This is a genomic window from Flaviaesturariibacter aridisoli (assembly GCF_004343705.1).
GTDB classification, from domain to species: Bacteria; Bacteroidota; Bacteroidia; order Chitinophagales; family Chitinophagaceae; genus Flavisolibacter; species Flavisolibacter aridisoli.
In genome coordinates this window covers 1-57671 of record NZ_SKFH01000022.1, presented here as the reverse complement: position 1 = coordinate 57671, position 57671 = coordinate 1, and the positions used below count along the sequence as shown (strand labels likewise).

Sequence of the window (57671 nt, the reverse complement as noted above, 5' to 3'; positions counted from 1 at the left end):
TCTTCTCACCCGGAAACGCCGAGTTGAAATACGCTTTGGAAAACGCGCTCTATGTCCAGGACGACTGGGACCTGACCAACCGCCTGAAAGTGGCTTACGGTCTGCGTTGGAGCGGGTTTACACAGCTCGGACCCTACAAGAAATTCCTCCGCGATGCCGATGGAAACAAGCTCGATAGCACGGTCTACGGTCGCTTTAACCCGGTGCAAGCCTACTCCGGCTTCGAGCCGCGGATCACGGCGCGCTTCCAGTTGGATTCCGCATCATCGATAAAAGCCTCGGTGACGCGCAACCTCCAGTACATTCACCTCGTGAGCAATGCCGGTACCACGCTGCCTACCGACCTCTGGGTGCCCAGCACCTACCGCGTGCGGCCGCAGGTAAGCTGGCAGTATGCCACCGGCTATTTCCGCAACTTCAAAGACAATCAATACGAGACGTCGCTGGAAGTGTATTTCAAGGACATGCAAAACCAGATCGAGTTCGAGGAAGGCTACCAGCCCAACGTCGGAGACCCGGAAGAACACTTCGTTTTCGGGCACGGGTGGGCCTACGGTGCGGAGTTCCTGGTGAACAAAGTGCGGGGCCGGCTGACGGGCTGGGTGGGCTATACCTTGTCGTGGACCTGGCGCCAATTTCCCGACATCAACGGCGGCGAACGCTACCCGGCCAAGTACGACCGCCGCCACGACCTTTCGGTGGTGGGCATGTATGAACTCAATGCGAAATGGAAAGTAGGAGGGGTATTCGTGTACGGCACCGGCAACGCCACGACGCTTCCGGAACGCTTTTATATCATCGACGGCACCCTTACGCAGGAATACAGCAAGGTGAATCAATACCGCCTCAAACCTTACCACCGCCTCGACTTGTCGGCCACCTACACGCCGCAGCCCAAACGGCCGCGCCGCTTCAGCAGCAGCTGGGTTTTCAGCGTTTACAACGTTTACAGCCGCCTCAACCCGTATTTCATCTATTTCGACCAGCAGGGCGATCCGCTCGCAGGCACCCTGCAGGTGCAGGCCAAGCAGGTGTCGCTGTTCCCGATCATCCCGGCGGTAACGTGGAATTTCAAGTTCTGATGCGCCGCAAGCGGCGGGAGAAAGAACGCAGATTCTTATGATTTTTAAGATTAGCGCGGATAAACGCTATTGATTAAAGTGCGTCAGCAAATAACCAACCATAATAGATCTGCGTATCCCGCTTGCGGGATCTGCGTTCGCTCTCTACTTGGGGGGATCGTAAATGAAGCGCACTTTCGCGCTTTTGCTTTCCGTAGACGTCAGGTATAATTTGTACCGCTTGCTGCCGGCCGTTACAATGAGCAGGGCGGTATTCGGCGGAATGCGACCGAGGTTCACGGCCACCATTTCCACTTCCTGGAACGTGTGCTCGAGGTCGATGTGCACGAAAGCGGTCACAGGCGTGATGTCCAGCTTCTTGTTCGTCAGGATGGTGGCGCCGTTGACGCGCACACTGATGGAATCCCCGTCGATCTCGGCGTTGTCGTAAAAATCCAGTCGGATCATCCCGGTATCTACTTCCACCTCGGGTATCTCGGCGAAGGCCGATGTTTTGACGCGGGTCAGCGTCAGCTGGCCCGGCTGGCAGGAAGCGTCGCTGTTCATCACCTTGCCGTTCCATTCGCCGCGCAGTGTTTCCACGTTGCCGTTGCGCGAATACCACAGCTCGTAATTCTTGATGCAGGGAATGCAATCGGCCGGGATCTTGAACGTCTGCACCGCCCCTTCGCTCAGGTATAGTTTGCGTACCGAAGGGTAATAGGCGCCACGGAATTTTTTCTTAACGTAATTGGTGATGTCCGAGTAGTGGTACGAAGCGCCTGCCGCGGTATCGCCGCTGACGTCGATCTGCAGCTCGATGTAATATTTCGGAAAACAGCCGCCCGCGCTTTGGGTGAGCGTTCCCTTCCAGATGCCGTTCAGGTTGGGTTCCTGCGCAACACAAAGCAGCGACAGCAGGCACAAAAAGGGCAGGAACAAATATTTCACGATGGGAATTTAGCGGCTATGCCCGTGCCGGCGCGGCATTTTTCGATGAACGGTTGGAGTTAAGGCGTGCCCGGGCCGGTGCCGGTATAGCGGAAACGCACCAGGGCATTTTTGTTCTCTGTCGATGTGATCTGCGCTTCATAGCGCTTGTCGCCGTCCCAAACGATCATCAGCGAGGTGTTGGGCGGAATGCGGCCCATGTTTTCCGCCACCATTACCAGCGTGTGCTCTGGGTTGTTCGGATCGAGCTTCACCCGTAGCTCCAGCGGCGACGCGCTGAGGCCCTTGTGCGCCAGCACCAGCTTGTTGTCGAGGTATACCGAAATGGTGTCGCCGTCGATCTCGCCGTTATCATACAGCTTCACGAGGATCTCCTCGTTGTGCACTTCAAAGACCTTGGCCGTGCTGTTTTCACGGTTGCGGGTCTGTGCGGGGATGAACACCGGTTCGGGGCGCTTCACCACGGGAAGCGGCTTATCAGCGGGTGGGGGAATAACAGGGTTCTGCTTCGGGGCCGGTGTTTGCGCCTTCGGCTTCGGGATCGTTGCCTTCGCCACCGGCGGCGTTACCGGCTTTTTCGGCGTCGTACGGACTGTGGCGGCGTTCGGGGTTTTCGGCTTGGGGGCCGGCGTTGTACGGTTTGCCGCAGGAGGCGCCACCTTCGGAGGGTTGGTGCGGGCACCGGCGATGGAGTCGCGCTTTTTCAGGAAGGGTTCCAGTTCAAAGTCGGACGTTTCCACGCGGCGCAGGAATACACGTCCGCCACCACAGTCGCCCCAGGTGCCGTTGTTTTTCGGGTTGGCCCGGTCTTCGCGCTTACCCAGGTAAGTGCCTTCCAGGAACAGCTCGTTGCCCGACCGGGTGAAATCGAGCTTGTAATTCATCAGGCAGGTGCCGCCGCCGCCGCTGTTCCGTACTTCTACGGTGCGCAACTCTTCGATGTTGAATTTATTGGTGCCGGTGTTGAAAAAACCCTTCATGTTCGACTTTCCGTAAAAGCGGCGGTCGAGGTACGAATACGAGATGCCGCGGACGGCTCCGGTGGGGGCGTCGATCTGGAATTCGAGTTTGTATTGCTCACCGCTTTCCGTAATAAAATAGCCGCGCCAGATGCCAGTGACGCTTTTCGCCGGTGCTTTGGCGGTAGCCGTGCGGGCCACGCCGCCCTGGGCCGCAGCCGGACGGGCAGCGAAGAGGCCAAAAGCGCTCAGCAGCAGCAGTAGGATCCTTTTCGTCGGGTTCATCGAGGCGAATTTAACGATAAGGCTAGCGGAGGGGCATCCGAGTGAAGCAAGAGTTTGTTAATTTTGCCCACCTTTATGAACGATCAGATCAACATTAAGCTTCCCGACGGGAACGTCCGGCAGTACCCGAAGGGCACTACGGGCATGGACATCGCCAAGTCGATCTCGGAAGGCCTCGCCCGAAAGGTGCTGGCCGCCGAGGTAAACGGAGACGTGTGGGACCTCAGCCGCCCCATCGACAGCGATGCGTCCTTTAAGCTGCTCACCTTCGACGATGAAAGCGGCAAGAATACCTTCTGGCATTCGTCGGCCCACCTCATGGCGGAAGCCATCGAGGCACAGTTTCCCGGCGTTAAGTTCTGGGTAGGCCCGCCGGTGGACAATGGCTTCTATTACGACATCGATCTCGGCGACCGCAAGATGACCGAAGACGACCTCGCCGCCATCGAGAAAAAGATGGCCGAGCTTGCCAAGCAGGCCAACCCCTACGTGCGGAAGCCGATCGCCAAAGCCGAGGCCATCCAGTATTTCACCGACAAGGGCGATGAGTACAAGCTCGACCTGCTCGAAAACCTGCCCGACGGCGAGATCACGTTCTACACGCAGGGCGGCTTTACCGACCTGTGCCGCGGGCCCCACATTCCCAACACGGGATTCATCAAGGCCATCAAGCTGACCAACATCGCCGGCGCCTACTGGAAAGGCAGCGAGAAGAATAAAATGCTGACGCGCGTTTACGGTGTCACCTTCCCCAAGAAAGATCAGCTCGACGAATACCTCGCCCTGCTGGAGGAAGCCAAAAAGCGCGATCACCGCAAGCTCGGTAAAGAGCTCGCCATTTATACCATGGATGACGACGTCGGTCCGGGCCTCATCATGTGGTTGCCCAACGGTACCGTGATCATCGAGGAGCTCGAGAAGCTGGCGAAAGAAACGGAAGAAGACGCCGGCTACAAGCGCGTTGTTACGCCGCACATCGCCAAGGAGAATATGTACCTCACCTCGGGGCACCTGCCGTACTATGCAGACAGCATGTATCCGCCGATGGAGATGGAAGGGGAGAAGTACTACCTGCGGTCGATGAACTGCCCGCACCACCACAAGATCTACGACGCGCTGCCCAAAAGCTACCGCGACCTGCCGTACCGCATCGCCGAATACGGTACCGTGTACCGCTACGAGCAAAGCGGAGAGCTGTTCGGCCTCATGCGGGTGCGCTGCCTCCACATGAACGACGCCCACATCTATTGCACGAAGGCGCAGTTTGCCGACGAGTTCCGCGCGGTGAACGAGATCTACATGAAGTATTTCAAGATCTTCGGCGTAGACAAATACCAGATGCGCCTGTCGCTGCATTCACCCGAAAAGCTCGGTGTGAAGTATGTGAACGAGCCCGAGCTCTGGAAAGAAACCGAAACGATGGTGCGCGAGGTGCTGATCGAGTCGGGCATTCCCTTCGTGGAAGTGCAGGACGAGGCGGCCTTCTACGGCCCCAAGATCGACGTGCAGATCTGGAGCGTCATCGGACGGGAATTTACCCTGGCGACCAACCAGCTGGACTTCTCGCAGGGCCGCTCCTTCAAGCTCCACTATACAACGGAGGAAAACACGGTGGAAACGCCGCTGATCATCCACCGCGCCCCGCTGGGCACCCACGAGCGCTTCATCGGATTCCTGCTGGAGCACTACGCCGGCAAGCTGCCCACCTGGCTGTCGCCGGTCCAGGTCAAGATCCTGCCCATTTCCGACAAGTACCTCGAATATGCTAAAGAAGTGCGTGCGCAACTAAAAAAAGCGGATATTCGTGTAGAGATCGACGACCGCAACGAGAAGATCGGCAAAAAGATCCGGGACACGGAGCTGATGAAAGTGCCGTATATGCTCGTGGTGGGAGAAAAGGAAGCGACGGAAGGAAAGGTCTCGATCCGCCGACAGGGCAAGGGCGACCTCGGGTCGCAGTCCATCGCGGAATTCCTCGAAACGGTGGTTCCTGAAATAAAGGAGCGCCGCGGCGAGTAAAACAGTTCTTAAATTCGACAGGAAATAAAAATCAAACACAAAGGCCTCATGGGAGCCGGCTGTCGACGGCCAAAGTGAGGGATTCATTATGGCATTACCAAGTAAAGGCGGATTCCGCCCGGGCGGGGGTTTCAGAGGACGATTCATTCCCCGCAAGGAAGCTGAACATCGTATCAACCACCACATCCGCGTACCCCAGGTGCGTCTCGTGGGCGACAACGTGACCATGGGTGTGTACCCCACGCAGGAAGCCCTGAAAATGGCTCAGGACCAGGCACTCGACCTGGTGGAGATCTCTCCGCAGGCCGATCCGCCGGTGTGCCGCATCATCGACTACAACAAGTTCCTCTACGACAAGAAGAAGAAGGAAAAGGAGATGAAGGCCAAGGCGAAGACGACGGAGATGAAAGAGATCCGCTTCACGCCCAACACCGACGACCACGATTTCGACTTCAAAAGTAAACACGCCGAAAGCTTCCTCAAGGAAGGCAACAAGGTGAAAGCCTACGTGCAGTTCAAAGGCCGCGCCATCCAGTTCAAGGACCGCGGGGAGCTGCTGCTGCTGAAATTCGCCGAGCGCCTCGGCGAAGTGGGCCAGCTGGAAAGCATGCCCAAACTCGAGGGAAAGCGTATGCTGGCGATCATCAGCCCCAAGACCAAAAAGGCAAAGGAACCTAGGGAGCCCAAAGAGCCCAAGGAACCGAAGGAACCCAAAGAGCCCAAAGAGCCGCGTCCTTCGGAACCGAAAGCTTAAGAACAGGGCCGTCCCGGATAAAAAAGCAACGAACATTCCAGCCTCCCGCAACACGGGAGGCTTACTTTTTTATGCGAAAGCTCCGCCGATTTTCGATATTCGTTCCATGGACCGCGATACACTGCGCAATACCTGCCTTGCGCTTAAAGGGGTGCAGGAAGAGATCAAATGGGAACACGACCTCGTGTATACGATCGGGGGGCGGATGTTCTGCGTCACGGGGATGGAGGGACCGGTGAATTTCAGCGTCAAGGTGCCAGATGAGGATTTCGAGGAGCTCTGCGGCGTGCCGGGCATCGAGCCGGCGCCCTACCTAGCCCGCGCCAAATGGGTGTTGGTGACCGAAGCCTGCACCTGGAAGCCCTCGAAAAAGCTGGAATTGGTCGGCAACAGCTACCGCCTGGTAGGCGCCAAGCTGACCAAAAAGGCGCAAAAAGAGCTCGGGCTGCTATGAGTGGTTCCGCGGCACCGGGCTTTGGCGTCCGCCGCGACCTGCGCCGCGTTGCGGCGGCGCTGTTCGTACCGTACCTGTGCGTGCTCACCTTGCTGTTCGTAGTGAAGCGGCCGGCCGCCTTCCGGGAGCAGCTGGCGCACTTCCGGTGGACCGAAATGGGGCATACGGTGAACCTGCTGCCTGGCCGGACCATTTTGTATTACATCACCCTGCAGGAAAACTACCAGACCGGTGTGGCCCAGCTGGGCGGTAACCTGGCGGGCTTCGTGCCTTTCGGCTTCCTCCTTCCTCTGTTTTACCGCCCGGCCCGCCGCGCCCTGCGCCTCGCCGAACTGGCCTCCGCCCTGAGCCTCCTTTTCGAGCTGTTCCAGTACGCTACGAACGTGGGTTCTTTCGACGTGGACGACCTGCTGCTGAACGTTTCCGGGGCGGTGTGCGGTTTCTTTGTTCTGCGCTGCATGCTGCAGCGCAGTTTGTAGTTTATCGTTCGTGGTTTGCGGTTTAGTTCCACACAAACAGCCTTGTTATTCAATTATTTAGCAAAACAACTACAAACGACAGACAACAAGCCACGAACTTTCCTTACTTTTGCGCTCCCATTGCCCGAACAGGCTCCCCAAGTGTTCCGCCCGTGCGGAGCCGCCTTAAGGGTGGAATCTCAAATTTGCATTGTAAAATGCCTAAAGTAAAAACAAACTCCAGTGCCAAGAAGCGTTTCAAGGTAACGGGCACCGGAAAGATCACGCACCAGAAGTCCTTCAAGCGTCACATCCTGACCAAAAAATCCACCAAGCGGAAACGCCACCTGCGGAAAGACGGCGTTGTTGCCAAATCCCACATGGATTTCGTAATGCGTCTCCTGCGCCTGAAGTAATCTTCAGCGCAGCGGTTAGAACCCTCTTTTAAACATTCAAACTGATTTCCCATGCCTCGTTCCGTAAATGCCGTCGCCTCGCGCGCACGCCGCAAAAGAATTCTTAAGCAAGCCAAAGGCTTCTATGGCAAGCGCAAAAACGTATACACTGTAGCCAAGAACGTCGTTGAGAAAGGTATGACCTACGCCTACGTAGGCCGCAAACTCAAGAAGCGCGAATATCGCCGCCTCTGGATTGCCCGTATCAACGCCGCCGTTCGCGAAGAAGGCCTCACCTATTCGCAGTTCATCAACCTGCTGTCGACCAAGGGCATCACCCTCGACCGCAAGGTTCTGGCCGACCTCGCCATGAACAACCCCGAGAGCTTCAAGGCACTCGTGGCCCAGGTGAAGTAAGTTTGTGGTTTGGAGTTTATGGTTTGTAGTTCCTTACGGACGTAAACACCGAGACAAATAAAGTATTGAGCCGCCTTCGGGCGGCTCTTTCGTTGCGGTGCATGGACGGCGACCAGCACAACCGAACAGCCAGCGCCGCGCTTCGCGCAACTACAAACCACAAACTCCAAACTACAAACAGAAGCGTCCAAAGGAGGCTTCGGGTTTTGTTTTCGGCGAAAACGTACATTTGGAAAATTTTAGTCACCGACAACAACCCCTCTACCCGGTAAATGACGAACTCATACCTCGGTCTCGTTGAACAGACATTCAACTTCCCCCAGGAAGGACTCGAAGTAAAAGACGGTTACCTCCAGTTTAACGGTCTCGACATCAAAGCGCTTATCGACAAATACGGTACGCCCCTGAAAGTTTCCTACCTGCCCAAGATCGGCTCGCAGATCAACCGGGCAAAGGACATGTTCGAGAAGGCGATGAAAAAACACAAGTACGAGGGGCAATACCATTATTGCTACTGCACCAAGAGCTCGCACTTTTCCTTCGTGGTGGAAGAAGCCCTGAAACATGGCATTCACCTTGAAACCTCGTATGCCTACGATATCGAGATCATCAAGAAACTGGCGGAAAAGAAAAAGATCAGCAAGGACATGTTCATCATCTGCAACGGGTATAAGCAAAAAGCCTACACCCGGCGCATTGTGGGGCTGCTCAACAGCGGCTTCCGCAACGTGATCCCCGTGCTCGATAATAAGGAAGAACTCAACGCCTACAAATCGGTGAAAGGCCAGTTCAAGCTCGGTATCCGCGTGGCGGCCGAGGAAGAGCCCACCTTCCCGTTCTATACCTCGCGCCTCGGCATCCGCGCCAAGGACATCCTCGAGTTCTATGTAGACCAGATCGAGGGCTATGAGCACAAGTTCCAGCTCAAGATGCTCCATATCTTCCTGAACAAGGGTATCAAAGACGATATCTACTATTGGTCGGAGCTGAACAAGATCATCAACCTCTATTGCCAGCTCAAGAAGATCTGCCCCGAGCTTGATTCCATCAATATCGGCGGCGGCTTCCCCATCAAGCACTCACTGGGCTTTGAATACGACTACCAGTTCATGATCACCGAGATCGTCGGCAACATCAAGGCTGCCTGCAAGCGCAACAAGGTGCCGATGCCCAACATTTTCACCGAGTTCGGTTCCTACACGGTAGGGGAGAGCATGGCGCACATCTACAGCGTTATCGGCGAGAAATCGCAGAACGACCGCGAAACCTGGTACATGATCGACTCGTCGTTCATCACCACCCTGCCCGACACCTGGGGTATCGGCGAAAAGTTCCTGATGCTGCCCATCAATAAATGGGATAATGAGCCGCAACGCGTGGTACTCGGAGGCATCACCTGCGACAGCCACGACTACTACGATTCCGAAGAGCACATCAACGAGGTATTCCTGCCCAAGACGAACGGCGAAGGACCACTCTTTGTCGGCTTTTTCCATACGGGCGCCTACCAGGACCAGATCTCGGGCTACGGCGGCATCAAGCACTGCCTCATCCCGTCTCCGAAGCACGTCATCATTGAGCGCGACAAAAACGGCAAGCTGGTGGACTGGCTGTATGCCAAAGAGCAAAGCGCACAGAGCATGCTGAAGATCCTGGGGTACATCAAATAAAGAATCGCCCGCGACAACCCGGGCCGGCAAGGTTGCCCTATTTTTGGGTTATGCACCACTGCCGGATTTTCTTACTGCTCCTGGCTTGTTGGGCAACCGGTTTGCAGGCACAGCTGCCTCGCCTGGTACTTCCCATCGGTCACAACGGGCGCATCAACGGTTTGGCTTACAGTCCCGATGGAAAACGCGTGGCCACGGCTTCCGGCGACCATACCGCCAAGATCTGGGATGCCGCTACGGGCGCATTGCTGGCCGACCTCAAGGGATTCCAGGGCAGCGTTTACAAAGCCTCCTTCAGCCCCGACGGGCGCCTCCTGCTCGCCACCCCCGCCTTCGACGATTCGCTGGCAAAGATCTGGGACGCTACCACCGGCGCCTTCGTTGGCGACCTCGTTGGGCATAGCCGAAGCCTTCAATCGGGCGCTTTCAGCCCGGACGGCCACAGGATTATTACGGCTTCCGCAGACGGCACGGCGAGGATCTGGGACGTTGCCACCCGGCAAACAGTCCGAATCTTGAAAGGACACAGGGGCGCGCTCAAGTCGGCCCGCTTCAGTCCCGATGGACAACGTGTGCTTACCGCATCAAGCGACCGGAGTGCCCGCCTGTGGGATGCCCGGACCGGAGCGACGCTTGCTGTTCTGAACGGGCACACCCAAGCGCTGCGGGATGCCGTATTCAGCGAAGACGGGAGGCGCATCGCTACCGCCAGCGCCGACAGCACCCTGCGCCTCTGGGATACCGGCGGTGCCCAACTGCTGGTGCTCCGCGGGCACAACAAGGCCCCCGAATCCGTTGTTTTCAGCAGCGACGGTCAACTGCTGCTTTCCTATGCACCGAACAGCGACGCGCGTTTGTGGGACCTCCGTACGAATGGCACCTGCCGGGTTTTTACGGTTAAAAATAGCTGGGTGAATGACGCACAGTTTCAACCGGGAACGCACCAGGTCGCCCTATCAGTTTACGGCCGCTTTAGCGGCATCGTACTTTGGCAGGAAGACGGCACCGAGGTGGCCCGGCTGCCGCAAGAGGCCTGCGGCGGACTTTCCTTCAGCAGGGATGGGCGTTTTGTCGGGAGCTACTCTTGGATGGGTGATGCGCACCTTTGGCAAATAGCCAACGGGCAAGGGGTGCCGCTACGGGGCTATACTGATGATACCCAGGCCGCTTTGTTCAGTCCCGACGGAAAAACGATCATTACGAGCGGCTTTCGTCAAACAAAATACTGGGATGCCGCGACCGGAACACTCAAAGCGGTACTGCCCCAAACTTCGTTCGGTGACGATTTGCGCTTCCTGTTTGGGCCCGATGGCGCGACAATGGTGCTGATCGGGTACGACAGCATTGTGCTGGTCCAAATCGACCAGGGAAAAATACTACGCCGTATCGGGGGGCATTCGATGTCCATACACAGCCTTGCGCTCAGCCCGGATGGCCGGCGCCTGCTGTCGACCTCGGAGGACGGTACCGGACGCGTCTGGAGCCTGTCGCCCGACTCCCTACTGGCCACGTTAACCGGTCATACGCACCGCGTGAACTCAGGGGCTTTTAGTCCAGATGGGAAATGGGTGATCACCGCTTCCGATGATCATACGGTCAAGGTTTGGGACGCCGGAACGGGTCACTTGATGCATACCCTGTCCGGCCATGGAGAAAACGTCTTTTTACCCTCCTTCAGTCCTGACGGAAGCCGGATCGTTACTCCCTCACAGGATTTTACCGCGCGGCTGTGGAATACCGCAACGGGTGAAGAATTGCTGCAGTTTACCGAACACGAGGGCGGCGTGTACAGCGCCATCTTTTCTGCCGATGGCAAACGCCTGCTGACTGCCTCCGGCGATGAGACCGCAAAGCTTTGGGATGTGCAAACGGGCCGGGTGCTGGCCGACCTGAAAGGGCACACGGGCATCCTGAACCTAGCACGGTTCAGCCCGGACGAAAAAATGGTCCTGACCGCGTCCTGGGACGGCACGGCCCGCTTGTGGAGTACATCGGGAAAGGCGCTGACCCAACTGAAAGGACATGGAGATCAGGTATACAGCAGCGTCTTCAGCCCGGACGGCAAGCGGGTGCTCACCTGTTCGCGCGACCAGACCTGCCGTGTATGGAACGCAGCGACGGGCGAAGAACTGTATTCGTTCCTGGGCCTGGATTCTACGGGCTTCATGCTGATGGCGGCCGGGAATTACTACCATGCCACCGCCGACGCGGCGCGCCGGCTGCATTATGTAACCCCGCAACTCGGTGTTGTAAGCTTTGAACAGCTGGATGTACGCTACCACCGGCCTGATAAAGTGCTGCAAGCAATCGGCATTGCCGACAGCTCCCTGGTATCGTCGTTCCGGCTCGCCTACCAAAAGCGGATCCGGAAATTAGGTATCGATACAACACACTGGACGAATACAGGGTACCGCATGCCGGTGGCCGACTTTGCTGGCCGGGCCGACCTGCCGCGCGCCTTAAGCTCCGATACCCTTCGCCTGCATATCGTTGCAATGGATTCAGTGCTGCAGCTGGACCGATGGAATGTTTGGGTGAACGAGGTGCCACTCTTCGGTGCCCGCGGCCGGACGCTGGGGGACAAACACCGGCATGCTTTCGACACCGTACTCACCATCCGTCTCGGTACGGGCAGCAACAAGATCGAGACATCCGTCACCAACAGTGAGGCCGTGGAGAGCTATCGCATGCCCCTGGAAATAGTGCGTACGGGAACCGATACGGCCGTTCGCCTTTATTTTGCCGGTATTGGTATCGACCGCTTCCGGCAGCGGGAACACAATTTACGCTACAGTGTGAAAGACATCCGCGACCTGGCCCTGCTGCTGAAGGCGAAGTATGGCCGCCGCATCCAGATCGATACACTCTTCAATGAACAAGTAACCACGGAACGGGTTAGGGCTTTGAAGAGCCGGCTGGCCAGCTCGCGGGAGATCGATAAAATCATCCTCGCCTATTCAGGCCACGGTCTGCTCAGTAACGCATATGATTATTTTCTTTCAACGTACGATGTGGACTTTGCGCAGCCGCAGGAGCGGGGCTTACCTTACGACGCATTGGAATCACTGCTCGACTCTATACCGGCGCGTCAAAAGTTGCTACTGATCGATGCGTGTCATAGCGGCGAGGTGGACAAAGAGGAAGCAACGAATTATTTGGCGACACAGGCAGCCGGTCCCTCCAAAAAAGGTGTGGAGCTAAAGCAGGTGGCGCAGGGAAGGCCGAATGCCTTTGAGTTGATGCAACAGGTTTTTGTGAATGTGGGGCGAAGTACGGGGGCAACGATCATTTCCGCCGCGGGAGGCATGCAATCGGCGCTCGAGCGGACAGACCTGCGGAACGGCGTATTTACCTATGCGTTATTGGAATTCTTACGCACGACCCCATCGCCTTCGGTGCGCGCGCTGAAAGAATATGTGAACCGGCGGGTGCCGGAAATGACCGAAGGAAAACAAGTACCCACCTCGCGCGCTGAGAACAGCGCCAGCAACTGGGTACTTTGGTAAATTCAACCGGAAGGCTCTATTGTTTCCGTTTTAAAATGAGGTCGGCTGCTTGCTGCCGGCGCTGTTCCCCTTGCTGACGCACCTGCTCGCGTTGCTGCGGCGATTGAGGCGGGCGCGGGTTGTTGTGGTACGCATCGCGGTTGCGATTGCGCGGACGACCGTAATACGGGTCGCTGCTGTAGCCGCCGCGTCCGTAATAGGGGTCATACGCGCCGTAAGGCGCATTTGCAACCCCACCATAAGTACCGTAGATGCTGCTCACCGGGTAATAGCGGCCGCTCAGCGGGTCACGCTCTACCAGGATCTGCCGGCCCGGGCGATACGGGTCTTCCACGTAAATACGTGTCGGCGCCGAGCTCAAGCGCGGATCGGGTTCGTAATAATCATTGTCTCCGGTAGTCTGCTGCAGCGGCGCACAACCCACTGCCAGCACCGCCAGCAGGGCGGCTGCAACCATTGATCCCAAATAGGTCGTTTTCATAGTCGCAATCTTTACATTACAGACGCAAAAACACATCCGTTTATTCTTAATATATTCTCATATGAAGCGCATCCTTGCAATCTTAACAGTTTGGTCCGCAACGGCCTCGGCGCAGAGCGCCGAAGACAGCGTACGGGCTTCCGTGAACCGCCTCTTTGATGGCATGCGTAGAGCTGATACAACAGCCATCCGCGCGGCCTTCGCGCCCGGCGCCCTGCTCCAAACGGTGCTTGTAAACCGCGATGGAAATACCCGAATCGAAAGTGAGCCGGCAGATGCCTTCGTGTCGGCCGTAGCCCGGCCACACAAAGAGGTATGGGACGAGCGCATCACCTTCAACGGCGTGAAGATCGACGGGCCGCTGGCAACAGTGTGGACGCCCTACCATTTCTACGCAGGCGACAAGTTTTCGCATTGCGGTGTGGATGCGTTCACGCTGGCGCGCCTTCATGGTGAATGGAAGATCATTTACCTGGTGGATACCCGCCGGCGTACGGGCTGCAACCTCGGCGGCATGCAGTAAAAAGAAATCCCCGCGTAGACACGTGGGGATTTAAACCAAAACCAACTGCTTATGAGAAAAAAGGTGAAGCGTGACCGCTTACTGAATTTCGATTTGTTTTACGGAAGGTTTGACTTCCGCGCGCTTCGGGAGGTTTAATGTCAGCACACCCTGAACATATTGCGCTGAAACCGCCGTGGCGTCGATGTTTTCATCGATAGTGAAAGAACGCTTGAACGATGCAAATTTGTACTCGTGACGAAGAAGTTTTTCTGTTTTAGCAGAGTCTTCACGTTTCACCTCGGCGGATACGGTGAGCACCTTATCCTGCAGGCTGATCGAAAAGTCTTCTTTCTGGTAGCCCGGCGCTACCACATCGAGCGCGTAGCCGGCTTCCGTCTCCCGTACATTCACCGGTACCAGCGTGCGGCCATTGGCAACGGATCGTTCACTATATACAGACGAAACAGGAGCGAAAAAGTTTTCCAACAGGTTGTTAAAGGAAGCGGCGCCGGCCATTGGGCGGGTGTTAAATCGGGCGTGAGTCATGACTGTTTATTTTTTGTTTTTTTGAATGCTTGTGTTCCTCTTGCAGATCAAACAAAGCACCATTCCGATTTTTCAGCCACTATGTCAGTGTTGCAACGCCAAATACGACGCAATGGCAGCCCCGCACGGCTTTGCCTGCAATGATTGCAGTTGCGTACCTTTGCGAAAAATCAGAATCTATGTATCCCGCAGAGATAGTACAACCCATGAAGGAGGAGCTGACCGAGAATGGCTTTTCCGAATTGCTCAACGGCGCTGAAGTGGAAGCGCAACTGAAGAAAGACGGCACCACGCTGGTGATGATCAACTCGGTTTGCGGCTGCTCCGCCGGCACTGCGCGCCCCGGCGTACTGATGGCGGTGCACAATGCCACCCATAAGCCCGACTTTCTTGCTACGTCGTTCGCCGGCTTCGACACCGATGCGGTGCAAACCCTCCGCCAGCACCTGCTGCCGTACCCGCCCTCGTCGCCCGCTATTGCCCTGTTCAAGAACGGCTCCCTTGTGCACTACATCGAGCGCCACCAGATCGAAGGCCGCTCTGCACAGATGATCGCCAACAACCTGCTTTCCGCATTCGAGCAGTATTGCAACTAAGGTTCGCGGATCTCACGAAAACACGGACGAAAAAAAATAGAAGGTTCTGCACCAGCAGGACCTTTTTTGTTGGCCTGGATGGCGGCGAACCGGCTTGCCAATAAACCAATAGACTAATAAACCGATTACCTGTTATTTTCGCAGCCTATGTACCCCAATCTCTACTACGCCTTTCGTGACCTCTTCGGGATTGAAGCCGGCTTTCTGCGCATCGTGAATACGTTCGGGTTCTTCGTGGCCCTCGCGTTCCTGCTTGCCGCCTCCCTGCTGAGCCGCGAGCTGCGCCGCAAGAGCCGCCTTGGCCTGCTGCAGCCCACCGACGAACAGGTGCTGGTAGGACAACCCGCGTCGATCGGTGAGTTGCTGATCAACTTCATCGGCGGCTTCGTGATCGGCTTCAAGATTGGCGGCATGATCACGCTGGGCTCCGATGTACTGCAGGACCCGCAGGCCTACCTGTTTTCCGGGATGGGCAGCCCCCTCATCGGTATCCTGCTCGGTGGCGTGCTGGCCGGCTGGAAGTGGTGGGAAAAGCGCAAGCAGCAACTGCCGAAGCCCGAGAAGCGCACCATCCGCCTGTGGCCCCACGATCGGGTAGGGGAGTTTACGATCCTCGCACTCATCTTCGGACTGCTGGGTGCGAAACTCTTCGACATTTTCGAAAACTGGGGCGACTTCCTGAAGCACCCCGCCGACTATATCTTTTCGCCCGCGGGCCTCACCTTTTACGGCGGCCTCATCCTAGCCACCATTGCCATTGTGTGGTATGCCCGCAAGCACAGGATCCCGGTGCGTCATCTTGCCGATGCCATGGCGCCGGCCCTGATGATCGCCTATGCCGTGGGCCGCATCGGCTGCCAGGTGGCCGGCGACGGCGACTGGGGAATTTATAATTCCGCTTACACCGTCAATGCGCAGAACCAAGTAGTGGATGCCGCACCCGGAGACTATGAGCGCAGCCTGCAAACACATGCCGCTTATATGCATTCCCGCTGGCGCGAAAGCGGGGGCGTGCCCGAACACAAAGCATTCAAAAAGCCGGCGGGTTTTCTGCCCAACTGGTTCGTAGCCTACAACTACCCGCACAATGTGAATGAAGACGGCGTGCCCATCGCCGGGTGCACCGACAACAAGTACTGCAATGCCCTCCCGGTGCCGGTTTACCCAACGCCCTTGTACGAGATCCTTGCCGGTACGGCCCTGTTTTTCCTGCTCTGGGGACTGCGCACGCGCCTGAAGCCCGCGGGCGCGCTCTTCTGTCTCTATTTGATTGTGAACGGCGTTGAACGCTTCCTCGTGGAGACCATCCGCGTGAACACCCGGATCGATTTCCTGCCGGGCCATCCCACGCAGGCAGAGGTCATCGCGATCGGATTGGTGCTGACAGGCGTCGGTTTGTGGATCTGGCTCGCCCGAAAAAATAGGGCCAACACCGCTACAGTGTGAGTAAATGCGCCGGATCGTGTATAAGTAACAGAATCGGCGACTTAACACAAGCTTGGCCGGCACGGAGCAAGCATAGTACAGTTTTTGCTGCGCATAATATAAGGAAAATTGTTATGCAAATTCATTTTTCCGGCTTACCTTTGCAGACAGTGCCAAAAAAGTTTAACTCTGCTTTTCCGCAGCTTTTTGCAACAGGGCAAGGTCTTCATTCGTTCAATATCTAAACGCAAGGAATTACACACTATGAGGCAGCTTAAAATTGCTACCCAGATTACCAATCGGGACTCGCAGGCCGTTGAAAAATACCTCCAGGAAATCTCCAAGATCCCGATGATCACCCCGGAGGAGGAAACAACGCTGGCACAGCGCATCAAGATGGGCGACCAGCGCGCCCTCGACAAGCTCGTGCAGGCCAACCTCCGTTTCGTGGTGTCGGTAGCCAAGCAGTACCAGCACCAGGGACTTTCCCTGTCGGACCTGATCAACGAGGGCAATCTCGGCCTGATCAAAGCCGCCCAGCGCTTCGACGAAACGAAGGGTTTCAAATTCATTTCCTACGCCGTTTGGTGGATCCGCCAGTCGATCCTGCAGGCTCTGGCCGAGCAAGGACGCCTGGTACGCCTTCCCCAGAACAAAATCGGCACCTATAACAAGGCCAACAAGGCCTACATGGCCTTCGAGCAGGAGCACGAGCGTGAGCCGAGCACCGAAGAGCTGGCCGACATCCTGGAGATGAGCGAGACCGAGATCAACAACATTTTCCAGAGCAATACCCGCCACACCTCCCTCGACGCACCCGTGCACGAGGCCGAAGACGTGGCCATGGGCGACCTGCTGGAAGGCTCCGACGATACCGACGACGACGTGATGAAGGATTCGCTGCGCGCCGAGATCCGCCGCGTGCTGAAATCCCTCTCGCCCCGCGAAGCCGAGATCGTGAATGCCTACTTCGGCCTCGACGGCGAAAACGGCGTCACTATTGAGCAGATCGGCCAGAAGTACGACCTCACCAAGGAGCGCATCCGCCAGATCAAGGAGCGCGCGATCAAGCGCCTCCAGAAGGCCCGCTACAGCAACGCGCTGAAGGCGTACCTGGGATAAGAACGTGAAGCGTGAGCCGTCAGCCATCAGCCGTGAGTGCTAACGACCCTATTGAAGAACGGATGCCAATGGCATCCGTTCCTTTTTATTGGCGCAAGCCGCTCACGATTCGCGGCTCACGCTTCACGATTACCTTTGTCCCGATGAAACACTGCTTCCTCCTGTTGCTGACCATCACGGCGCTTGCCGGCTGCGAGCGAGACATCGACGTCCCGGTGGCCGAGGTCGCCCCGAAGCTGGTGGTGGAGGCGACGATCGAAAACGGGCAGCCGCCGCTGGTGATCCTCAGCCGCTCGCTCGCGTACTTTTCTACCCTCAGCATCGACCAGCTCGCCAACTCTTTCGTGCACGGCGCCCAAGTGGAAATGTCGAACGGCGCGGTCACGCACCGGCTGAAAGAGTACACCGTACCGGCGGGCAACAGCGGTTATTTTGTTTCTTTTTACACCCTCGACTCAAGCAACCTCGCCACTGCTTTCCTCGGTTCGCTTCAAACCGATTACCAGTTGCGGATTGTAGCAGAAGGGGCGACCTACACCGCCCAAACCCGCATACCCGCCGTCACCAAGCGCATCGATTCCACCTGGTGGCGCCTCAACCCGCGCGATACCAGCGACGGCAAAGTGGAAGTGATGGTGAAAGTAACCGACCCGCGCGGCTATGGCGACTATGTGCGCTACTGGACGCGCCGTAACAGCGAGCCCCTTCGCCCGGGCCGCAACTCGGTGTTCGACGACCTGGTGATCGACGGCACCACCTACGACCTGCCCATCGACCCGGGCATCGACCGCGGGGGAACCAACAACGGTTTCGACGAACGCTCGTTTAAAAGAGGCGACACCGTCACCCTAAAGCTCGCCAACATCGACAAGGCCACGTACGACTTCTGGCGTACGATGGAATACACGTACCAATCTGTGGGTAACCCCTTTGCCTCGCCCACGCGCGTTCTCGGCAACATCTCCAATGGCGCCCTCGGCTACTTCGGCGGCTATGCGGCGCAGTACCGGACGATCATCGTTCCGAGGTGATTGGACTATTGGTCTATTCGTCTATTGGTTTATTGGTTTATTGGTTTATTGGCAACGGGTTCGACGCCGCCTTTTGTATCATAACCCATTGCTCGGTGCTCATTTCCCATCCACAAGTTATCAACGATCCTGGGCGAAAACCCGGCGCGTCCGCTCTTCGCAACAAAGTGGGCGTGAAAGCCGCTAAATTTGCTCCCCGAACGTCAACAGCATGGAAAACAACAGCCCCGAAAAAGTACAGCTCCTCATCATCGGTTCCGGTCCGGCCGGCTACACCGCTGCTATCTACGCCGCCCGCGCCAACCTTAAACCCGTGCTGTACCAAGGCATCCAGCCCGGCGGCCAGCTGACCATCACCACCGAAGTGGAGAACTACCCCGGCTTCCCCGAAGGCGTTCAGGGTCCCGAGCTGATGGTGCATTTCGAAAAGCAGGCCCACCGCATGGGTGCCGACCTGCGCTACGGTCTCGCCACCGCCGTGGATTTTTCCAGCCACCCGTTTAAAGTAACCATCGACGAGGAAAAGCTGGTGGAAGCCGACGCGATCATCATCGCTACTGGTGCCTCCGCCAAGTGGCTCGGCCTCGAGAGCGAACAGCGCCTTAATGGCTACGGCGTATCGGCCTGTGCCGTGTGCGACGGCTTTTTCTTCCGCGGAAAAGAAGTGGCGATTGTGGGCGCCGGCGATACCGCCGCCGAGGAAGCCCTCTACCTTTCGAAGCTTTGCTCCACCGTGCACATGATCGTGCGCCGCAACGAAATGCGCGCCTCCAGGGTGATGCAGGACCGTGTAAAGGCCGCATCCAACATCAAGGTTTACTGGAACTCCGTGACGGACGAGATCCTCGGCGAAAAGACCGTGGATGCCGTACGGATCTGCAATACCGAAACGAACGAAAAGACCGAGATTCCGATCAAAGGCTTCTTCGTGGCCATCGGTCACCAGCCCAACTCCGACATCTTCAAAGGCCAGCTCGACATGGACGAGGCCGGCTACCTCATTACCGTTCCGGGCTCTGCCAGGACCAACATCGAAGGCGTGTTCGCCGCCGGTGACGTGCAGGACAAAATCTACCGGCAGGCCGTTACCGCTGCCGGCTCCGGCTGCATGGCCGCCCTGGACGCCGAACGCTACCTGTCGGAGAAAGGACTCCACTAGGAGGATCGCTGATCTCAGATATCGGATTTCTGATTTGGTAGCGCGCCATTGACCGGAATGTGCCCGGAATGCTGCGGATCCGACATCAGACATCAGACATTTCCTTAAATTGCTGGGAATGACACCCTACTTCACGATCGCCCTGGAAGGCCTCCGCTTTCAGGCGCCGCACGGCGTCTATGCCGGCGAGGCCGATACGGGCAACGCTTTCGAGGTGGACCTGCGGCTGGAGGTGGATGGCAGCGCTTCCGTTGATTCGATCCACGACACGGTCAACTACGTGGAGGCCTATGGCCTGCTCCGCGGGATCTTTCTCCAGCGCCAGGCCTTGCTGGAAACGCTTTGCCAGCAGATCGCCGCGGCATTGGAGGCCCGTTTTCCGCAACTGCGTGGTCTCGATGTATCCATCCGAAAACTGACGCCGGCCATCGACCATTTCCAGGGATCCGTACGGGTGTCGCTACGCAAAGCCTACAACCCGGAACCATGAAGACAGCAGTTCACCTACTCCTCCTGGGCTTCCTCCTGTTTGCCCGCCCTGCCGGTGCGCAATCGGAGCGCGAGCTCCTCGAAACCGCGCAGCGCCAGGAAGCGGCGCTCAACGAGGGTGCCGCGTTTGAAACCCTCAAGGTGGCGGTGAAGGTGAATCCCTCCAGCTACCCCGCCCTCTGGAAGCTCAGCGAACTGTGCAGCCGCATCGGCAAGCGACAGGGACGCAAGGAAGTGCAGCAGGAATTTTACAAGCTCGGAAAGTCGTACGCGCAGCGCGCCGTCACCGTGAACCCCACGGGCGCCGACGGCTACTATGCGCTCGCGGTAGCCATGGGCCGCATGGCGCTGAGCCAGTCGGGCAAGGAGCGCGTGAACTCGGTCAAGGAGATCCGCACGAACGTGGAAAAGGCCCTGCAGCTCAACCCGGGGCATGGCCGCGCCTGGCATGTGCTGGGCAAGTGGCACTACGAAGTGGCCAACCTGGGCATGTTTGAAAAAGCGGCGCTCCGGATCGTGTACGGCGGACTTCCCCCGGCCTCGCTCCAGGAAAGCATCCGCTGCTATGAGAAGGCCCGCAGCCTCGAGCCCGAATTCGCACTCAATTACCTGGAGCTCGCAAAAGCTTATCACAAGGCCGGCCAGGACGACCACGCCCGCGAATGCCTCCGTAAGCTCCCTTCGCTTCCCAACAAAACCGGCGACGACGCACACATCAAACAAGAAGGCGCAAAGCTGTTAAAGGACCTGGAGTGAGCGGTTTATAGTTTATAGTTTATAGTTTGTAGTTGCGCGAGGCGCGGCAACGCTAGGCGTCATTGCGAGCGCAGCGAAGCAAACTCTCCCGTTACGCAACATGCATCCGACTCCAATGAGCTTCGAATGGAAGTCTTTGCAAGGCGGGAATAGCCTTCGGCCGGCGCCAGCCAACCTCCAAAACCCTCAAAGCCTCCAAAACCTCCAAAACCTCCAAAACCTTTCTCAGATCTTCTTCTCCCGCCACCTCCCTTTTTTTATGTAGAAATACGAGCCGGTGAAAAGAACGGTCCAATACAAAAACTCCGACAGCCAGGCATAGACGATCGACAGGTGCCAGCGTTCGAGGATCAGGAATACGTACAAGCAGTAGAAGACGATGGCGCCGAGCTCGATGAGGAAGGTGATCCGACTGTTGCCCGTACCCGTTACCGAATTGAGCCAGATGGTGGCTACCGACATCAGCACCAGCGCCGCCGACACCACGCGGATCACGGGCACGCCGGCTTCCACGAAGGTGCCCTGCAGCCCGTAGATAGAGAGGTACAACGCCGGGAAGACATTCAGGAAGACAAACACGCCGAGCGCAAGTCCGAGCGAGATCCACTGGATCTTTTTGATGCAGGTTAGCACCAGGTCGTGGCGGCCCTGTCCGATGATGTTGCTCACCATGGCGTTGGCCGTGGCGGCGAAGGCCCATACAAACACCCCGAAGAAGCCGAAGATGTTGCGCATCGTATTCGACACCGCGAGGCCTGTTTGCCCGCTGTTGCGCTCGATCAGGATGTAAAAGAAAAACCAGGCGATGATGCTGATGGCGTGCTGGAACACCAGCGGACCGGAAAGCGACAGGATGCTGCGGATGTTCTCCGGGTCCCATTGCGTTTTTGTGAACAGCGAGAACTGCCGGTCGAGACCCTTGATGCGGATGACGACGAAGATCGCGAACATGCCCAGGAACTCGGCGATGATGGAGGCAAAGGCCGCGCCGTTGAAGCCGAGTGCCGGGAGGCCGAAGTGCCCGAAAATGAGGGCGTAGTCGAACAGCACATTACTGACCGCCTCGATCAGCGTCCCCGCCACGAGCAGGCGGCTGTTGTTGGTGCCCACCAGCAAAGCATTGCGCATCTGGTAGATATACAGGAAGGGGAGGCCCCAGATCCGGATCTGCAGGAACGTGATGGCCCTTTCGGCCGTTTCGGGGTGGCGCACCACCGCGCGTAGGATCGCGGGGGCGATGGTAAACGTACTGACGATGCCCACCAGCGCAATGGCCATGGCCACCAGCACCCCCTGGTGAAAGATCTTGCCGATCGCCTCGGGGCGGTTTTCGCCGGCGCGCCGCGCAATCAGCGCCTGCAGGCCGTTGTTGAGCCCATAGCCGACGGAGGAAAAGATCAGGTAATACACCCCCGTGATGCTGGCCACGGCCAGCGCCTCCTCGCTCAGGTGACCGAGAAACACGTTGTTGATGATGAAATTGAGGTTGGGAACCAGCAACGCCAGGCTGATCGGCAGGGCGATCTTCAGGATCTGGCGGTTGCTGACGGCTACTTGGAGCGAAGACATAAGGGCGCAAACCTACGACGGTTCGGAGATCTCTGATGGCGGATGTCGGATGTCGGATGTCTGATGTCTGATGTCGGATGTCGGATGTCTGATTTCGGATTCCAGATGGCGCTGGTGTCAGAAGCGCAACTGTTCGTACCGGACCGCCGCATAGCGGCGGCATGTGTTAGCCGGAGACTTTAGTCCCGGGCTACAGGGCGCAGGCATCCCTCGTGCCGCGTAGCGGCACCACCGTTTTCCCGGGAACAGGCGAGGGGCGCCCTTTGTCCGCTGCGCGGCGCGGCAGCCCGCCGACGACCGTTTTTTTGTCGCTGCACGGTGCAGGAAGCTTCCAACGGCTGTTTTTTGCCCGCTGCAGCGTGCAGGAAGGGAAAAACGACCGTTTTTTGGTCGCTGCACACTGCAGCAAGCTTCCAACAACCGTTTTTTGGCCGCTGCACGGTGCAGCAAGCTTTCAACAACCGTTTTTTGGTCGCTGCAGCGTGCAGGAAGCCCCGACAGACGTTTTTGAGCCGCCGTGCGGCGGGCTCCCGATAAACGTTTTTCCGTCCCGCACCAGGCATCGCCCCGCTTTGGTAAAAGCGCCCTGCCTGAAAGAATCGCCCACCTAAGTGCCCCCTTCGCGCCGCCGGCCGGAGCATTTTCCTGAAAACAGGCTTATTTAATGGCCTTTGGCGCGGAGGCCGGGGAACAGGGGGCCGGGCGGCGTGCTCCGGTCTTTATATTTGCCCCAATGAACGTACTGTTTGACATACAGGGCAGCGGCCGCGCTTCGGGCGGACTCCTGCTGTGCGAATGGGGCGCCGGCTATTGCTGCACCGCCCTGCTCGACGGCGACAGCCGCCTCGTGCACCGCCTTCGCTACTGGTCGCTGGAGGAGCCCCTGCCGCAGCAAGACTTCGACGCCATCCTCGAAGGACTGCGCCAGTGGTCGGCGCACGCGGCCCGCGTGGTTTTCTGCTCGGCCTTCCCGGAGGCCGTGCTCCTGCCGCAACGCTATGCCGATGCCGCCGCCACGGTCGTTCCGGCCCTGTACCCGGTCGGCGGGCCGGTGCAGCAGGACCGCGTTGGAGAATGGCAGCTGACCACCGCATATACCTTCCCGCCGGCCCTTGACGCCGCCCTCCGCGAAGCCTTCCCGCAGGCCGAATACTTCCATGCCTTTACCCCGGCGCTGAAAGGACACAGCTCCATCGACGCGCCTACGCAGCTGCAGGTGCACTTCGCCCCGAAGCAAGCCCGCGTGCTCGCCCGCAAGGACGGTTTCCTGCAACTGGCGCAGGTATACCGCTACGACAGTCCCCTCGACGTCGTGTATTACCTGCTCCGCATCGCCGCCGAAACGGGGCTCCCGGGCGCCGACACACCCCTGGTGCTTACCGGGCTCATTGACGAGGAATCGGCCCTGTACCGCGAGCTGTACCAGTATTTCACCACGCTCCACTTCGGCAGTGCGCCCGGTGCGCCGGCGGAAGACGGAAGGCCCGCCCATTTCTTCACCTCCCTGCACAACCTGGCCCAATGCGTATCATAAGCGGAAGCCTCGGCGGCCGGCGCATCCAGCCGCCCGCCCACATGCCTCATACCCGGCCCACCACCGACATCGCCAAGGAGGGCCTGTTCAACATCCTGCAAAACAACCTCGACTTCGAAGACCTGAAAACCCTCGACCTGTTCGGTGGCACGGGCGCCATCTCCTACGAACTCGCCTCGCGCGGCGTGGCCGACGGCACCATCGTGGAAAAAGACCCGAAGATGTTCGACTTCATCAAAAAGAACATCGATGCCCTGAAGATCGAAGGCTTTAAAGTCGTGCGCTCGGAAGTATTCCGCTACATCGATGAATGCAGCCAGCAATACGACTTCATCTTTGCCGGCCCGCCCTACGCGCTCAATACGATCGACGAAATCCCCCGGAAGATCTTCGAGAAGGGACTGCTGAAGCCCGGAGGCTGGTTCATCCTGGAGCACACCCCGCGCAACGACTACAAAGGCTATCCGCACTACAAGTGGGAGCGCAACTATGGCACGACTATTTTCACGCTCTTCGAAAACGAAGCCGACGCATGACGAAGAAAGCCGCCCGCAAGCATTTCATAGAAAAGCGCGATGCCCTCGACGAATCGTGGCAGCTGAAGGCCGACGACCTGATCCTGATCCAGTTCCAGACGCTCGAGCTTCCGTTCCTGGAGCGGGTCATGAGCTTTTATTCCATCCCCCACAAGAAGGAAGTGAACTCCTTCCTGCTCACCGACTTCCTGCACTTCCGCAACCCGGCGCTGCAGCTGGCCTACCCGCGCATGAACGTGGCCGATAACTCGATGGACGCAGTGCTGGTGGCGGCCGACGAGGCCTTCATTGAAAACGAGTACGGCATCAACGAGCCCGTGGGCGACCACCTGCTCGATCCGCACGAGCTCGACCTCGTGCTGGTGCCGCTGCTCGCCATTGACCGGCAGGGCCACCGCGTGGGCTATGGCAAGGGTTATTACGACCGTTTCCTCGCCCGCGTGTCGGACGATTGCCTGAAGGTGGGCGTGTCGTACTTCGAGCCGGTGGAGCGCATTACCGACACCGATCAATATGACCTACCTTTAGACCTTTGTGTCACCCCGCAACAGGTGTATGTTTTCTAACTTCTTTCTCAAGTCTTTCCGCATCCTGCTATTTCCGCTGGCGCTCCTGTATGGGGCGATTGTACTTCTACGGAACTGGCTGTACGACCGGGGCTGGATGCGCTCCGTTTCTTTCGGGCTGCCGCTCATCTGCGTGGGCAATCTTTCCGTGGGCGGAACGGGCAAAAGCCCGATGGTGGAATACCTCCTCACGCGGCTGAAGAGCCGCTACCGCGTGGCCACGCTCAGCCGCGGCTACAAGCGCAAAACGCGCGGCTATGCCCTGGCGAACACGTCCAGCACCGCGCTCGAGATCGGCGATGAGCCGATGCTCTTTCACCGCAAGTTTCCCGAGGTGCCCGTTGCCGTAGGAGAGGAGCGCCTGGTGGCCATCCCGCAGCTGCTTCACGACCGCCCCGACACCCAGGCCGTCATCCTCGACGATGCCTTTCAGCACCGCCCGATAAAGGCAGGGCTCAACATCCTGCTCACCGACTACGGGAACCTCTACACGCGCGACTTCTTCCTGCCCACGGGCGACCTGCGCGACAGCCGCAGTTCCGCCGGCCGCGCCGAGGTGATCGTGGTGACGAAGTGTCCCGCCGGCCTTACGCTGGCCGAGAAAGAAGCGCTGCGCCGCGAGTTTGCCCCCCGCAGCGGGCAGCACCTGTTTTTCACCAGTATCGCCTACGGTGCAGCCTATCATATCGTAACCCGGCAGTTCAGCAGCATCGACGAGCATACGGAAGTGCTGCTGGTAACCGGCATCGCCAACCCGCGGCCGCTGAAAACCTACCTCGAGGAGCGCGTTCAGACCTATTCGATGATGCACTACGGCGACCACCACATCTTCAGCATCGACGACTGGCGCGAGATCCGTGATCGCTTTGCTGCGCTGGAAGGACCGAAAAAGATCATACTGACGACCGAAAAGGACGCGATGCGCCTGCTCAAATTTGAAAACGAACTCGCCGGCCTGCCCTTCTACGTGCTGCCGATCGAGCACCGGTTCCTCTTTGAAGAGGGAACACAATTTGATAGTATCGTGTATACCTTTATTCAAGAGTTCAAAAAACCTGGCTAATCCATGGGAAGAAAAAACACGAAGAAACAGAAGACAGGAGCCCCGAAGGAAGGTAACAACCCCAAACGCGGACAGCGCGACGGACAGCGCGGAAGCCGCCCTGGCGGCGGCAGCCGCACGCATAGCGAAAGCGACACCTACACCGGCAAACTCGAGGTCACCCGCTCCGGGATGGGCTTTGTAGTGGTGGAAGGCCTGGATGTAGACATCCTAGTACGACCCAACGATTTCAACAGCGCCCTTCATGGCGATAAAGTACGCGTAGCCGCCAACCCCGGCCACGAAGGCCGCCGCATGCAGGGCACAGTGGTAGGCGTGGTAGAACGCAAGCAAAACGAATTCATCGGCACCCTGCACATGAACAAGGGCTTTGCCTTTGTGGTGTCTGACAGCGAGAAAAAGACCCCCGACATCTTTGTTCCCGAGGCCCACTTCAACGGTGCCGTGGACGGCGACCGCGTGGTAGCCCGCATCAAAGACTGGGCGACCGGCTCCGGCAAACGCCCCATTGGCGAGGTGGTGAGTGTGCTGTCGCCCGAAGACCGCAACGACATCGCCATGAAAGAGATCCTGCTCGAAAACGGGTTCGGGCTCGCTTTCTCCGATGAAGTGCTGGAAGAAACAGCGCGCATCCCCGACGTCATTTCCGAAGAAGAGATCGCGAAGCGCCGCGACTTCCGCCAGATACTTACGTTCACCATCGACCCCGTAGACGCCAAGGACTTCGACGACGCCCTTTCGATCCGCGTGCTGAAGAACGGCAACTACGAGATCGGCGTGCACATCGCCGACGTTGGCCACTACGTGGCCCCCGACACGGCGCTGGATACGGAAGCCTATCAAAAGGCCACCTCGGTGTACCTGCCCGACCGCGTCAGCCCGATGCTGCCCGAGCACATCTCCAACGTACTCTGCTCGCTGCGGCCCCACGAAGACAAGCTGACCTTTTCGGCCGTCTTTGAAATGACGCCCAAAGCCCAGGTGAAAGGCTACTGGCTGGGCAAGACCGTGATCCATTCCGACCACCGCTTTACCTACGAAGACGTGCAGGAAGTGATCGAGAAGCAGCAAGGACATTACGAGGACGAGCTCATGCTCCTCAACAACATGGCGCAGCGCCTGCGCAAGAAGCGGATCGAAAACGGTGCGATCAATTTCTCCTCGCAGGAGGTCCGCTTCAAGCTCGACGAAAAGGGCAAGCCGATCGGCATCGTCGTGAAGGAAAGCAAGGAGGCGCACCAACTGATCGAAGAGTTCATGCTGCTGGCCAACCGCTACGTGGCCGAGCACGTTTCGAAGATCGAGGTAAAGAAAAAGCCGGTGCCGTTTGCCTACCGCGTGCACGACCTGCCGAGCGAGGAAAAGATGCTGCCCTTCATGGCCTTTGCCCGGAAGTTCGGGCACAAGTTCGATATGTCGTCGCCCGAAAAGATCGCCGAGTCCTTCAACAAGATGCTGGCCGATGTAAAAGGCAAGCCCGAGCAGCACGTGCTGGAAACTTTGGGCATCCGCACGATGGCCAAAGCCACCTATACCACCGAGAACGTAGGACACTACGGGCTCGGCTTCGATAACTACTGTCACTTTACGTCGCCCATCCGCCGCTACCCCGATATCCTCGTGCACCGCGTGCTCCTCAGCATCCTGCAGAACGACATCGAGATCGATAAAAAGATGGACGAGAAGTGCAAGCACTGCTCGGAGCGCGAGCGCGCCGCCATGGAATCGGAGCGCGCCGGCAATAAGTACAAGCAGGTGGAATACATGCTCGACTTCCTGGGCGAAGAGTTCGATGGCGTCGTCAGCGGCGTGTCGGCCTTTGGCTTCTGGGTGGAGACGGTAGAGCACAAGTGCGAAGGCATGGTGCCCGTGACCAGCCTCGCCGACTATGACGAATTCCGCCTGGTGCAGGAAGACTACAGCCTGGTGGGTGCCCGCTCCGGAAAGAAGTTCCGAATGGGCGACAAGGTGCGCATCAAGGTCGTGGCCGGCAGCCTCGAAAAACGGACGCTCGACTACGACTGGGTACTCACGCCCGGCGACGAGGAAGAAGCGGAAACGCGACGGGCTGAAAAGAAGGGGGGCAGCACCAAGAGTGCCCGCAAGCGGAAGAAGAAAGGAGAGGAGGACGAAGACTTTTAGCGTGAGGCGTAAGGCGTGAACCGTGGGCAACACATCGCCGCTGTTCACGACTGACGGCTGACGGTTCACGATTTACCAAAACTTGCATGCATTCATTCGAAACCCTCGCGCAGCAATTCGCGGCGCACTTTGATACCGACCACTTTCCGCAGGAGCCATCGTCGCTCTATGAACCCAACCGCTATTTCCTGAAACTGGGCGGCAAGCGCGTGCGCCCCGTGGGCGTGCTGATGGGCAACGAGCTCTTCGACGAGATCAACCCCGACGCCTGGAAAGTGGCCACCGCCGTGGAGCTTTTTCACAACTTTACACTCATACACGACGACATCATGGATGCCGCGCCGCTGCGCCGCGGACAACCGACAGTGCACGAGAAGTACGGGCAAAGCACCGCCCTCCTCGCCGGCGATGTGATGCTGGTGGCGGCCTACGACTACCTCAACCGGATCGGCAGCTCTCACCGCTTCGCGATCAACGCACTGTTTGGCCAGACGGCCCGTGAGGTGTGCGAAGGGCAACAGCTCGATATGGACTTCGAGCAGCACAACGATGTGGGACTGGACGCCTACCTGAACATGATCAATCTGAAGACTTCAGTGCTGCTGGCCGCCTCGCTGCGTATGGGCGCTATCCTCGGCGGCGCGCTGGAGCGCAACCAACAGTTGCTGTATGAATTCGGCCGCAAGCTCGGCCTGGCCTTCCAGGTGCAGGACGACTACCTCGACGCCTTCGGCGACCCTGAAAAATTCGGCAAGCAGGTCGGCGGTGATATCAAAGCCAACAAAAAGACCTTTTTGCTCATCCATGCATTGGAAACGGCCGATGCCGCCCAAAAGACCGAACTCGAAGTGCTCCTCGCAGGCAACGACGGCGACAAAGTAGAACGCGTGCTCGGCATTTTCCGCGCTTCGGGCGTAGACGCCTGGGCCCGCGAGCTGAAGGAGCGGTACCTCCGCGAAGCACTTTCGCACCTCGACGATGTGGCCGTCCTCTCCAAAAGAAAAGAGCCGCTCCGCGAGCTGGCTCTGTACCTGATTCAAAGGGATTATTAAAGCCCATGCCCCGGCCTCTTACCGAAAAGGAGGGGATTCCGTTCTATTCCCTTCCGTTGGGAGGGTGGGCCTTAAATGTAGGTTCCGGCGATGCTGAAGCCGTGCACGAGGCAAACTACGACGATGGCGATATCAACGAGGATCGTGGCAAAGAAGACCGGAAGCGTCAGCTTGGTGGGCTGTGCGGCAAGGTTGGTTACCAGCGAGGCGCCCATGGCAGCGATAGCAGTAACCCAAAGAGCGATATTGCTACCGGAAAGGATGATGGCGAACAGCGTCAGCGGGGTGACCACACAGCCGTGAATGGCGATGATGGCGGCGACCCAGCCAAAGCGGAACTGTTCCTGGCCGGCGCACCAGTTCAGGAATCGGCTCAGCATGGAAGCGCGGGTGGTAGCAGTAAAGTTGGTTGGTACGGTCTGGCGTACATAAGAGTTCGTAGGGTTGGTTATCGTTGCCATGATTGCTTTGTTTTTGTTGACACAAAGCTCGCTCAACCGCCTGCCGCAAAGAATGACACAAGACTTTCCCGGTACTGACGTTGGTCAGAATACGAGCTGACCGGCGCTCTCTTCCGCCCGATTACCCCATTATCCCATTCCGCCGTCACCCCATCCGTTTTATATTGTAATTTCCCGCCTCAAATACAAAAACCGGATGCCCAACCAGCTTTTTCGGAAGAAACAGATACACGTAATATTGAGAGAAGCCCAGGAAGGGCTTAGTGACGCAGAAGGGCATGCCTCGGGGCTCCGTAAAGTGCTGGGGGTGCGTGACCTGACCGCCATGGGAATCGCGGCGGTGATCGGCGCCGGGATTTTCTCCTCCATCGGCAAAGCCTGCTTCGACGGCGGACCGGGCGTTATTTTCCTTTACATCTTCACCGCCATCGCCTGCGGCTTCGCCGCGCTCTGCTATGCGGAATTCGCCTCTACCGTACCCGTGTCGGGCTCCGCTTATACCTATTCGTATGTGGCCTTCGGGGAGATCTTCGCCTGGATCATCGGGTGGGACCTGCTGATGGAATACGCGATCGGCAACATTGCGGTCGCGATTTCCTGGAGCGACTACTTTACCGGCCTGCTCGACAAAGCGGGACTGGCCATCCCGCGCTGGCTCACGATGGATTACACGACGGCGCACCATGGTTTCCTGGAGGCCGGGAAGCTGGCGGCCGGCACGGCGCCCGACGCTGCCATCGCTGAAAGAGCCCTGGCCTGGACCACCGCGCCCAGCATCGGCGGCCTGCACCTCATTTTCGACCTGCCCGCGCTGCTCATCGTTGCCCTCATTACCCGCGTGGTGTTCATCGGCATCAAGGAATCGCGCTCGCTGTCCAACATCATGGTGGGCATCAAGCTGGCCGTCATCTTCCTCGTGATCGTGCTTGGCGCCTACTACGCGCACCCCGAAAACTGGTCGCCTTTTACGCCCAATGGCCTGTCGGGTGTGCTCAAGGGAGTGTCTGCCGTATTCTTTGCTTACATTGGCTTCGACGCCATTTCCACCACGGCGGAAGAGTGCAAGAACCCGCAGCGCGACCTGCCGCGCGGGATGATCTGGTCGCTGATCATTTGTACGATTCTCTATGTGCTGCTGGCGCTGGTGCTCACCGGCATGGTCAGCTACAAGACGCTCAACGTGGGCGATCCGCTGGCGCTCATCTTCGAAGCCCGCGGCATGCCCTGGATCTCCGGCATCGTAGCCGTCAGCGCCATCATCGCCACCGCGTCGGTGCTGCTCGTATTCCAGCTCGGACAGCCCCGCATCTGGATGGCCATGAGCCGCGACGGACTGTTGCCCAAGATCTTTTCGCGCCTGCACCCAAAGTATAAAACGCCTTCGTTTTCCACGATCGTCACCGGTCTTGCCGTAGCCATCCCCGCGATGTTCCTCAACCTCGATGTGGTGCTGGCCCTGACCTCCATCGGCACCCTCTTCGCCTTTGTGCTGGTGTGCGCCGGCGTGCTGGTGTTGCGCAACCAGCCCAACAAGCCGGAGTCGAAATTCAAGGTGCCCTATGTAAATGGAAAGTTCATCGTGCCGGCCCTCTACCTGCTCGCCATCGTGCTGATCCTCCGCTTCGACCCGGGTCATTTCCGGAGCACGCTGACCGCGGAAGCGTTCCCGATGGCCCTGTTCTGGATCGTTGCCACCATCGTGACGGTGCTTTCCTTCGTGAAATCTTTCTCGCTCATTCCCGTGCTGGGACTTACGAGCTGCTTTTACCTGATGGCCCAGGAGCACCACAGCAACTGGCTGCGCTTCCTGATCTGGCTGGGTATCGGGCTCGTGGTGTATTTCACCTACGGTTACCGCAACAGCCGCCTGAACCAGGAAACGCTGGCGGGAGCGGGCACACCGTAAGATTTGCAGTTGAATAAGGTTTTTAACCCCGAAGAAAAGTAGCGAACAAGCCTTGCGCAAAGTAGCCTGCAACGTCCCGCAAACGCGGGACGTTGCGACTCTGCACCTTGGCATGCCAACTTCCATTCTTCTTTTCTTCGCGGTTCAAAACCCTTCTTTTCCTTAACCTACCTTTACACTATGAAATTCGAGATCGGTGACAAGATCGTGGTGCGCGCCACCAACGAAGAGGGCGAAGTGATCGACATCATGAACGAGAAAATGGTCATGATCCAGGTGCGGGGGGTGAAATTCCCGGCCTACATCGACCAGCTGGACTTTCCCTATTTCAAGCGCTTCACCGAAAAGAAGCTGTTCGAGCCGAAGAAGGAAAAGACCTATATCGAGAACGTGCGCAAGGAAAAGGCCCCGAAAGAGCGTGTCGTGGACGGTGTATGGCTTTCCTTCCTGCCCAAGTTCGACGTGGATGAATTCGGCGACGACGTGGTGCTTTCCCTGAAGATCTACCTAGTGAATCATACCGAAGACGAATACAAGTTCACCTACAAGCAACTGTTCTTCGGCCGGAGCGACTTCGACCTCAATGGCGTGCTCCACGCGTTCGAAGACTTCTACCTGCACGACATTCCCTTTTCCGACCTGAGCGACAGCCCGGTGTTCTCTTTTGAATTTTCGCTCAAGAACCCGCAGAAAAGCAAGGCCGACTACCACGAATACACGCTTCGCCTGAAGCCGAAACAGCTCTTCGACCGCATAGAAAAGCTGAAGCAGGAGGGAGGCGCCACCTTTACCTTCAAGCTGTTCGACAATTATCCGAAAAAGGTGGAAGAAGCGCCCGTCGATTTCGGCTACCGCGCCCACGCGGGTGCGCCGATCTACGATGCCAGCGATGCGCGGCGCCACCTGCCGCCTGCCCGCACCGTGGTGGACCTGCACATTGAAAAACTGGTGGACGACCACAGCGGCATGAGCAACACCGCGATCCTCGGCATCCAACTGAAGGAATTTGAAAAATGGTATGACCTGGCTTTAGCGCATCGCCTGCCCAAGATGACCGTCATTCACGGCATCGGAAAGGGCCGCCTCCGCGATGACATCCACGACATCCTGCGCCGTAAAAAAGAGGTGAAATCCTTCGTGAATCAATACATGGCCGACTTCGGGTTTGGTGCGACGGAGATTCATTTCCAGTACAAATAACGTGAGGCGTGAGCCGTAAGCAAATACGCCTTTTACGAAGAACGGATGCCATTGGCATCCGTTCCTTCATTTCCGCGCGTCGCGATTCACGGCTCACGCCTCACGATCAATGTACCAGGTCCATAAAGCTCCAGTCGACGCGGGGCTTTGTCTTCTGCAATTCCCGGAGCGTTTGTGTAAAGGCCGCATCGGCATCGAGCGTCCTGGCCAGGTTGCGATAGAATTGAGTCATGAACTCCATGGTCTCCTTGTCGGGGATGGCCCGGTTGGAAAGTACCATGGCTTGGATACCCTGGCGCAGCAGCGCCAGCGTGAGTCCGAAGGGTGCCGAGGAATGCTCGCTCCGGTCTTCGCCCGAAAAGCCGGTACCCGAAAAACAGGTGCTCAGCACCACCAGGCGGATATTGCCCACATTGAGCTTTTTGAAATCCATCGTCGTGAACATACCGCCTTCGTTGGCGTAGTCGACGCTGGCGTTCTTGCCGTTGGCGCCGGCGAGTACAATGCCGGTAAACAGCAGCGGGTATGAACCTGCGGCAAGACCGAAGCGCTGGCTGCCGGCAGGCGGAAAATAAAAGCCATGGGTGGCGAGGTGCAGGATGTCGTACGGCGTTTTATTCACTGCTCCTACGAACCGGCTTTCCGTGGCGGCGCAGGAGTCGAGCACGTCGACCTGGTGCGCGCTTTTCAGCAGCGCGGCGATGTTGCGGATCTCCACGCCCGAGCCGGGAAGCGCGTCCCAGTAGTGCTCGGTCTCACCACCGCAATCGTAGGCTACATTGCCCAGCAGTAGCACTTTCATCTTTTTCGGAAACAGGAGCCGGTTATGGCGGCTAAGGAAAGAGGCGGCAGAATGCAGGCGTACCAGGTTGTATTTCTCAAAAAGAAAACGACCATCGATGCCCTTCAGAAATTTCAGGTTGGCGAGGTTGAGATCATTGCTCGTGGAGTAATAGATCGTTTGCGCGCCATCGAGCTTGGGCTCCAGGTGCGCCAGGAGATTTTTATAAGCCATATAGGACCCGGCGGCCTGTGCGTTGCCGACGTCGATGCCCCGCGCGTTGGCCTGCTTCACGCTCGTGCCGCGCTCCTGCAACCGCGGAATGATCACCACCTCGGGCAGCCCGGAGGGCCGGATGATGGAGGTAAGAAAGCACTCCTTGTCATTGAACTCGGTAAGCAGAAAGTCGACGAACAGCTCTCCCGGGCGCAGGCGCTGCTGCACCAGCCGCCAGCTCACCTGCGCCAGCGAATCGGGCTTGCGCTCCACGCTTACATAAAACTGGTCCACCTTGGCCTGGATAAAATCGGAGGCGTCGTATTCTTCGGCCGAAGAAAAACTCCAGCCGTCCGAAACCTGGAAAGAGCCCCCGGCAGACTGCACCGTATCGATGGTGGTGGAAACTGAATCCCATTGGGCGAAGGCGGGCAGTGAAAAAAAGGAGAGCAGGGGGAGTAGAAGTTTCGTCATGCCGTTGGTTTATTGGTAATCGTTTTCGCGCGGCTCGGGCTGGTTGCGCGTTTGTGCCTTTTTGAAATAAAGGTTGGCTTCACCTTGCAATCCTTTCTTTTCGTAGCAGCGACCGAGGTTATAATAGTAATTTGAAGCGTCGGGTGAGAGGCGGGTGGCCGTCTGCAGGGCACGGATCGCTTCGTCGTACTGGCCGAGGCCGAAGTGGGCCACGCCCAGCGCGTTGTAGGCGGCACCGTCGCGCGGCAGCAGGGTCACGAGGCGATTGAGCGCAGCAATAGCTTTGGCAGGATTCATTTCGATGTAACAATCCCCCAGCTTGCGGTAAAGCGACGGCTCCCAGGGAGTCAGCTTCAGTGCGCTGTCGAGCAAAGTAGCGGCACGTTGTAATTCAGAGGCGGGAAGGCGTTCGGCGCCGCCGTGTTGGGCGGCGTAGGTAACGAGGCAGGCTTCAATAAAAAGGCGTTCGCTTTCAAACTGGTCGCGGAGGGCTTTACGGCGGCTGCAGCTGTTGCGGGCGGCTTCCAGTTCCGAACGCAGCACCTGGAGCTCCTCTTCCGGGAAGCCTTGCTCTTTGTAAAAGCCGTCGAGGTACGTGCGATAATGGCTTTGCACCGCCGCCAGCAGGCGCAGGCGATAGCCCTCGAGGTAGTCTTCGGGGGCCAGGCGCAACAACCGCCGGTAAAGGCCAAAGGCGGAGGCGGAGGCCGGCGCTGTCAGCTCCCGGCGATCGATCGCTTCCCCGAATTGCAAGCTCAAAGCGCGAAACTCGGAGCTGCTCGTATCGACGGCCCCTTTGGCTACCGGCGCGCCGCCGCCTTTGGGCGCGGCCGCAACCGGGTGGGGGCGGGCCGGTTTCGCGCTCTTTTCCACGCGCGCCACCACAAACCGCGGATCGCCTTCAAACAAAGGCGTTTGCTTACCGCCCGTCTCGCGGTTCAGGTTGTCTTCCAGGTAGGAGCGGAGTTCTCCGATAGTCAGGTCAAACGGCGCGTTGGCGTCTTTGCGCACCAGTCCTTTGAGGCCTTCGGTGAGGTAGTAGGAAAATACACCGCGGCCACCGCCCCAGCGGGCATCTTCATAGCTGAATTCATCGGGCATGCAGGATAGGATGCGCACGACGTTCTTCCAGCCTTGTTTCAGTTGCAGCGCCGTGTTTTCCACGCCGCTGCGGCCGCCGCTCAGGTTGCCCGAATGGCAGGCGTCGGCAATGAGCAGCGTCTTGACCTGCTGCTCCGACAGTCGGCGGAGAAACTCGTTGAGCAGGCTGCAATCGAGGTATTGGTCGGGGTAACGGAGGTAGTTTTTGTTGGGCGCCCGGTTCAGCAGCAGGAGTGCGTTGTCGGACAGCTTCGACTCCCAATCACCGTGCCCCGAGAAGTAAAACAGGAACTGGTCGCCGGGTTTCAGCTCGTCGGCGATGGCATATAGGCGGTCCACAATGTTGATCCGTGACGCTTCTTCGTTCACATAGCAGAAAACCTGGCTCGCCGGGAGTCGCTGCACCTGCACCAGGTAGTCGGCGAGGGCCCGGGCGTCGGCGGGAGAGTAGCTGAGGCGCGGCAGGTTCTGGTAGTCGGCCACACCCACGATGAGCGCGTAGGTTTTTCCTTTGGCCGCACTTTTGGCGGCCGGAGCCGATACGCCTTTTGCCTCCTGGGCCCGGAGGCCGCCGGCAACAAACAGCAGGATCCCAAGCAGTACGTTTCGCACAGCAGTAGTTTTAATGGTACTGTAAAAATACAAGAATTAAAAAAAGAACCTATATTTTCATCAGCCACCAAAACTGTCTTATGCGCCTTTACCGATTGCTGGGATCCCTGTGCCTGCTCGTTACTATCCATTCAGTTGCCCATGGGCAGTAAAGCCCCGAAGTGCTCGTCAAAGCCGTTGTGCTCAACTCCGCCGGCAAGCGCCTTCCCGGCGAAGAGATCCATTTCGTTCGGCGCGACAACCGCCAGGTAACCAAAGCCCTGAGCGACGCAGACGGGAGCTTTCAGGTAAAGCTCCCCGCCGGCGCGCCTTTCAGCGTTCGCATCCGAACACTGGCCGATACGACGGTGTATTCGGACTTCGATACGCCGCAACCGCGCCAGGACGATTATGCCCTGCGGGCGCTTTCCATAGAGATTGAATTCGACGCGCCGCGGCTCTACACATTGCCTGACGTGCTGTTTGCCAGTGGAACCGCCCGGCTCCAGGCGGCGATTTTGCCAACACTTGATGGGATAGCTTCCTACATGCGCAGGCATCCCACCGAACGTTACCGCATCGGTGGTCATACCGACAACATTGGCGCTGCGGCAGCCAATAAGCAACTATCCGAACTGCGGGCACAGGCCGTACGGGCGTACTTGCTGCGCAAGGGCGTGCAGGCAACACAATTGGAGGCGAAGGGTTTCGGTGCTAAAAAACCGGTAGCGGATAACGGTTCTTTAGAAGGACGTCGGAAGAACCGCCGCACTGAAATTGCCATCCTGTAAAAGCGGCGTACCTTTGCGACACTGCAGGCCGCGCTATCGATCCCAAACTTTCAGGTTGGGGTAGGAAAGTCCGGACAGCACAGGGCAGCGCATCCCGCTAACGGCGGGACATTCCGGCGGCAGAGCCGGGATCGAGACAGTGCCACAGAAAATTGGAGCCTGAGCTCCGGGGGCAACCCCGAAGCGTGTGTCCGCCCGCCTTCGTCCGCCCACAGGCGTACTGCGGCGGGGAGACAGGGTAATCGTGAAAATGTGGGGTAAGAGCCCACGGCGTTGCATCGGAAGGTGCTTCGCGGGTAAACCTTGCGCGCTGAAATGCCATGTATAGGAACAACCTGAGGCGGCTCGCTTCATTCTCCGCAAGGGGAAGTGTTCCAGGGTAGGCAGCTTGAGGCGGCCAGTAATGGACGTCCCAGATAAATGATAGCGCTCTGACCTGCCTGCGCCCCGGCAAAGGCAGACAGAGACAGAATCCGGCTTACAGGCCTGCAGTATTTTTTCCCGCCCTAGCATCAGCCAAGGAGGGAGTTTATCGGTTTATCAGTTAATTGGTAACTTGTTCGTCGACAAGGTTTACTCATTACTCATCTACTTTTCACCATTCACCATTGCCCAGAAAGAAACTGATCGTACTCACCGGCGCCGGCATCTCGGCGGAAAGCGGGCTGAAGACCTTTCGCGACAGCGACGGGCTCTGGGAAGGTTACGACCTCGAGGAAGTGGCCACACCGCGGGCCTGGAAGAAGAATCCCGGGCTTGTGCTCGAATTCTACAACATGCGCCGCCGCAATGTGATCGACGCCGCACCCAATGAAGCGCACCACACCCTCGCGGAGCTGGAGCAGCATTTCGACGTTACCATCATCACCCAAAATATCGACGACCTGCACGAACGCGCGGGCTCGTCCAACATCCTGCACCTGCACGGCGAGATCCGCAAGATGCGCAGCGAAAAAGACGAAGCCCTTATCTACCCCATCGATGGAGATATTCGCCTGGGCGACACCGCCGGAGACGGCGCGCAACTGCGGCCACACATCGTTTGGTTCGAGGAGCCCGTCCCGCTCATCACCGAAGCGGCGCGCATCGCGGGCAGCGCCGACCTGTTCCTGATCGTCGGCACCTCGCTGCTGGTATACCCGGCCGCGGGCCTCGTCGACTTCGTGCACCCGGCCCGCCCGAAGTTCATTGTCGACAAAAAAGTGCCTGCCACCGGCCTGCGGGAACTTACCGTGATCGAGGCCCCGGCAACGGAAGGCATGCGCCTGCTCCGGGAAAGGCTGCTGGCGGAATATTGCTGATAGATTTCCGTGAAAATTTCGTCTTGCGGCGCGGAATGGAAACCCTGTCTCCAGACGTTAGTCCGGGATTTTTTCCCCGCCATCGGGTCCATAGAAAATGACCCAGGCGGCAAAGTCGTGGGAGAAATCTTCGAAACGATGTTTCATGCCCGCCGGAACAAAAAGCACATCGCCCTTTTGAAAGGCGCTTCGCTCAGCATCGCGGACAAAAGTTCCGTGCCCCGAGGCAACGATATAGAGCTCGTCCTGCCGGTGCGGCTGCTGCAGGTCTTCGTGCATCGGCGCATACCATTCCACGACGAGCGTACCCCGCTCCAGCAACGTCACAAAAGGTTGTCCTCCACTTTTCGAGAGCAGGCTTTTTGCTTCGTCCAGCGAGACCTGATTTTTCATGATACAGACCGTATTTCTTCGGTAAAAGAGACGCCCCAATGCTGCAATTCGGCAAGCACCGGGTTATAAAAAGAAGGCGTCACCGGGATGTGCAGGCCGCGCTCCTGCAGCGATCCGTTGAGAAGCAGCCGCGCGGCAATGCCCAGCGGCAGCCCGACGGTCTTCGCCATGGCAGTGTGGTGGTCGTCGGCGCCCTCGAGTGCGAAGGAGCTGCGGGCCATATAGTGTCGACCATTGAGCTCGTAGCCGATCTCGTGAAGCATCACCACCAGGTCGCGGTCACCGGGCTGCAGGGCCAGTTTGCGCTCAAGGGCAAATTGCAGCACATCGGCGGCACTGCAGCGGCCGCGATTGATCTGCGTCGTTTTATCGTCGAGGCCGAGGTAGAACAACTGGCTCAGGGTCAGCTTGGCATCGTGCATTTTCATCGCAACGGTGGCGGCGGCATTGGTCTTGAGTTCCTCGATGTCCACATCTTGTAACGAGCCCGTTTCGTTGACCATCATGAACTGCTCCACCTTTTCTTCCGAAACCTCCGACACTTCCTCCTGTAGTTCTACAAGATTCATCAGGTCTTCGAGGATCTTTTTACTTACCTCGAACTGGTCGCTCATGCGCTGTTGCAGCCAGTCGCGGAAGCCGTGACGCTCGAGGTGCTCGTGGAAAAATTCAGAAAGCGTCTTACCGTTGGTATCGTAAGCAGGCGTTTCATCGGTGAGCTTCAGGTCCACCACGTTTTGCCAGCCATAGAGGAAGTCGGGGTAACGCAGGGTGGTGCGGATAAAGGTGGGGCAATCATCCAGCCCGTAGATGGGGATATAAGACAACGAGTCGCGGTTCGGGTACCAGCACATCGGGTCGTAGCCGGGCACCTGCACGAAGCGTTTTTCGGCAAAAAGCTGGCTATAGGGCATGTGTTTTTCCGCATTATCCTCGCGGTACACCGCACCGGCTTTCCCAGCCAGCACCACGTTGCGCGGGTTCCAGGAGATCTTGTAATGCCAGGGATTGTTGTCGCTTTCGGGCGCCACGAGGCCGCCGCAATGCGAATGAAAGGAGGTAATGCGACCGCCTTCTCCCTGGATATGATCGATCAGCTTTTTGGCGCTCATGTGGTCGATACCGGGATCAAGGCCCATCTCGCAAAGGAAGAGCAAACCCTTGTCGCGGGCGGCATCGGCGAGGCTGCGCATATTGTCGTCTACATAAGAAGCTGTGAGGAGATGCTTGCCGAGCCGGAGGCAGTCCTGCGCTACGAGAAAATGCAGGGTGGGGGGCAGCAGCGAGATGACGAGGTCGCTTTCGCCAACGGCGGTGGCGCGCAGATCGGCATTCGACACATCGAAAGAGCGGGCCTCGCCGGCCAATGCATGGCCGATCTTTTCCTGCGCCAGCGCCAGGTTGGCGTCGACCACCACCAGCGTCCAGTTCTCGTTCAGCGCATGCTGCAACAGGTAGTCGATGAGAACCGTCGCCGATTTACCGGCGCCGAAGAGCAGGATCTTCTTCATCACCCAAAGAAAGGGAAAGTATTTAAGTGCGAAGTCGGAAGTGGGAAGTAATATCTTCTTCGGACCTCCGACGTCAAATTTTGCAACCTGCTTAAGCGGGAGTTTGCTCCGGCGCTTTCGGCGCTACACCGGTCAGGCGGTACTTGACGCGGGCGCCGCGCTTCACCGGCGGGGCCACCACGAGGATCTTGTCGCCATGAGGGCGCAGGCCGCTGACACTATAATTTTCGCGGTGCCAGAAGGCGCCATTGGGATGCAGGAAGGTCACTTCGATATTCACCTGCTCCAACTCCTGGCCCGAGCCATTACTCACGCGGATCTGTACGTCGTTGATACCGTCGAACACGCCTTCCTTGTCGGTGTTGGTGCTCAGGGTAACGAGGCGGCGCAGTTCGCGCAGCGACACGTTGCGAAAGCCTTCCGGCGCGGGGTGGCCGAGGGTCTCGCGCTTGAGTGCATTCTGGTACTGGAAGCCGGCGGGCGCGTTGGCGCCTTCCCCCTCGGGACGTTCGGGAAGGGTGCCCGTGGCCAGCGCCAGGGCCGCGCCCTGGGTAACGGTCGTACCATTTTCGATGATCTTTTTCACCACTACGGCACTGATTACGAGGCAGCCGAAGAGCGCTACGATCCAGAACCCGCCGGCGGTGCTGCGGCGGCCGGCTGCAAAGCGAAAGGGGTGAGGCTGGCGGGTGCGCACGGGAATCTCCGGCGCCACGGGTAAGGGCTCGCCTGTTTCGGGAAGTGCGCGGGCCGTTTGCGGCGCGGCGCGGGGCGGCTCCGGCACCACCAGTCCGTTCAGCTCGGGGCGTTCGGAAACATCCTCCCAGCGCGCGCTTTCACCAGCGACCCAGACAAGGTCGCGGGGGCGCAGGGGAAGGGCTTTCAGTTCTTCCAGTCGGTAAGGGCCGGACTCGTTATTCGCACGAAGCAACAGGTACTCTTTCATAGTCAGCACAATTCGGGGTTCCGACCTTGGTAATGCGAACGGGATGCCAATAATCCGGCGCCTGCGGGGTGCCCCAACGGGGTCGGAAAGGCCCCACCCGGAACATTAACACCCCCTTGTGGATAAAGCGCCTTAAACCGGTGATAAAGAGGGGCTTTTTTCGCGGTTTTACGGGCCTAAATCGGTAAATTTGCCGACCTCATTTTTATAAGCTGAACGAATGGAAGAAACACTTTTGCCGCAAGAGACCAACGACTTCAACCGGATCATCCCCGTCAACATCGAGGAGCAGATGAAAACGGCCTACATCGACTACTCCATGTCGGTGATCGTAGGCCGCGCCCTGCCCGACATCCGCGACGGCCTGAAGCCGGTGCACCGCCGCATACTCTTTGCGATGAACGAACTGGGGATGGGCTACAACCGCCCCTATAAAAAATCCGCCCGTATCGTAGGCGAGGTGCTGGGTAAATACCACCCGCATGGCGACTCCTCCGTATACGACGCCATGGTGCGTATGGCACAGGAGTGGAGCATGCGCTACCAACTCATCGACGGCCAGGGCAACTATGGCTCGCAGGACGGCGACGGACCGGCGGCCATGCGTTACACCGAAGCCCGCATGCACCGCATCGCGGAAAGCATGATGGGTGACATCGACAAGGAAACGGTCGACTTTCAACTCAACTTCGACGATACCCTGCAGGAACCGACGGTACTACCGACACGCATTCCGAACCTGCTGCTCAACGGCTCGAGCGGCATCGCCGTGGGTATGGCCACCAACATGCTGCCCCATAACCTCAACGAGGTAGTGGACGGCTGCGTGGCTTATATCGACAACCGCGAGATCACCGTGGAGGAACTGATGGTGCACGTTAAGGCGCCCGACTTCCCTACCGGCGGTATGATTTATGGCATGGAAGGCATCAAGCAGGCCTACCTCACCGGCCGCGGCCGATGCGTCCTGCGCGGCAAGCTGCATGTGGAAACGAAGAACTCGGGCCGCGAGCAGATCATCATCACCGAAGTGCCCTACCAGGTCAACCGCGACGCCCTCTGCGACCGCATCGGCCAGCTGGTGACCGACAAGACCATCGAAGGCATCGCCCACATCAACAACGAATCCAACAACAAGGAAGGCACCCGCATCGTGCTCGACCTGAAGCGCGACGCGGTGGCCAATATCGTCATCAACCAGCTCTATAAGTTCACCGAACTGCAAACGAGCTACGGCATCAACAATGTGGCCATCTCGAAAGGCCGACCGAAGGTGCTGAGCCTGAAAGAACTCATCTCCGAGTTCATCGAGTTCCGCCACGAGGTGGTGGTGCGCCGCACGCAATTCGAGCTGCGCGAAGCCCGCAAAAAGGCACACATCCTCCAGGGCTACCTTATTGCGCTCGACCACCTCGACGAGGTGATCGCGCTCATCCGCGCATCGGCTACGCCCGACAGTGCGAAAGAAGCGCTCGTGAATGCCGGCTGGGGTCTCGACGAGATCCAGGCCAAGGCCATCCTCGAGCTGCGCCTCCAGCGCCTCACCGGCATGGAACGCGACAAGATCAAGCAGGAATACGACGAGCTTATGGAACTCATCGCCCGCCTCGAAGCCATCCTGGCCGACGAAGGACTCCGCTTCCAGGTGATCAAGGACGAACTGCAGGAAGTGAAAGACAAGTTTGGCGACGCCCGTAAAAGCGAGATCTCCTTCCTTGAAAATGAGATGAACATCAAGGACTTCATCAAGGAAGAAGACGTGGTGATCACCATCTCCCACCTCGGCTACATCAAGCGTACCAGCGCATCGGAGTTCCGCTCGCAGAAGCGCGGCGGACGCGGTGCCATCGGCAGCCGCTCGCGCGAGGAAGATTTCATCGAGCACCTGTTCGTGGCCTCCACGCACCATACGATGCTGTTCTTCACCGAGAAAGGCCGCTGCTATTGGCTCAACGTCTACCAGATACCCGAAGGGGAGAAGGGCGCCAAGGGCCGCGCTATCCAGAACCTGCTCCAGTTGGCACAGGACGACAAGATCCGCGCGGTGATCGACGTAAAAGACCTGCGCGACCTGGACTTCGTATCCGGTCATTATATCATCCTCTGCACGAAGCAGGGGGTGATCAAGAAAACGGCGCTGGAAGATTTCAGCCGCCCGCGTGCCACCGGTGTCAACGCCATCACGATCGTGGAAGGCGACCAGTTACTCGAAGCGCGCATGACCGACGGCAACTGCGACATCATGCTGGCCATCAAAAGCGGCCGCGCCATCCGCTTCCCCGAAAGCAAAGTGCGCCCCACGGGCCGCGGCGCCATCGGTGTAACCGGTATCGAAGTGGACGACCGCAACGACGAAGTGGTAGGTATGGTCTGCGTGAACCCGCAAACCCCGGAGCGCACGACGCTGGTAGTGAGTGAAAAGGGCTTCGGCAAACGTACTTCGGTGGAAGAGTACCGCATTACCAACCGCGGCGGCAAGGGTGTGAAAACAATCAGCGTGACCGACAAGACCGGCTCGCTGGTGGGTATCCTGGACGTTGCAGAGAAAGAAGACCTCATCATCACCTGCAAGAGCGGCATCACCATCCGAATGAAGGTGGCCGACATCCGCGAGCTGGGCCGCGCCACGCAAGGCGTGAAGCTGATCCGCATCGACGAAGGCGACGCCATCGCTGCCATCACCCGTATCGACGTGCAGGATGAGACCGGACTTGTGGAAGAAGGAGCGGAGGGCGCCGAAAACGCACCGCTGGCTGAGGCTGCAGGCGGTTTAGAAAACACCGATACAACGGATTCGGCCGAAACCGCATCTGAGGAATAAGAAAACCCTATTCACCCAATAAAACAATCCCACGCTAATGCGCAAATTGATTTTAACGGCATTGCTTGCCGCCGGCAGTACGGCGCTGTTCGCACAGAAGTCGGTAGATAAGGCCCAGGAGAAACTGAAGGACAACAACCTGGAAGAGGCCCGTGCAGAGATCGAAAAAGCAGCCGCCGACCCGAAGGCCGCCACAAACTCCGATTACTGGTTCACCCGCGCCCGTATTTACAACGCCATGAGCCGCGGCGGCAGCGATACAGCCGCCCTGCACCAGGCACTCGTGGCCATGCAGCACTACGTAGATCTGCAGAGCGTCATCAAAGACGAGAACAAGCAATACGTGGCCTCGATGCTCGACAACGGCCACAAAACAGCACAGGATATCTACAACAGCCATTTCACCAATGGTGTGAAGACGATCAATGCAAAGCAATACCCGCTGTCGGAATATTACTTCACCAACGCGCTCGCCGCATTCGATTACCTGAAGAAGGCGAAGCTGATCACGACGCCGTTTGACACCACGTCGACGCTCTATGCCGGCTATGCCGCTGAAAGTGCCGAGCATTCCGATGTGGCCGCGCATTATTACGGCATCATTGCCGACCACCGCGTTGCCGACACCACGATGATCGGGGTGTACCAATACCTGGTGCGTCATTACAGCGCTAAGAAAGACGCTGCCAACAAGGACAAATACATGGCGCTGGGCAGGGAGCTGTTCCCGAAAGATCCGTGGTGGAACGCCTGGGAACTGCAGAGTGTGCAGGGCGACAAGCCGGCCAAGATCGCGCAGTACGCGGAGATGTTCAAGAAAGATCCGAAGAACATGGACATTGCCGAAACCTACGTGGTGGAGCTGTTCAACTACATCTATAAAGACGCACCCGCCGATGCACTGAAGCGCCAGGACGACCTCACGGCCGCCCTCGAAACGATCCTCGCCAATCACCCGACCGACCTGCGCTGGAACCATATTTACACGCAGCACCTCACGTACCGCACCGGCGACCTGGAAGCAGCCGCCAAAGCTGTGAAAGGCACCAAGCCGGAAGACGTGAAGAAAAAACAGGAGCTCAACAAGCAGGTGGCAGCGGCGTACGACGCCATGCTGGCACAATCGCTGAAAGAAGCCGCGCTGTATGAAGGAAAAGAACTGTCCGGCTCTGATAAGGCCAACTTCAAGTTCGTGATCAACTCGATCGTGGCCGCGTACCAGTACAAAAAGAACGACGCCGAAGCGAAGAAGTGGGACGACAAGTCGAAGACCATCAAGTAAACGTTATCCAAGAAGCCATAGCAAAATGCCGGTCCCAGGGGGCCGGCATTTTTCGCTTGTTCCTTTTTGAATCAGCTGAACCCTGGCAGGAACCCGATCGCAAAGAGCTATTTAACATAATATAAATTATAGGAAAGATTGTTAAGTCGGGAGGATAGACTAACGATCTGACATTCAGTGAGCTATGTTCACAATCGCGTGCCTACAAGGTCATTCACCGCGTACGGCAGTGTTTCGAAATAAAATCGGAAGCCGCTCTCCTGTAAGCGCTCCGGGACGACCCATCGGCTCTTGAGCAGCAACTCAGCCTCCGTACCCATCAGGCGTGCCGCGATCCGAAGCAACCAGGCCGGCGCCGGCAATCCTAACGGTATCCCGCAAGCACTCCGGATCGTTTGCATCAGCACCCGGTTCGGCACCGGGACCGGCGCCGTGGCATTGATGGCACCTTTGAGCTCCGGGTGCTCGAGCAGCCATTGTACAATTCGGGCGAAATCCTGCTCGTGGATCCAGCTGACCATTTGCTTACCCGATCCCTGGCGACCGCCGAGACCGCCCAATACAAGGCTGCGGAACCTTGGGAAAGCGCCTTCGCGGCGGCCGAGCACGAAGCTGGTGCGCAGCGCCACCTTGCGTGTGCCGGGTGTTTCCGTTTCGAAGAACGCGGCTTCCCAAGCCTGGCATACATCCACCGAAAACCCGCTGCCGCAGGCACCATCGCGCTCGGTTTGCGGGCGGTCTTCTGCATGGCGGTAGATCGTTGCCGATGTACCATTGATCCAAAGAGCCGGCGGGCGGTTGCAAGCGGAAACGGCAGTGCCAAGCGCCCGGGTCGGTTCAATCCGTGAGCGAAGGATCTCCGCCCGGTTGGCGGCATTGTAGCGGCAATCAACCGGTTTGCCGCAAAGGTTCACCAGGGCATCGGCACCTTCCAGTTCCTGTGCCCAGGCCCCGGTTGTTGCGCCATCCCAGGCCACATAACGAATGTTTCGCGCTGGTGCCTGCGGCTTACGCGTAAGTACCACCAATTCGCGGCAGCTATACCGGAAATGCTGCGCCAGCACGTTTCCCAGGAAGCCGGTCCCCCCGGCCATGACTATTTTCTGAAACATAAATTGAAAGGTTAGAGGATGAAAAAAAGCACCAGCGGGCGGTACAGTACCCAGCCGGCGCTGACGGCCCAGGGCAGTTCAAGCAGGCGGCAGCGACGCAGGTGCTCGGCCAACATCAGCCCGGCAACGCTGCCGAAAACAGCCGCCGCCTCCCAAGGGTTGTGCATTTGAAAAAGGTCCAGCAGCGGCGCCAGGATCGTGAGGGCCAGGGCACCCGCAAGCGACACCGTCATCATCGTTCCCAGGTAATCCCAGCAGCGGCGCGGGGCGAGCCAACAAACCAGCGCGCCCTGCCACAGCAACTGCCCGCCGCAGACGAAATATTCCCGCCAAAAGCCGCCCGGCGGGAAGAGCCCTACCAGGCGGGTGTCATACCGGTGCAGCAAGGTTGCCGTTAGCAGCCAGGCAACCCCGATCCAGGCCGCCCGCCAGCCCCGGTGAAAAGCCGGGGCGGCGCCCGCTCCTTCTCCGGCGGCCGGCATAATCACCCGCCGGTTGTAGCTGATCAGCGCGTACGCCATCCGCATCAGCCAGGCAAAAACCGGGAACCGGAACAAGGGCCGAAATACCGGCCAGCGGTGCGCCAGGATCTTGAACAAGCTGGCAACGCCGTAGGTCACTTCACCCGTGGCTCGGTTCACCAGCGCGATCTCATTGACGGCCCGCGCCCGATCGAGCCCGGGGCAAGTTCCGGCCGGGAGTTCCTGGTAGGGTGTGCGGCCGGCGGCATCGAGCATTCCGCTCCGAACAAAGGCCCCGGTATACAGGCGGCACATCGGGCAAACAGCGTCGTACAGGATCGTATGTTCTTTTAATGTTTTCATACTTTCAATATTTATTGAAATGTATAGGTAAATAAAAAAGCTATTTCCACAGCTTTAGTACCGTTCCGAAGAACCAGTTTTCTTCCGCCTTCAGCAGCGTATCCACGCCCTGGTCCATCTTGCCGGCAAAGTCGCGGATGTCGCGGACGGTCTTCACAAAGGCCTGTGCGGCGGGGTCTTCCTTCTCCTCTACCTGCCGCAGCCCATCCAGTTCCCGCAGCAGCGGCTCGATCTCCCGGCGCTTACGCTCGCGGGCGATCCGCTTCGCCACTTCCCAGATGTCCTTTTCTGCCCGGAAATACTCTTTCCGCTCGCCCGGCACCAACTCTTTATAAATCAGGTTCCAGTTCAGGAGCTCGCGGATGTTCATATTCGCATTGCCACGCGATACGCTCAACTCGGCCATCACTTCCTCTGTGCTTAGCGCCCGGTCGGACGCCAGCAGCAACGCATGTACCTGCGCCATTGTGCGATTGATACCCCACTCGGTACCGAGGCGCGCCCATGTCTGGATAAAAGAAGCTTTGGCTTCCGCGAGTTTCATAAGACTAAGGTAAGGAAAGAAAATAAACTTTCAATTATTTCTGAAAATATTTTATTTGGGCAACCAGGCAAGCAGCGGCATTTGAACCCGGAAACGTTGCGCCGTTGCGTCGTCGTGTCGTTGCGAAAAAGGCGGCCACCCGCCACCGCATACGATTCCACCATTAGTCGGATCAAGTACCCGCCGGGTTCACCTGTGCCTGCTTCGTGGCATCGGTCGGCTGTTTGGCCCGGTAGAACTCTTTAAAAATGAGACGCAGGCTCTGATCGTAGGTAATGTAGCTGTACACCCAGTTGAGGAATACGAACAGCCGGTTCTTCACCCCGAGGATGAGAAACAGGTGCAGCCCCATCCAGATCAGCCAGGCCAACAGCCCGCGGAAATGCAGCTTCGGCTTCGGCACGTCCACCACCGCCAGGTTGCGGCCCACGGTAGCCATCGAGCCCTTGTCCTTGTACTCGTATTCGCGCAGCGCTTCGCCTTTTTGTTGCGCCCGCAGGTTGTACGCCAGGTTCTCGGCCTGCTGGATGGCCGCGGAAGCTACCTGCGGATGCCCGTTCGGGTAACGGGGCGTGACCATCGAGGCCAGGTCGCCGAGCACATAGACGCCGTCGATTCCGTGCACGCGGTTGTAACGGTCCACCGTAATGCGGTTGCCGCGCACGACGAGGCTTTTGTCGATACCGGCCGGCACGTTGCCGCGGATCCCGGCGGCCCAGATGACCATTTCCGATGCGATCGACCCGCCGTCGGCCAGCAGCACGTTCCTGCCGTCGTAGTCCTTCACGATTGTTTTCAAATGCACCTCCACGCCCAGTTTTTCGAGGTAGCGCTGCGCGTCGGCCGACGACTTCGGATCCATGGCGCCGAGGAGGCGCTCGCCGCCGTCGAGCAGCATGATCTTCATTTGCTTGAAATCGAGTTCGGGGTAGTCGCAGGGCAGCACGTACTTGCGCATTTCGGCCAGCGCGCCGGCCAGCTCAACACCTGTCGGACCACCGCCGGCGATGATGATGTTCATCAGGCGCTGCCGGTCTTCGGGCGTTCCGGCACGTACAGCGTCTTCGAAATTCTGGATAAAGCGGTGCCGCAGCTGGATCGCCTCCACCGTGGACTTCATCGGGAAGGCGTTGGTGGTCACGTTCTGGTTTCCGAAGAAATTCGTGTCGGCGCCAAGGGCGAGCACGAGCACGTCGTAAGGGATGGTTTCGCTTTCGGTGACGATCACTTTTTGCTCCGGCTGCACCTGCCAAAGTTCCTCCACTCGGATGCGCACGTTGCGGCTCTTGTGAAAGGCCTTGCGCAGGGGAAAAGAAATGTTGCTGGCGTCGAGGGCGGCGGTGGCCACCTGGTAGAAGAGCGGTTGAAACTGGTGGTAGTTGTATTTGTCGATCAGCAATACCTCGAATCCTTCCTTATTGTTCAGCTTCCGGGCGAGGCGCAGGCCGGCAAAGCCCGCACCGACGATGACTACTTTCATAGATGGGTCGTTTACAAACGCGCCCCGATCAATACAATAATCGCACCTTGACGGTCTCCGGCACCTCCTTCAGCAGGCTCAGCGCCCGCTTGGAAAGCTGCTTGTCCACATCCACTACCACGTAGCCGATCGCCTCGTTCGTCTTCAGGTATTGCCCCACGATATTGATCCGGTGCTGCGAGAGTTGTCCGTTGATCTGCGAAAGAACACCGGGCACATTTCGATGAATGTGCAGGATCCGGTGGGCACCTTCCTGCGGCGGCAGCGCGAGCGCCGGCACCGTGTGCGACCCGAGAGAAGCACCCTTTTCGAGGTACTGCAGCAGCTTGTTGCTCACATCCTCACCGATGTTTACCTGCGCCTCTTCCGTAGATCCGCCGATATGGGGTGTGAGCAGCACGTTGGACAAGCCCTGCAGCGGCGAGCTGAAGCGATCGCCGTTCTTTTCGGGCTCCACCGGGAACACGTCCACGGCCGCCCCTCCTACCTGCCCGCTTTCGAGCGCCTTGCGCAGCGCCGGAAGGTCGATCACCTCGCCGCGGGCGTAGTTGATCAGGATGGCGCCTTTCTTCATCCACTTGAGGTTGGTTTTGTTGAGCAGGTTGCGGGTCTGGTCGGTTTCCGGCACGTGCACGGTCACCACGTCGGCAGCGCTAAGCAGGGCTTTGAGGCTGCGGGCGTCGGCCGCGTTGCCCAGGGGCAGCTTTGTTTCGATGTCGTAGAAAAGTACTTTCATCCCCAGCGCTTCGGCCAGCACGCTCACCTGCGAGCCGATGTTGCCGTAGCCGATGATCCCGATAGTCTTACCCCGCAGCTCGTAGGCGCCCGAAGCTTCCTTCAGCCAGATGCCTTCATGGGCCGCCTGGTTCTTGTCGGGCACGCGGCGGATGAGCATGATGGCGGCGCCGATGACCAGCTCGGCCACGGAGCGCGTATTGCTATAGGGCGCATTGAATACCGCTACGCCGCGTTCGGTAGCGGCCCCGAGGTCTACCTGGTTTACCCCGATGCAGAAGCAGCCAACGGCCTGCAGGCGCTCGGCGGCGGCAAGAGCCCGCGCCGTGAGCTGGGTCTTGGAGCGGATGCCCAGCAGGTGGGTGTTGCGAAGCTCGTGCACCAGCTCTTCCTCCGGCAGCGCCCGCGCAAGCTTGCGCACCCCGGTGTAACCCGCACGGCGGAAATTCTCCACGGCCGTGTCGCTCACGTTTTCCAGCAGCAGGATGTTGATCTTCTCTTTGGGATAGCTGGTATTCATATTGCAAATAAAAGGCTTTAAAAGGTTCAGGCGGTTTAGCGGTTTAGGGGTTCAGCAGGGTGTTTGGAGGCGTGGTGGAGATGCATTCACAGGCCGTTAACTCCAAACCTTCTGAAGCATCTAAACGTCCTAAACCTTCCGGACCCTAACTTCGCCCCCTTTCCTATTGAAACGAATGAATCTATATAAATTGCTGCCGGTTGCCGGCCTTGGAATATCGCTGCTGCTGGGTGCCTGCAAGGGCGGCGCGAATGTGAAAGTGGAAACGGTGGATACGCTCGACAATGTGGCCCGCATGCCCGTACCGACGCTGCCGGAAGACGTCAAAAAGCGCTACCACGACAACATTGCCGCCTTCATGAACCGCACCGGCTTTCTGCGGAACTTCAACGGATCCATCCTTATTGCCAAGAACGGTGTACCGGTGTACGAATACTACGGCGGCTACCGCGACTACAAGAAAAAAGACTCCCTGACGGCCGAAACGCCCCTGCAGATCGCTTCCACCTCCAAACCCTTTACGGCCGCCGCCGTGCTGCAGCTCGTGGAGCAGGGCAAGGTGGGCCTGGACGACCTCCTGACGAAGTACTTCCCCGGCTTCCCCTACAGCGATATAACCGTGCGCATGCTGCTCAACCACCGCAGCGGACTGCCCAACTACCTCTACTACATGGACAAGCAGCACTGGCCCGACCAGCGCAAGCTGGCGACCAATGCCGACGTACTCCAGTCGCTGATGACCTGGAACCTGCCGCGCAATTACCGCGCGAATGTCCACTTCAGCTACAACAACACCAACTACGTGCTGCTGGCGCTCCTGGTGGAAAAAGTTACGGGGCAGGACTTCCCCTCGTATATGAAGAAGAACTTCTTCGAACGCTTCGGGATGAAAGACACCTACATCAAGAAGCCCACCGACCTCGAGTTCAATATGTCGTACCAGCGCAACAATGCGCCCTGGCCCCTCGACTTCAGCGACGGTCCTTACGGCGACAAAAACATTTACTCTACCCCACGCGACCTGCTCAAGTGGGACCAGGCCTGGTATGCCGGCCTCGTGATCGGCCCGGCACTGACCGACTCGGCCTTCACCCCCAACAGCAACGAGCGCCCTTCGATCCACAACTACGGCCTCGGCTGGCGGCTCCTCTCCGCCCCCAACAACAAAAAGGTGATCTACCACAACGGCCATTGGCACGGCTTTAATTCGGCTTTCGCCCGCCTCGTGCAGGAAAAAGGCACCGTTATCATCCTCAGCAACCGCTTCAACCCGGCCGTGTATCCCTTTGCCCGCGCGCTGTACAATGCGTTCGGCAACTACGACGGCAAGCAACCGGAAGGAGAAGAATAGGAAACGTGAAGCGTGAGCCGTGAGGCGTGAATCACGATGCGCGGCACCGAGAACGGAAGCCTACGGCTTCCGTTCTCGGTTAACGGCGTTTGCGCTCACCACTCACGCCTCACGCCTCACGCCTCACGCCTCACAAACTCCCTCCCGCAGCTACCTTTAAGAAATGAAGATCTTCTCCGCCGCCCAAACCCGCGACTGGGACGCGTACAGCATCGCACAGACCTCCATTCGCTCCATCGATCTCATGGAGCGGGCCGCCGAGGCCTGCACCCGCTGGCTGCTGGCGCGGTACGGGGCCGATACGCCCTTTCACCTCTTTTGCGGCAAAGGCAACAATGGCGGCGATGGCCTCGCCATCGCCCGGTTGCTGCACGCTCGGGGCCGCCGCGTAGCGGTGTCCGTGCTGGAGAACGGTAAAGATGGCTCCTTCGACTTTGAGGAAAACCGCCGGCGGCTCGCGCAGGCGGGTGTCCCCCTGCAGGCGGTCGGACCGGGCCTGGCCTGGCCCCTGCTGAGCGCGGAGACGGTTGTGGTGGATGCGCTCTTCGGCACCGGGCTGAAGGGGCCGCTGCAGGGCGCCGCCGCGGATGTCGTGCGATTCCTGAACGGCCACGGGCGCGCCATCATCAGCATCGACCTGCCCAGCGGGCTGGATGCCGATGCTTCTTCGGCAGGCGGGCCCGTGATCCGCGCAGCCCATACCCTCACCTTCGGTGCACCCAAGACCGGCCAGCTGCTGCAGGAGTCCGGCGCCTTTGTGGGGCTCCTGCACGTGCTCGACATCGGCCTCTCGCCCGCCTTTGCGGCGCAGACGCCGGCGGATTACGAATTCGTGGACGAAGCGCTGGCCCGGAGCCGCTTCCGCCCACGGCAGCCTTTTGCCCACAAAGGCACCTACGGTCACGCCCTGCTGCTGGCAGGCGGTTACGGTAAAATGGGCGCCGCCGTGATGGCCGCCCTCGCCTGCCTGCGGGGCGGCGCCGGGCTCCTCACCTGTCACAGCCCGCGCTGCGGCTATCCCGTGCTGCAAACCACGGTACCTGAGGCGATGTTTTTACCCGACGATTCCGAAGAACAGCTGACCACGCTTCCCGCCGACCTCGACCGCTATACGGCCATCGGGATCGGCCCCGGGATCGGAACGTCAACAGAAACGACCGGCATGCTGAAAGCCTGCCTGGAATCCGCCCGCCGGCCCCTCGTGCTTGATGCCGACGCGCTCAACATCCTCGCGCGCAACCCCGGCCTGCTGCCCCTGCTGCCCGAAGGATCGATCCTGACCCCGCACCCAAAGGAATTCGACCGCCTGTTTGGCGCGCACGCCTCCGACTTCGACCGTGTGACGACGGCCCGCGCGCAGGCAGCCGCACTACAATGCATTATCCTGCTCAAGGGGCACCATACCTTCATCGCCACGCCCGCCGGGCCGGGTTATTTCAACAGCACGGGCAACGCCGGCATGGCCAAGGGCGGCTCCGGCGACGTACTCACGGGCCTGCTGACGGCACTGCTGGCGCAGGGCTACGCGCCAACCGATGCGGCCCTGCTCGCTGTATGGCTGCACGGTAAGGCCGGCGACATCGCCGTGGAAAAACAATCGTACGAGAGCCTGCTGCCTACGGACCTGGTGGCCCAACTCGGCGCTGCCTTCCGCTGCCTGTACCCGGTACCCTTTCCCTAGCGCCATCGCTTCGCGTGTACGAAAACACGCCGCATGCGAACGGCAACGGAAACACTAACTTCCGGTTATGAACACCCGCACGTTCCTGCTGCTCTTCCTCCTGCCGGCCTGCGCCGAAGGACCGCACGAAAATCCGAAACCCGCTGCACCGGCGGCTTCCTCCGCCACCGATACCCCCCATCGCAAGGCCTTCGTGGCAGACAGCCCGCAGCGCATTGACTCCATCCGCGGCGATTTCAACGGCGACGGGCAGCCGGAATGGGCCTGGCTCGTGCCACCCGCCTACGACAGCGACTCGATGGAATGTGCCGACGGCGCCTGCGTGGCGTCGATCCGCTTCTCCGACAGCCGCCTGCCGTCCCTTCCGGTAAAGCAATGCATCGGCGGTACTCCCGACAACCTCGGCGACCTGTATGGCGATGGCCGCGATGTGCTCGGCCTGCACCCGGACTGGTTCACCAGCTGCTGGCATGGCTACTATACCTGGACCTTCCGCGCCGGCGGCTGGAAGCCCGCACTCGACACCTTGTCCACCCACTGCATCCAGTGGGACGAGGGCCAGAAGCCCGTGGAAAAGATCCCCGGCCGCCCGGGCTGGGCCACGGTGCGCAGGAGCGAAAGCACCGGCGACTCCATCGTGGTGCGCACCGAAGCGCGGCCCCTGCGGCAATATTGAACCGGCAAACCTGATTACCCTTCTACTAAACACCCTCCCATGACCATCACCCAACACATCGCCCAACAGGTACGCCAGCTCTATTTCGGGGGCAACTGGACCGAGGTCAGCCTGCGCGAGGTCCTCGCCGGCGTCGGCTGGCAGGAGGCGCTGGCTGCCGGAGCCTCGGCCAACAGCATCGCCGCCCTCACCTACCACATTCACTACTACGTGGCCATCCAGCGCCGAGTGCTGGAAGGGGGCACCCTCGACGGCCGCGACAGCGATGCCTTCCGCCACCCGCCCATTGCAAGCGAGGGCGACTGGCAGGCCCTGCTGGCCCGCTGCTGGAGCGATGCCGAAGCCCTCGCAGCACTGGTGGAAGACCTGCCCGACAGCCGGCTCGACGAAACCTTTGTGGCGGAAAAATACGGCAGCTGGTACCGCAACCTCCTTGGGATGATCGAGCACAGCTACTACCACCTCGGGCAGATCGTGCTGCTGAAAAAAGCGCTGGCCGGAACACCGTCCTGAATCTGTACCGCATCTTTGCCCCATGACCACGATCCGACCCGCCACACCCGATGACGCCGCCCTGCTGTCCCGCCTCGCCGCCGACACCTTCGTGGAGTCGCACGGGAGGAGCGCCGCGCCGGACGACATCGAAACCTACAAGCGGGAGAAATACACGGAAGCCATCCTGCATGCCGAGCTGCTCGATGCGTCGAACCACTACCAGCTGCTGTTTGACGGCGACGAAGCCGCCGGCTTTTCGAAGGTGGTGTACAACGAGCCCTGCCCGGGACGCGCCGAGCAACCACTGGCGAAGCTGGAGCGGCTCTACCTGCTCGCATCCTTTCACGACCGGCGCCTCGGCGGCACCCTGTTCGACTTCGTGGTAGCCGAAGCGAAAGCGGCCGGGCAAAAGGGCATCTGGCTCTACGTGTGGACCGAAAACGAGCGCGCCCTGCGCTTTTACCGGAAGAAAGGTTTCGTGGAAGTGGGCCGCTACGACTTCCGACTCTCCCCCACCCATACCAACCCGAATTACCGGATGCTGCTGCTGTTTTAGCCGCAGCGTCCCTAACTGCTGAACGATGAACCAATACATTGCACACATTGCCCTCGTGGTACGCGACTACGACGAGGCCATAGGCTTTTATACGGAGAAACTGGGCTTCCGCCTGCTGGAAGACACGCGCCTTTCCGACAGCAAACGCTGGGTACTGGTGGCGCCGCCCGGTGAGGGGGCCTGCGCCCTGCTGCTGGCTCGCGCCGCCGACGAAGAGCAGGCATCCCGCATCGGCAACCAGGCCGGCGGCCGCGTGTTCCTCTTCCTGTACACCGACAACTTCCAACGCGACTACGAGCGTTATTCCGCCGCGGGCGTGCGCTTTGTTCGCGAACCCATAGAAGAACCCTACGGCACCGTGGCCGTTTTCGAAGACCTGTATGGCAACCGCTGGGACCTGCTGGAGCCGAAAGCAGGAATGAAATAATGCGTCCCACTCCCAGCATTTCAACACCGTATAAACACAATAGCAGATGAAAAAGATCCTGCTGCTTTGCCTCTTTGTACTGCCCTTCGTTGTACAGGCCCAAACGGCCGTGCAACTGCTGGCATCAGTTCACAGCACCAACGACGCTGAAATATTGATTGCCCGCTACCCGCGACGCAAGCCCGAACTGTTCCGCCTCGATTCCGGTACGGACTCTACCGCACTCAGTGGCGCCCTGTTTGCGAAAAAAGCCGGCTACACGTTCCGCTTTGAAGGCTATTGGTACAAGCTGCTGAAAAAAGATTTATTCCCTGAATTCCACGTGTCGTATATCTACCTGGACGGAAGCCAGCTCCCGCTTGCACGCATCGACAGCCTGCGACAGGTGATCATGAGCCGGTATCGTACCGGCACGCCCTTCGCCGACCTCGCCGCTGAATATACCATGGACGGCAACAGCACCGGCGTTCTGGGCTGGCGCCGCGAAGGGATGCTGGTTAAAGAGTTTGAAACGGCCGTGCGGCAACACCGTCGTGGGGACCTGTTTACCGTGGACCTTCCCGAAAGAAACTGGTACTACGTAGTGCTGAACACCGACGACGAACGTTCAGGCTCCGTGCTGACATTCTTCCGGATCAAAGAAGATTAATGCTCCTTAATGGACCGCAAACAGGTCCCGTACGACTCTTCTCCTCCACCGCCCTCCGCGGTTCCACTCCATAATAAAGCCCCCCGCAAAGCGGGGGGCTTTTAAAATTTGCGCACTCACGCAGTTGCATCCGGTGCCTTCGCCGCTTTGGCGCGGCCGGCGCGTTGGGCCAGCACGTGCTGCTGCGATTCGGTGAGCAACTGGATTTTCCCGGCCAGCTCGCCCAGACCGGCATCCCCCATAATGATGGCGGCGTTGAGGGTTTTAATGAATCCATCGTAGGCGATGGCCGTCGCCCCGCGCTGCTGCTTCATGGAAAGGAGAAACTCCTTCTGCTGCTGTTCGTCGTTGCGGTCGATGAAGCGTTCGCGGAAGCGGTCGTTGGCGGCCTTCAGGGGCGCGATCCAGAGGCCGGCGCCGGTGGCGGTGATGGCGGCATGCAGTTCGGGACGGGCAAGGTCGGCAAGCAGCGATTCGATCGTTGCCGACTCCTTGGAGTAAGGCATGCGGGCAACTTCGGCCGCAGTGCCGTAATTGTCGATGCAGTGTACCAGGGCGGCGCCGTGGCCCACGAGCGCCTCGTTGTTGTGCCAGGCAAAGGCGCGGCAGAAGGCCAGCAGGCCGGTGTAGAGATCGTCGCGCTCCTCGTCGAGCAGCAGCAATTCGCCGGTGAAGAGCGAAGAGGGATCGGCCTTGTGCATCGCCTCGAGCTCGGCGAGGCGCGTACGGAGCACGGCTACCGTTTCGGCCAGCTTCGGCGGCAGCGCGCCCGATTCGGCGACGGTTTGGAGAACAAGGGACAGGAACTCGATCAGTTCGGCATTGTGGAGGCGCCAAAAACCCATTCGATGTGTCATAAGCAGTGGTTTTATGTAGCCTTAAATTACGGGGAAAACAGCAATGGGCACCCGAAAAAACCGGTAGCTTTCTCATCGCATTGAAAATCAGTTGCAAATAGGAGATACAAACGGGCCGGCCAGGTACCGGGGCCGTCGCCGCGGGGCTGTACGCGGTGCAACCAGGCAGCAACAGCTGTCGCCGGCGCCCTGCGCCTATGCGACCGGGTAGCGACAGCTGTTCCCGGGGCTTTCACCGGGTGCGGATGGGTAGCAACAGCAGTATCCGGCAGCTTGCACGGGGTGCAAATGGGTGGAAGCACCGGTTACCAGCCCTTGCCGGCGGTGCAACAAGGTAGTGGCGCCCTGAGCCGGCCTGCGGCAGGGGGTGCGACCGGGAAGCGCCGGGGCCTGTTGGGTGTTTGCACCGGGTGCCGCTCCTGTAAGTGGCAAAAACAAAGTGCCGGCCGGCCCATGAAAAACCCCGTCCGCGGACGGGGCTTCTGCTT

Annotated in this window: 53 protein-coding genes and 1 other RNA gene (1 of these 54 running past the window's edge); 37 read left to right on the top strand and 17 right to left on the bottom strand. The window is 58.8% G+C overall.

Annotation, left to right across the window (positions count from 1 at the left end):
- Positions 1-1082, top strand: partial view of a TonB-dependent receptor gene (locus E0486_RS12620; protein WP_131852542.1) — the end only. The gene continues 1270 nt to the left of window position 1, outside the view; the window shows 1082 of its 2352 coding nt (coding positions 1271-2352); the start codon falls outside the window, past its left edge; it ends in the stop codon at positions 1080-1082.
- 144 nt (positions 1083-1226) lie between these two features.
- Here E0486_RS12620 and E0486_RS12615 read toward each other — a convergent pair whose 3' ends face one another.
- Positions 1227-2012 carry a hypothetical protein gene (locus E0486_RS12615; protein WP_131852541.1) on the bottom strand — a complete coding sequence of 262 codons (786 nt, stop codon included), beginning with the start codon at positions 2010-2012 and terminating at the stop codon, positions 1227-1229.
- A 59-nt stretch (positions 2013-2071) separates the two neighbouring features.
- Positions 2072-3256, bottom strand: coding sequence for a hypothetical protein (locus tag E0486_RS12610; RefSeq protein ID WP_131852540.1), 1185 nt, complete (start codon positions 3254-3256; stop codon positions 2072-2074).
- A gap of 75 nt (positions 3257-3331) precedes the next feature.
- On the opposite strand from E0486_RS12610, the gene thrS reads away from it, so the two are divergent.
- From thrS to E0486_RS12570, 8 genes are all read left to right on the top strand, one after another.
- A complete protein-coding gene (gene thrS / locus E0486_RS12605) occupies positions 3332-5275 on the top strand; it encodes a threonine--tRNA ligase (RefSeq protein ID WP_131852539.1) in 1944 nt (647 codons plus the stop codon).
- Between the two features lie 88 nt (positions 5276-5363).
- A complete protein-coding gene (gene infC / locus E0486_RS12600) occupies positions 5364-6029 on the top strand; it encodes a translation initiation factor IF-3 (RefSeq protein ID WP_131852538.1) in 666 nt (221 codons plus the stop codon).
- Between the two features lie 106 nt (positions 6030-6135).
- Positions 6136-6483: an MmcQ/YjbR family DNA-binding protein gene (locus E0486_RS12595; RefSeq protein ID WP_131852537.1), complete on the top strand. Its 348-nt coding sequence runs from the start codon at positions 6136-6138 to the stop codon at positions 6481-6483.
- Positions 6480-6962 (top strand): VanZ family protein, encoded by a 483-nt coding sequence (locus tag E0486_RS12590; protein ID WP_165917319.1) that lies wholly within the window; start codon positions 6480-6482, stop codon positions 6960-6962. Before E0486_RS12595 ends, E0486_RS12590 begins: the two co-directional genes overlap by 4 nt.
- Before the next feature lie 197 nt (positions 6963-7159).
- A complete protein-coding gene (gene rpmI, locus E0486_RS12585) occupies positions 7160-7357 on the top strand; it encodes a 50S ribosomal protein L35 (protein WP_131445992.1) in 198 nt (65 codons plus the stop codon).
- A 51-nt stretch (positions 7358-7408) separates the two neighbouring features.
- Positions 7409-7753, top strand: a complete 345-nt coding sequence (gene rplT, locus E0486_RS12580; RefSeq protein ID WP_131852535.1) for a 50S ribosomal protein L20 — start codon at positions 7409-7411, stop codon at positions 7751-7753.
- A gap of 272 nt (positions 7754-8025) precedes the next feature.
- A complete protein-coding gene (locus tag E0486_RS12575) occupies positions 8026-9423 on the top strand; it encodes a type III PLP-dependent enzyme domain-containing protein (protein ID WP_131852534.1) in 1398 nt (465 codons plus the stop codon).
- Positions 9424-9524: 101 nt separating this feature from the next.
- Positions 9525-12929: a caspase family protein gene (locus E0486_RS12570; protein WP_165917318.1), complete on the top strand. Its 3405-nt coding sequence runs from the start codon at positions 9525-9527 to the stop codon at positions 12927-12929.
- A gap of 16 nt (positions 12930-12945) precedes the next feature.
- On the opposite strand, the gene E0486_RS12565 is transcribed toward E0486_RS12570, so the two are convergent.
- Entirely contained in the window at positions 12946-13410 is a 465-nt protein-coding gene (locus E0486_RS12565; protein WP_131852532.1) for a hypothetical protein, read from the bottom strand.
- Positions 13411-13471: 61 nt separating this feature from the next.
- On the opposite strand from E0486_RS12565, the gene E0486_RS12560 reads away from it, so the two are divergent.
- The gene (locus E0486_RS12560) at positions 13472-13933 is read left to right on the top strand and encodes a nuclear transport factor 2 family protein (RefSeq protein ID WP_131852531.1); all 462 of its coding nucleotides are present in this window, start codon (positions 13472-13474) and stop codon (positions 13931-13933) included.
- Between the two features lie 78 nt (positions 13934-14011).
- On the opposite strand, the gene E0486_RS12555 is transcribed toward E0486_RS12560, so the two are convergent.
- The gene (locus E0486_RS12555; RefSeq protein WP_131852530.1) at positions 14012-14461 is read right to left on the bottom strand and encodes an Hsp20/alpha crystallin family protein; all 450 of its coding nucleotides are present in this window, start codon (positions 14459-14461) and stop codon (positions 14012-14014) included.
- A 179-nt stretch (positions 14462-14640) separates the two neighbouring features.
- Between E0486_RS12555 and E0486_RS12550 the strand changes: the two genes are divergently transcribed.
- From E0486_RS12550 to E0486_RS12520, 7 genes are all read left to right on the top strand, one after another.
- Positions 14641-15057, top strand: coding sequence for a BrxA/BrxB family bacilliredoxin (locus tag E0486_RS12550; protein WP_131852529.1), 417 nt, complete (start codon positions 14641-14643; stop codon positions 15055-15057).
- 147 nt (positions 15058-15204) lie between these two features.
- Entirely contained in the window at positions 15205-16503 is a 1299-nt protein-coding gene (locus tag E0486_RS12545; RefSeq protein ID WP_131852528.1) for a prolipoprotein diacylglyceryl transferase, read from the top strand.
- A gap of 243 nt (positions 16504-16746) precedes the next feature.
- Positions 16747-17604 carry a sigma-70 family RNA polymerase sigma factor gene (locus E0486_RS12540; protein WP_131445970.1) on the top strand — a complete coding sequence of 286 codons (858 nt, stop codon included), beginning with the start codon at positions 16747-16749 and terminating at the stop codon, positions 17602-17604.
- 143 nt (positions 17605-17747) lie between these two features.
- Positions 17748-18635 carry a DUF4249 domain-containing protein gene (locus E0486_RS12535; RefSeq protein WP_165917317.1) on the top strand — a complete coding sequence of 296 codons (888 nt, stop codon included), beginning with the start codon at positions 17748-17750 and terminating at the stop codon, positions 18633-18635.
- A gap of 211 nt (positions 18636-18846) precedes the next feature.
- On the top strand, positions 18847-19794 hold the full coding sequence (gene trxB / locus E0486_RS12530) for a thioredoxin-disulfide reductase (protein WP_131852526.1): 948 nt from the start codon (positions 18847-18849) through the stop codon (positions 19792-19794).
- A gap of 118 nt (positions 19795-19912) precedes the next feature.
- Positions 19913-20284, top strand: a complete 372-nt coding sequence (gene folB, locus E0486_RS12525) for a dihydroneopterin aldolase (protein ID WP_131852525.1) — start codon at positions 19913-19915, stop codon at positions 20282-20284.
- A complete protein-coding gene (locus E0486_RS12520; RefSeq protein WP_131852524.1) occupies positions 20281-21039 on the top strand; it encodes a tetratricopeptide repeat protein in 759 nt (252 codons plus the stop codon). The genes folB and E0486_RS12520 overlap by 4 nt, the downstream gene beginning before the upstream one ends.
- A gap of 225 nt (positions 21040-21264) precedes the next feature.
- On the opposite strand, the gene E0486_RS12510 is transcribed toward E0486_RS12520, so the two are convergent.
- Positions 21265-22608, bottom strand: a complete 1344-nt coding sequence (locus E0486_RS12510) for an MATE family efflux transporter (protein ID WP_131852523.1) — start codon at positions 22606-22608, stop codon at positions 21265-21267.
- Between the two features lie 733 nt (positions 22609-23341).
- On the opposite strand from E0486_RS12510, the gene E0486_RS12505 reads away from it, so the two are divergent.
- The 6 genes from E0486_RS12505 (at position 23342) to E0486_RS12480 (ending at position 29501) form a co-directional block, all read left to right on the top strand.
- Positions 23342-24142, top strand: coding sequence for a DUF3822 family protein (locus E0486_RS12505; protein WP_165917316.1), 801 nt, complete (start codon positions 23342-23344; stop codon positions 24140-24142).
- Positions 24130-24678, top strand: coding sequence for an RsmD family RNA methyltransferase (locus E0486_RS12500; RefSeq protein WP_131852521.1), 549 nt, complete (start codon positions 24130-24132; stop codon positions 24676-24678). The genes E0486_RS12505 and E0486_RS12500 overlap by 13 nt, the downstream gene beginning before the upstream one ends.
- Entirely contained in the window at positions 24675-25244 is a 570-nt protein-coding gene (locus tag E0486_RS12495) for a 5-formyltetrahydrofolate cyclo-ligase (protein ID WP_131852520.1), read from the top strand. The genes E0486_RS12500 and E0486_RS12495 overlap by 4 nt, the downstream gene beginning before the upstream one ends.
- Positions 25234-26307, top strand: coding sequence for a tetraacyldisaccharide 4'-kinase (lpxK, locus tag E0486_RS12490; RefSeq protein WP_131852519.1), 1074 nt, complete (start codon positions 25234-25236; stop codon positions 26305-26307). Before E0486_RS12495 ends, lpxK begins: the two co-directional genes overlap by 11 nt.
- 3 nt (positions 26308-26310) lie before the next feature.
- Complete coding sequence (rnr, locus tag E0486_RS12485) at positions 26311-28449, top strand: ribonuclease R (RefSeq protein ID WP_131852518.1); 2139 nt, start codon at positions 26311-26313, stop codon at positions 28447-28449.
- Between the two features lie 86 nt (positions 28450-28535).
- Positions 28536-29501, top strand: a complete 966-nt coding sequence (locus E0486_RS12480; RefSeq protein ID WP_131852517.1) for a polyprenyl synthetase family protein — start codon at positions 28536-28538, stop codon at positions 29499-29501.
- Between the two features lie 71 nt (positions 29502-29572).
- Here E0486_RS12480 and E0486_RS12475 read toward each other — a convergent pair whose 3' ends face one another.
- A complete protein-coding gene (locus tag E0486_RS12475) occupies positions 29573-29962 on the bottom strand; it encodes a hypothetical protein (protein ID WP_131852516.1) in 390 nt (129 codons plus the stop codon).
- A gap of 196 nt (positions 29963-30158) precedes the next feature.
- Here E0486_RS12475 and E0486_RS12470 point away from each other — a divergent pair, with 196 nt between their 5' ends.
- Both E0486_RS12470 and E0486_RS12465 read left to right on the top strand, forming a co-directional pair.
- Positions 30159-31868 carry an amino acid permease gene (locus E0486_RS12470; RefSeq protein ID WP_131852515.1) on the top strand — a complete coding sequence of 570 codons (1710 nt, stop codon included), beginning with the start codon at positions 30159-30161 and terminating at the stop codon, positions 31866-31868.
- 180 nt (positions 31869-32048) lie between these two features.
- Positions 32049-33068, top strand: coding sequence for a Smr/MutS family protein (locus E0486_RS12465; RefSeq protein ID WP_131852514.1), 1020 nt, complete (start codon positions 32049-32051; stop codon positions 33066-33068).
- Between the two features lie 106 nt (positions 33069-33174).
- Here E0486_RS12465 and E0486_RS12460 read toward each other — a convergent pair whose 3' ends face one another.
- Together E0486_RS12460 and E0486_RS12455 are read right to left on the bottom strand one after the other, a co-directional pair.
- Positions 33175-34539, bottom strand: a complete 1365-nt coding sequence (locus E0486_RS12460; RefSeq protein WP_131852513.1) for a CHAT domain-containing protein — start codon at positions 34537-34539, stop codon at positions 33175-33177.
- 9 nt (positions 34540-34548) lie between these two features.
- Entirely contained in the window at positions 34549-36252 is a 1704-nt protein-coding gene (locus E0486_RS12455; protein ID WP_165917315.1) for a caspase family protein, read from the bottom strand.
- Positions 36253-36413: 161 nt separating this feature from the next.
- Between E0486_RS12455 and E0486_RS12450 the strand changes: the two genes are divergently transcribed.
- The 3 genes from E0486_RS12450 to E0486_RS12440 all read left to right on the top strand — a co-directional run bounded on the left by E0486_RS12450 (position 36414) and on the right by E0486_RS12440 (position 38323).
- Positions 36414-37022 carry an OmpA family protein gene (locus tag E0486_RS12450; protein ID WP_131852511.1) on the top strand — a complete coding sequence of 203 codons (609 nt, stop codon included), beginning with the start codon at positions 36414-36416 and terminating at the stop codon, positions 37020-37022.
- Positions 37023-37042: 20 nt separating this feature from the next.
- Positions 37043-37519: RNase P RNA component class A (gene rnpB, locus E0486_RS12445), an RNA gene on the top strand.
- A gap of 111 nt (positions 37520-37630) precedes the next feature.
- Positions 37631-38323: an SIR2 family NAD-dependent protein deacylase gene (locus tag E0486_RS12440; RefSeq protein WP_131852510.1), complete on the top strand. Its 693-nt coding sequence runs from the start codon at positions 37631-37633 to the stop codon at positions 38321-38323.
- 57 nt (positions 38324-38380) lie between these two features.
- On the opposite strand, the gene E0486_RS12435 is transcribed toward E0486_RS12440, so the two are convergent.
- From E0486_RS12435 to E0486_RS12425, 3 genes are all read right to left on the bottom strand, one after another.
- On the bottom strand, positions 38381-38716 hold the full coding sequence (locus tag E0486_RS12435; RefSeq protein WP_131852509.1) for a cupin domain-containing protein: 336 nt from the start codon (positions 38714-38716) through the stop codon (positions 38381-38383).
- Positions 38713-40227 (bottom strand): saccharopine dehydrogenase C-terminal domain-containing protein, encoded by a 1515-nt coding sequence (locus tag E0486_RS12430; RefSeq protein ID WP_131852508.1) that lies wholly within the window; start codon positions 40225-40227, stop codon positions 38713-38715. Before E0486_RS12430 ends, E0486_RS12435 begins: the two co-directional genes overlap by 4 nt.
- Before the next feature lie 91 nt (positions 40228-40318).
- Positions 40319-41173 (bottom strand): hypothetical protein, encoded by an 855-nt coding sequence (locus E0486_RS12425; protein ID WP_131852507.1) that lies wholly within the window; start codon positions 41171-41173, stop codon positions 40319-40321.
- A gap of 220 nt (positions 41174-41393) precedes the next feature.
- Here E0486_RS12425 and gyrA point away from each other — a divergent pair, with 220 nt between their 5' ends.
- Together gyrA and E0486_RS12415 are read left to right on the top strand one after the other, a co-directional pair.
- Positions 41394-43994 (top strand): DNA gyrase subunit A, encoded by a 2601-nt coding sequence (gyrA, locus tag E0486_RS12420; protein WP_131852506.1) that lies wholly within the window; start codon positions 41394-41396, stop codon positions 43992-43994.
- Positions 43995-44031: 37 nt separating this feature from the next.
- Positions 44032-45276, top strand: a complete 1245-nt coding sequence (locus E0486_RS12415) for a hypothetical protein (protein ID WP_131852505.1) — start codon at positions 44032-44034, stop codon at positions 45274-45276.
- Between the two features lie 188 nt (positions 45277-45464).
- Here E0486_RS12415 and E0486_RS12410 read toward each other — a convergent pair whose 3' ends face one another.
- The 5 genes from E0486_RS12410 to serA form a co-directional block, all read right to left on the bottom strand.
- Positions 45465-46388 carry a TIGR01777 family oxidoreductase gene (locus tag E0486_RS12410; protein WP_131852504.1) on the bottom strand — a complete coding sequence of 308 codons (924 nt, stop codon included), beginning with the start codon at positions 46386-46388 and terminating at the stop codon, positions 45465-45467.
- Positions 46389-46399: 11 nt separating this feature from the next.
- Positions 46400-47212, bottom strand: coding sequence for a DCC1-like thiol-disulfide oxidoreductase family protein (locus E0486_RS12405; protein ID WP_131852503.1), 813 nt, complete (start codon positions 47210-47212; stop codon positions 46400-46402).
- A gap of 40 nt (positions 47213-47252) precedes the next feature.
- A complete protein-coding gene (locus E0486_RS12400) occupies positions 47253-47756 on the bottom strand; it encodes a GbsR/MarR family transcriptional regulator (RefSeq protein ID WP_131852502.1) in 504 nt (167 codons plus the stop codon).
- Positions 47757-47928: 172 nt separating this feature from the next.
- The gene (locus tag E0486_RS12395; RefSeq protein ID WP_131852501.1) at positions 47929-49236 is read right to left on the bottom strand and encodes an NAD(P)/FAD-dependent oxidoreductase; all 1308 of its coding nucleotides are present in this window, start codon (positions 49234-49236) and stop codon (positions 47929-47931) included.
- Between the two features lie 28 nt (positions 49237-49264).
- Positions 49265-50491 carry a phosphoglycerate dehydrogenase gene (gene serA / locus E0486_RS12390; protein WP_131852500.1) on the bottom strand — a complete coding sequence of 409 codons (1227 nt, stop codon included), beginning with the start codon at positions 50489-50491 and terminating at the stop codon, positions 49265-49267.
- 175 nt (positions 50492-50666) lie between these two features.
- On the opposite strand from serA, the gene E0486_RS12385 reads away from it, so the two are divergent.
- From E0486_RS12385 to E0486_RS12355, 7 genes are all read left to right on the top strand, one after another.
- Positions 50667-51842, top strand: coding sequence for a serine hydrolase domain-containing protein (locus E0486_RS12385; RefSeq protein ID WP_131852499.1), 1176 nt, complete (start codon positions 50667-50669; stop codon positions 51840-51842).
- A gap of 163 nt (positions 51843-52005) precedes the next feature.
- Positions 52006-53523 carry an NAD(P)H-hydrate dehydratase gene (locus tag E0486_RS12380; protein WP_131852498.1) on the top strand — a complete coding sequence of 506 codons (1518 nt, stop codon included), beginning with the start codon at positions 52006-52008 and terminating at the stop codon, positions 53521-53523.
- Positions 53524-53590: 67 nt separating this feature from the next.
- Entirely contained in the window at positions 53591-54199 is a 609-nt protein-coding gene (locus E0486_RS12375; protein ID WP_131852497.1) for a hypothetical protein, read from the top strand.
- A gap of 39 nt (positions 54200-54238) precedes the next feature.
- On the top strand, positions 54239-54712 hold the full coding sequence (locus tag E0486_RS12370) for a DinB family protein (RefSeq protein ID WP_131852496.1): 474 nt from the start codon (positions 54239-54241) through the stop codon (positions 54710-54712).
- A gap of 22 nt (positions 54713-54734) precedes the next feature.
- The gene (locus tag E0486_RS12365) at positions 54735-55250 is read left to right on the top strand and encodes a GNAT family N-acetyltransferase (protein ID WP_131852495.1); all 516 of its coding nucleotides are present in this window, start codon (positions 54735-54737) and stop codon (positions 55248-55250) included.
- Positions 55251-55275: 25 nt separating this feature from the next.
- Positions 55276-55677, top strand: coding sequence for a VOC family protein (locus tag E0486_RS12360; protein ID WP_131852494.1), 402 nt, complete (start codon positions 55276-55278; stop codon positions 55675-55677).
- A 46-nt stretch (positions 55678-55723) separates the two neighbouring features.
- Positions 55724-56326 (top strand): peptidylprolyl isomerase, encoded by a 603-nt coding sequence (locus tag E0486_RS12355; protein WP_131852493.1) that lies wholly within the window; start codon positions 55724-55726, stop codon positions 56324-56326.
- A 116-nt stretch (positions 56327-56442) separates the two neighbouring features.
- On the opposite strand, the gene E0486_RS12350 is transcribed toward E0486_RS12355, so the two are convergent.
- Positions 56443-57183 (bottom strand): DUF6261 family protein, encoded by a 741-nt coding sequence (locus tag E0486_RS12350; RefSeq protein WP_131852492.1) that lies wholly within the window; start codon positions 57181-57183, stop codon positions 56443-56445.
- Between the last annotated feature and the right edge of the window lie 488 nt (positions 57184-57671).

Excerpts from the sequence above, each read along its gene's own strand:
- E0486_RS12470 (WP_131852515.1), top strand. The coding sequence starts at position 30,159 with ATGCCCAACCAGCTTTTTCGGAAGAAACAGATACACGTAATATTGAGA.
- E0486_RS12415 (WP_131852505.1), top strand. The coding sequence starts at position 44,032 with ATGCGCAAATTGATTTTAACGGCATTGCTTGCCGCCGGCAGTACGGCG.
- E0486_RS12460 (WP_131852513.1), bottom strand. The coding sequence starts at position 34,539 with ATGACGAAACTTCTACTCCCCCTGCTCTCCTTTTTTTCACTGCCCGCC.
- E0486_RS12505 (WP_165917316.1), top strand. The coding sequence starts at position 23,342 with ATGAACGTACTGTTTGACATACAGGGCAGCGGCCGCGCTTCGGGCGGA.
- E0486_RS12520 (WP_131852524.1), top strand. The coding sequence starts at position 20,281 with ATGAAGACAGCAGTTCACCTACTCCTCCTGGGCTTCCTCCTGTTTGCC.
- thrS (WP_131852539.1), top strand. The coding sequence starts at position 3,332 with ATGAACGATCAGATCAACATTAAGCTTCCCGACGGGAACGTCCGGCAG.
- E0486_RS12465 (WP_131852514.1), top strand. The coding sequence starts at position 32,049 with ATGAAATTCGAGATCGGTGACAAGATCGTGGTGCGCGCCACCAACGAA.
- rplT (WP_131852535.1), top strand. The coding sequence starts at position 7,409 with ATGCCTCGTTCCGTAAATGCCGTCGCCTCGCGCGCACGCCGCAAAAGA.
- serA (WP_131852500.1), bottom strand. The coding sequence starts at position 50,491 with ATGAATACCAGCTATCCCAAAGAGAAGATCAACATCCTGCTGCTGGAA.
- E0486_RS12435 (WP_131852509.1), bottom strand. The coding sequence starts at position 38,716 with ATGAAAAATCAGGTCTCGCTGGACGAAGCAAAAAGCCTGCTCTCGAAA.
- rpmI (WP_131445992.1), top strand. The coding sequence starts at position 7,160 with ATGCCTAAAGTAAAAACAAACTCCAGTGCCAAGAAGCGTTTCAAGGTA.
- E0486_RS12540 (WP_131445970.1), top strand. The coding sequence starts at position 16,747 with ATGAGGCAGCTTAAAATTGCTACCCAGATTACCAATCGGGACTCGCAG.
- rnr (WP_131852518.1), top strand. The coding sequence starts at position 26,311 with ATGGGAAGAAAAAACACGAAGAAACAGAAGACAGGAGCCCCGAAGGAA.
- infC (WP_131852538.1), top strand. The coding sequence starts at position 5,364 with ATGGCATTACCAAGTAAAGGCGGATTCCGCCCGGGCGGGGGTTTCAGA.
- lpxK (WP_131852519.1), top strand. The coding sequence starts at position 25,234 with ATGTTTTCTAACTTCTTTCTCAAGTCTTTCCGCATCCTGCTATTTCCG.
- E0486_RS12610 (WP_131852540.1), bottom strand. The coding sequence starts at position 3,256 with ATGAACCCGACGAAAAGGATCCTACTGCTGCTGCTGAGCGCTTTTGGC.
- E0486_RS12395 (WP_131852501.1), bottom strand. The coding sequence starts at position 49,236 with ATGAAAGTAGTCATCGTCGGTGCGGGCTTTGCCGGCCTGCGCCTCGCC.
- E0486_RS12375 (WP_131852497.1), top strand. The coding sequence starts at position 53,591 with ATGAACACCCGCACGTTCCTGCTGCTCTTCCTCCTGCCGGCCTGCGCC.
- E0486_RS12550 (WP_131852529.1), top strand. The coding sequence starts at position 14,641 with ATGTATCCCGCAGAGATAGTACAACCCATGAAGGAGGAGCTGACCGAG.
- E0486_RS12410 (WP_131852504.1), bottom strand. The coding sequence starts at position 46,388 with ATGTTTCAGAAAATAGTCATGGCCGGGGGGACCGGCTTCCTGGGAAAC.
- E0486_RS12560 (WP_131852531.1), top strand. The coding sequence starts at position 13,472 with ATGAAGCGCATCCTTGCAATCTTAACAGTTTGGTCCGCAACGGCCTCG.
- E0486_RS12355 (WP_131852493.1), top strand. The coding sequence starts at position 55,724 with ATGAAAAAGATCCTGCTGCTTTGCCTCTTTGTACTGCCCTTCGTTGTA.
- E0486_RS12555 (WP_131852530.1), bottom strand. The coding sequence starts at position 14,461 with ATGACTCACGCCCGATTTAACACCCGCCCAATGGCCGGCGCCGCTTCC.
- E0486_RS12535 (WP_165917317.1), top strand. The coding sequence starts at position 17,748 with ATGAAACACTGCTTCCTCCTGTTGCTGACCATCACGGCGCTTGCCGGC.
- E0486_RS12425 (WP_131852507.1), bottom strand. The coding sequence starts at position 41,173 with ATGAAAGAGTACCTGTTGCTTCGTGCGAATAACGAGTCCGGCCCTTAC.
- folB (WP_131852525.1), top strand. The coding sequence starts at position 19,913 with ATGACACCCTACTTCACGATCGCCCTGGAAGGCCTCCGCTTTCAGGCG.
- E0486_RS12385 (WP_131852499.1), top strand. The coding sequence starts at position 50,667 with ATGAATCTATATAAATTGCTGCCGGTTGCCGGCCTTGGAATATCGCTG.
- gyrA (WP_131852506.1), top strand. The coding sequence starts at position 41,394 with ATGGAAGAAACACTTTTGCCGCAAGAGACCAACGACTTCAACCGGATC.
- trxB (WP_131852526.1), top strand. The coding sequence starts at position 18,847 with ATGGAAAACAACAGCCCCGAAAAAGTACAGCTCCTCATCATCGGTTCC.
- E0486_RS12360 (WP_131852494.1), top strand. The coding sequence starts at position 55,276 with ATGAACCAATACATTGCACACATTGCCCTCGTGGTACGCGACTACGAC.
- E0486_RS12400 (WP_131852502.1), bottom strand. The coding sequence starts at position 47,756 with ATGAAACTCGCGGAAGCCAAAGCTTCTTTTATCCAGACATGGGCGCGC.
- E0486_RS12545 (WP_131852528.1), top strand. The coding sequence starts at position 15,205 with ATGTACCCCAATCTCTACTACGCCTTTCGTGACCTCTTCGGGATTGAA.
- E0486_RS12480 (WP_131852517.1), top strand. The coding sequence starts at position 28,536 with ATGCATTCATTCGAAACCCTCGCGCAGCAATTCGCGGCGCACTTTGAT.
- E0486_RS12500 (WP_131852521.1), top strand. The coding sequence starts at position 24,130 with ATGCGTATCATAAGCGGAAGCCTCGGCGGCCGGCGCATCCAGCCGCCC.
- E0486_RS12380 (WP_131852498.1), top strand. The coding sequence starts at position 52,006 with ATGAAGATCTTCTCCGCCGCCCAAACCCGCGACTGGGACGCGTACAGC.
- E0486_RS12575 (WP_131852534.1), top strand. The coding sequence starts at position 8,026 with ATGACGAACTCATACCTCGGTCTCGTTGAACAGACATTCAACTTCCCC.
- E0486_RS12565 (WP_131852532.1), bottom strand. The coding sequence starts at position 13,410 with ATGAAAACGACCTATTTGGGATCAATGGTTGCAGCCGCCCTGCTGGCG.
- E0486_RS12405 (WP_131852503.1), bottom strand. The coding sequence starts at position 47,212 with ATGAAAACATTAAAAGAACATACGATCCTGTACGACGCTGTTTGCCCG.
- E0486_RS12475 (WP_131852516.1), bottom strand. The coding sequence starts at position 29,962 with ATGGCAACGATAACCAACCCTACGAACTCTTATGTACGCCAGACCGTA.
- E0486_RS12365 (WP_131852495.1), top strand. The coding sequence starts at position 54,735 with ATGACCACGATCCGACCCGCCACACCCGATGACGCCGCCCTGCTGTCC.
- E0486_RS12590 (WP_165917319.1), top strand. The coding sequence starts at position 6,480 with ATGAGTGGTTCCGCGGCACCGGGCTTTGGCGTCCGCCGCGACCTGCGC.
- E0486_RS12595 (WP_131852537.1), top strand. The coding sequence starts at position 6,136 with ATGGACCGCGATACACTGCGCAATACCTGCCTTGCGCTTAAAGGGGTG.
- E0486_RS12495 (WP_131852520.1), top strand. The coding sequence starts at position 24,675 with ATGACGAAGAAAGCCGCCCGCAAGCATTTCATAGAAAAGCGCGATGCC.
- E0486_RS12510 (WP_131852523.1), bottom strand. The coding sequence starts at position 22,608 with ATGTCTTCGCTCCAAGTAGCCGTCAGCAACCGCCAGATCCTGAAGATC.
- E0486_RS12430 (WP_131852508.1), bottom strand. The coding sequence starts at position 40,227 with ATGAAGAAGATCCTGCTCTTCGGCGCCGGTAAATCGGCGACGGTTCTC.
- E0486_RS12370 (WP_131852496.1), top strand. The coding sequence starts at position 54,239 with ATGACCATCACCCAACACATCGCCCAACAGGTACGCCAGCTCTATTTC.
- E0486_RS12350 (WP_131852492.1), bottom strand. The coding sequence starts at position 57,183 with ATGACACATCGAATGGGTTTTTGGCGCCTCCACAATGCCGAACTGATC.